Origin of the sequence: Acinetobacter sp. YH12131 (genome assembly GCF_013418635.1) — a bacterium.
GTDB classification, from domain to species: domain Bacteria; phylum Pseudomonadota; class Gammaproteobacteria; order Pseudomonadales; family Moraxellaceae; genus Acinetobacter; species Acinetobacter towneri.
Genome location: NZ_VPBQ01000019.1, coordinates 1 through 46,094, shown reverse-complemented (window position 1 = coordinate 46,094; position 46,094 = coordinate 1). Strand labels below are relative to the sequence as shown.

Below are 46,094 nucleotides of genomic sequence, written 5' to 3'. Positions count from 1 at the left end.
TTGTTCCATTTTAGAGATTTGTTTAAGATAAGATATAACTCATTGAGATGTGTCATAGTATTCGTCGTTAGAAAACAATTATTGTGACATTATTTCAATGAGTTATCTATTTTTGTCGTGTACAGAGTGAGTGCGTAAAAGAATTAGATTAATAAAATACTCAAAAGAAAAATAGTAAAAGGGAACTTACAGAAAATAAGTTACCGGCTCTTAAAATTATATTTAAACAAAGAAGCCCAACTAAATGATTGGGCTTCCTCATATCTAACTTTACCTTATGATTTTCATCAGTGTACTGCAAGAATTTAGACTACTTGTTGACTTGAACACCTTTAAAAATCAATTTCTCTTTTTTTTGTGTTTCTATAAGCAGTTGTGCCTGCCCCTTACGAGATTGAAGATATAATGTGGGAGCATTCACCAGAATATCTATCATCGTACTTTCACGTAAGTTGATATCATCAGGACAGCCCATCATTGTGGCAACAATTGGTTGTTCAGCATATAAATGATTGCCCTTAAAATGAATACCAATCGAATTTATATTACAAAACAAATTCCCAATATACAGCATCTTTTCTGCAAATTTTAGCGTGATAGGTTGGTCAGGTTTTGAAGCCAGAAATAATGAATCTATACGTTCACTATTAGCATTTGTTGCCTCGATTAATTCCCAAGAAAATTGCGCCAAGGTCTGCTCACTAAAGGACATCACTTGTAATTCTTGTATCTTGGACTGATCGGCTGATGAAGGCTTATGACAAGCGCTCAAAAGTCCAACGACGAACATCAGTATAAATATTCTAGTCATCGTTATTGTCCGTATAATAATGAGTAACCCTCTTTATAGAGTTCATCAGTAGAATAATCGCTTTTGATGATCTTTAATTTTATTTATTCTCATGATTTTTCCTTGATCTAATTAAATTTTCAAAAAATACATCTACTTTGTGGTGCTATAGCTAAATTCTAAAGGCTATAGAATGTAAATATTTCTGTAAAACACCATTTTATAAAGTTTTGTACTGCTAACTTAAGTAATTAGCTATATTTGCTTATACAACATCAAGTATTAGTATAAATTTTATTTAAATAATATCGAGCTATTTTGAAATTTTTGTGACTATTTTTTTACACTTTTAGGGCACTCATCTTTCTAGGATAAATGTATTAATTATTAAAGAATGGTTATAGATTAAGTGAATCATTTCTAAGAGATTCTAAAATTAACATAATACACCTTATACGCAATCATTTTTAAATTGTGTTATAATTCAATATGTTAATACCTATTTTATAGCCCACTCTCCATCGAATGGGCTTTTTTTATGATTTTTCATGTTTCACGATCAAAAAACAATCAATGTTCCACGGTTTTGTTTAGCTTTGGCGAATAATCAATGGATGCCATTGAAGCCTTTTAGGTCTTCCGTTTTCTCAAAAATGAAGTCTCTACGATCCAGGATTAGGCAGTTTTTATGGCACTGTTGCAAATAACCACGAATGGTAAGCTGAAGACTGTTTTAGCTAAAGGTGCAGCATATGAATCCTTTCCATGGTCGGCATTTTCAGGGCGAAATCATTCTTTGGGCTGTGCGCTGGTATTGTAAATATGGCATTAGCTATCGTGAACTGCAGGAAATGCTGGCCGAACGGGGGTGAATGTTGATCACACGACTATTTACCGTTGGGTTCAACGTTATGCTCCTGAAATAGAAAAACGTTTACGCTGGTATTGGCGTAATCCTACAGATCTGAGCTCGTGGCATATTGATGAAACCTATGTAAAAGTGAATGGACGATGGTCTTATCTGTATCGTGCAGTCGATCAACGTGGCGATACCATTGATTTTTATCTTTCTTCTAGACGTAATACCAAATCAGCATATTGTTTTCTTGGAAAAATTTTAAATAATGTGAAGAAGTGGCAAATTCCACAAGTGATCAACACGGATAAAGCACCCACATATGGACGTGCTTTATCACGGTTAAAACGGGAAGGTAAATGTCCACCAGACCTTGAGCACAGGCAGATTAAGTATAAAAATAACGTGATTGAATGTGATCATGGCAAGCTAAAGCGGATCATCAGGGCCACATTAGGATTCAAATCTATGAAGACGGCTTATGCCACAATTAAAGGTATTGAAGTCATGCGTGCACTACGTAAAGGACAAGCATCGTCATTTTATTATGGTCAGCCTCAGGGTGAAGTGTGTCTAATCAACAGGGTTTTCGGTCTCTAAGTACTTTTTAAAGGGAACATCATCGACTCAAATCTCTATTTGCAACAGTGCCACTCAAAAAGAGTCCGATGGATACAGTGTTGGCAGGCAAAGGCGAACCTGTCGCAATCCTCAATCGTAATACACCAGCGTTTTACTGTGTTCCAGCTGATCTGTATGAAACGATGATGGAACAACTAGAAGACCTAGAACTGAATAAGATTGCAGATGCTCGTGCGAATCAGAAACGCATTCGAGTAAATATTGATGACCTATAAGTTAGACTTTTTAGAAGAAGCATTAGCAGAATGGAATAAGCTAAATCCAAGTATTAAGCAGCCATTGAAGAAGCAGTTGATCAAGGTTTTGTAGAATCCTCGCATTCCCAAAAACAAGCTGTCAGGACATCCTAATCGCTACAAGATTAAACTTCGTAGTATTGGTTATCGTCTGGTTTATGAAGTCGTTGATGATGAGGTAGTTGTCATCGTGATTGCTGTAGGCAGACGTGAAATCAATGCCGTCTATGATGATGCCAACTCTCGTCATTCATAAATGATGTAATGCCTATAAGCAGATAGTTTCTATGAAAACACTCATGTTTATGGGCATTTTTGATGTAGATAATCTTCGATTAGGTAGTAGTAAATTACAACTATTTTGAAATCAATAAACAACTATTTTGAAACCAAAACGAAATCAATTTATAGGTAAGACATTTACTTCACACAAAGCAGTTGATCCCATTTAAAGTAGTTCTGTGTTAGCCGATTTCGTGACATATTCCATGTTCTGTTCGGCATTAAACTTGCGCCCAAGGCAATCTTGGTTTTGCCATACTTAAGATGAATCGCTTCAAGGGAATCCATCAAAGCGTCACTGATCTCGATATGCTTCATGTCGGTAAACATGTCATATACATGGCTTGCCTTTGGTTCGAGACACGTCAGAATCACGCCACATTTCTTGAAGGCAATGTCCTTGGCATACAGGCCATCAATCATCGCTGTAGCGAGTTTAGAAAGCACCAACAGGTTGTCGGTAGGTTCTGGTAAAGCCAAGGATAAAGACTTGTTGTAGAAGGGCTTTGAGCTATCAAATGGGTTTGATTGTACGAAACCAATCAAACAACCACACAACAGATTATCATCTCTCAGTCTGCTAATCGCATCCATGACATACAATGACATGGCTTCTTTAAGATCATCAATGTGGTAGATGCGTTGACCAAAAGAACGACTAGCAATGATTTGCTTCTTTGCAGGTGGCGTATGTTCCAGTTCAATGCAAGCAATTCCATGGAGTTCCAATAAGGTTCTGTGCATCACTACAGAGAATTGGTCTCGGATCATCAGAGGGGAAGCCAAGACAAAATCCATCACTGAATGAATCCCCATACTGTTGAGCTTCTTCGTATGCTTTCGACCAATGCCCCATACTTCACTTACATCAATTGCTTGATAGACGCTCTCGGCTGAGCATGGATCCATTGAAACCAAGTTGCATACGCCATTGAAGTAATCGTTCTTCTTGGCAATATGGTTTGCGAGTTTCGCTTCAGTCTTTGAGCGTCCTATGCCAATACATACAGGTAAACCAAGCCAAGAAAACACACGCTGACGAATCTGATGAGCATATTCAGTCAAGTCGTAATTCCCTGCATGAGCTGTCAGATCCAGAAAGCACTCATCAATTGAGTAAATCTCTTGCTCTTTTGGCGATACAAAATCGGCTAGGATTTTCATGAATCTGCGAGACATCTCTGCATACAGTGCATAGTTGCTCGATAGCACCTGTACCTGATGCTGTTCGACAATGTCCTTAATCTGGAAGAGAGGAACACCCATTTTGATGCCCAAGTCTTTGGCTTCTTGGGAACGTGCTACAGCACAGCCATCATTGTTGGATAGCACAATGACAGGCTTATTGTTCAAACTTGGGTTAAAGATGCGTTCACAACTGACATAGCAGTTGTTGATGTCTACTAAAGCATAGATCTTCTGGTGAGATGCTTGCATAAGCATGAAACCAATAAAGTATTAACGCTTTCTGAATGGCTTGATGACAAAAGTCACTACACCCCAAATCACCATTTCCTGCCCATCCTTTAGATGAATGTCAGAATACTCAGGGTTCTCTGCTTTAAGCCAATGGTTATGATCACCTTCAATCATGAGACGTTTTACAGTGAACTCATTGTCGATCAGTGCAATCACGATGTCTTCATGCTTGGCTTCAATGCTCCGATCTACAATCAGTTCATCATCAATCTCAATACCTGCATCTCTCATGGAAAGTGAAGCTACTTTCACAACGAAAGTTGCAGCTTCATTTTTAATGAGGTGCTCATTCATGTCCAAAGTTTTGTCGACATAGTCCTGGGCAGGAGAAGGGAAGCCAGCAGCAACCTTTTCTGAAGCCAAGGGAATGTGCATCGAGATAGACGGATCTACAAGTGTAATTGAGGCTATATCATTGAACCTGGCTTCCTTGGATTTAACCAGGTAATTCTTGATCTCGATGACACGAGATTGCGGCACACGAATTACCTTTGTAGGTTCATCATAATTTGCCTTACGACCAGCACCTTCCCGAAATCCTCCACGCTGAGTAACCATCTAGATCTCCTTTACTTATTTGATTATGTAACATAATCAAATATATGACTGGATGTGTTACAGATTCAAGACTATTTCGATGAATGGTGAATAAACCTTATGGTTCCCATAAAGGCTACTGCAAACTTTCTCGCATTATCGCCACCTCACTGGAGGTATACGACAAATAATGTCATCTGCATGCTTACGCACGCATAGATAATTGGTTACTATTCAATTAACAAATATTAGATAAGCTATTCATTAAAGGACGATTCATGGCCCGTGCTCCAAAGAAAGAAGCCAAACAAGAACCATTAGAGGTTGTACTGTGGAAAGCAGCAGATAAGCTTCGTAAGAACATTGATGCAGCCGAATACAAGCATGTTGTTCTTGGTTTGATCTTCTTGAAGTACATCTCTGACTCATTTGAAGCCCACTACAACTTACTGGTTTCAGGTGAAGGAGAGTTTGCAGGAGCTGACCCTGAAGACCGTGATGAATACACGGCATACAACGTCTTCTTTGTTCCTGAGAACGCACGTTGGTCATTCCTGTTAAACCAAGCCAAACAACCTAACATTGGCAAGTTAGTCGATGATGCAATGGAAGCCATTGAGAATGACAACCCACAGTTGAAGGGTGTGCTCCCTAAAGTTTATGCACGTCAGAATCTCGATCCTACGAGCCTAGGAGAGCTGATTGATCTGATTGGTAACATTGCACTAGGTGATGCGAAATCTCGCTCTGCTGACGTTCTAGGGCACGTATTTGAGTACTTCCTTGGTGAGTTCGCTTTAGCTGAAGGTAAGCAAGGCGGACAGTTCTACACGCCTAAATCCATCGTAAGCTTATTGGTTAATATGCTTGAACCATATAAAGGACGTGTATTTGATCCTTGCTGTGGTTCGGGTGGTATGTTCGTACAGTCTGAGAAATTCGTAGAATCGCATCAAGGCTTAGTCGATGACATCTCCATCTATGGACAAGAAAGTAACCAAACCACTTGGCGACTCGCTAAGATGAACTTAGCGATTCGTGGCATTAACTCAGAGCATGTGAAATGGAACTCTGAAGGTTCATTCCTCAATGATGCACACAAAGACCTAAAAGCGGATTACATCATTGCTAACCCACCATTCAACGTCTCTGATTGGAGTGGTGACTTACTTAAAGAAGATGCTCGTTGGTCATTGGGTGTACCACCTGCAGGTAATGCTAACTTCGCATGGATGCAACACTTCCTGTATCACATGTCACCTAAAGGTCAGGCAGGTGTAGTCCTTGCGAAAGGTGCTTTAACCTCTAAAACCAGTGGTGAGGGTGAAATTCGTAAAGCCTTGGTTTCAGAAGCCAATGTCATTGACTGTATTGTGAACCTACCTGCAAAGCTGTTCCTGAATACCCAGATTCCTGCTGCTTTATCCGTTTATTTAAAGCTTTATATGATCTAAGCGGTGGTGATCAAGAATGGATTCAACAATTTCTTAACACTAAAAATCGAGTGACAGGAGGGATTCCACTTAAACAAATTGAAACTGCTCATGGTTTAGTTGTAGTTCTACAATTTGTTGAGACTATCCAGCACTAATTCAATAACAGCTCTGACCCATCCAAAATTCTTAATAGTTTAAATATAAATTTCTTACTTTTTTCCATTAAACTCGCCCGGAAGATGGAATATCTTTATCTAATTCTTTTAATATTTTTTCAGTAGTTGTATGACTTGGTAAGACTGTTTCAGGATGAACAGGCTTATCAACATCACTCACTTGAATACCTTTTTGACGAATATGATAGGCAATTTGCTGCCATCTCTTTTTCCATTTCATCTCTTTTTCTTGGAAAGAGCTGAGTTGCATCTTTAACGACTCTATTTCTGTCTTTAACTCCTCAACAGTTTTACCCAAATCTTCTTTTGAAGTAACTTTGCCTTTTGATAAAGATTGTTTAGCTACATCGTAAGCTGCTTTGATTGCTGGTTTTGCTTGCATTGCTTGGCGAGAAAATTTGAATCGATCTTCTAAAATACTCCAAGTTAATTTAGAACCGAAGTGACCCATTGCCCATTTATTGAGTTCCCGAATAATTCTTGCCTCATCTAGCTCTGTCATACGCTGGAATTTATTAGACATTCGATATTTCCTCTAAATAAGCTTTTGGATCAAACTCAACTACACCGTTATCTTGCAGTTGTTCTGTTAAAACATTAATTTTTTTCTTATTGTGTAAATCCCAATCCACACTTTTCTTAATACGTGTAGATTGCATTTGCTGCTGTACTACCTCTTGTGCATGTACTGTCATAGCCAGAATGCGCTTCTGCTCATCTAAACGCTTCTTATCGTCTTTAACCCACACATAATCCTTACAGTCAGCAGAACATTGTAAATGGCGTTCACAAGGCAATTGTGAGAAATTATGAATGCATAATCCAGTTCCAACATCATGCACGGCTTGAACTCGTGCTTCCAGCACAGCATCTTGTATATTGATAGGAAGATTAAAAATCTGCTCAGCCAGTATTCCTTTGGCTTCACCATTTTTTAACTGTTCTCTAATCATAAGCGCTTTCTTTTCAGGACTGGTATGTTGATAAGCTTTTGTATCTTTAGGATCTGAACGTCCAAACCATTCTGTTTGTAAAAGATCAGATAAACCACCTTCGTCCAACATGGTATTCAAGGTATGTCTAAAATCATGTGTAGTGAATTCAGGAATATCTTCTAAACCAACATACTCTTTTACTAAATCATCTAGATATCTTAAAAATGTTGTTAGCATTGAATGAGTACATTCTACGGTCAGCCAATGAGCTATGCTCTTACCACTAGACATTGTGTAATAACGTAAAAACATTAAATCACTTAAAAAATAACTTTTTCCAAATTGATCTATATGTATCGCTCTTAAACTTTGAGGATTGAAATTGTGTCTACAATACTGTTTCAAGCCTTGAATAGTTGTATACATTTGGCATGAATTCTCGTCTTTAAAGACAAATCCTTCTTTAAATAACCGACTACTTTTACTCAATATAGTTGGACTAACTCCTAAAATTATCAAATCACTAGAGAATAATTGCTCAGGCTGATTTTCTAAGAATCTTGCATCGATATCTTGTGATTTGAGCATTTCTAAAGCTGTATCCCTGCAGTCTCTAGTGAGATATCTAATCTCCTCAATAACCTCTCTTAACAAACTTAAAGTTTGCGAAGGAAGCCATAATTTTCTTTTAGGAGTAAAGGTATTGCCTTTAGATGTTTTTCTAGGAAAGTATTCTAGATAAGCTACACCATCCTGACTAACTTGAATTTCTTGATCTATTAATAGTGAGAGCTCTGAAAATCTTCGACCTGTACAAGCAAAGAAAGTTAATAACAATATATAAAAACGATATTTATGATCTTTTGGCACATTTTGATATAGCTGTCCAAGAATTTTGAAGACGACTGGTGCTAATACTCTTTCGTTTGTTACCAAAGTATCTGGATCATCTAATCGTTTAGTACCAACAGAATTTGCAGACATTGGCCTTTTTTGCTTAGCATATTTGTAATTTAAGAAGTTCTTACATAAGCCATTCGCATCTAGGTGACCTGCAAACTCTGCAACTAATTTATGAAACGCATATGCTGATGATTCAGAATAGTCTTGAGTAATCTTTTCACAAGCAAAGTCTAAATCTTGTCTTGTAATATCATAAATTGATCCTTTTCGACTTTGCACAGCATAATTTATGTAGCTAGCAACTAATACGAACCATCGTTGGTTTGTTATATTTTGCTGTTTAGAATGAAATCTTAGAAGTAATAGTGCTTTAACTAGATCTGCCCAATTTCCTTTTATTATTTTGCCACCTAATTTTGGTGGATAAATAAAGTTTATTGTAATTGAAAGACTATTTTTTCCACTCTGTTGTAGTAAACGTCCTCCTGTTATTTCCCAAACTTCTTCATCCCACTGAATAAGTTCAAATCCTTCTAGTTTTAATAATTTTGCCTTGGCAACAAGATTATTAAAGTTCACTTGTCTGTCGATTTGTAAGCTTGTTAAGAAAGGAATAACTTTTGATTTTCTTAAAACTTTTTCAGTGCTCATACATCTTCCTTCTTACAAGCTTCTGCTACCTGTGCTACAGCAAAAATAACTTCATCTAACTGGATTCCTAAACGAGCATTTTCATATTTTTCTAAACGCTCATTTCTACTGTTAAGTAGACTCTCAAGCACGTATTCATGGTCAGCGTGTCTATAAGGCTGGAATTTTGGACATAAGTAGCATGAAAAGGGAGGATCTAGATGACATATAGAAGATTCACCACATACTCCAATATCTTTTATCTCATCCTCAATCTTATCCCCCTTAAAAACCAAATGCTTTTCAGGCTTATCACCATTCATAGCATTTTCTGAGGAGTCAATAATATGTCCAGAGAAATAGCTAAGATATTGAGAAAATCCTTTTGCAATTGCTTTATCTAGTTGAATAACGATTTTGCCTGCTAGCTCATAATATACGTGAACATGCTGAGTATCAGTATGGTCCAGAATTCTAGCTAGAGCAGCCTTACTGATTCCCTCAGCAGCTAAACCTGTTGCAAGGGTATATCGAAGTCTTCGAGCTGTAACATACATTAACTCTTTTGTCAGAGGAGAAATAATATTGTGCCTTCTTACAAACCCTTTAATTAAAGAGGTGATCATTGAAGAGGAAAAGTTATAAGCATTCTCATAATCGCCAGATAATATCGCTGCCTCGTTTCCATTTATATTTAAAAAAATTGGCTGAGGATTTGGGAGCTTTTTACCCTCATGATAGAGAACGGTATTCGTTTCTTTATTGGCCTTGATTAAGTCATGAATATATTCTGCGAAAGTTGGATCAAGAAATTCCTCAATGTAGTCATCCCGTGGATTAACTAGCCTCTTTTTAATGCGTGGAATTCTTAGGACGTAAACTGGATCATCTGATTCGGGGGTTAAATTAACAAGATCAGAATGTCTTAAATAAGTTAGATTCGCTGGATTTCGACCATAAGCAATTGAAAGTGCGACAGCAGCCTTTTCTTGCAAATGCACAAACTTCTGACTCTTATCTTTTTTCAAAGCCTGAATGAGTAAAGGAAGCTCTAGACTATGATTCAAAGGCCCTGAATCTGGATCTTCCATCCGTACAGCTTCGCCTTTAGGATTCCCAGGAATGGACATCGTTTCTAAGATACTGGCATAAGCTGTTGAAAATCCTAATTCAGGATAATGCTCAGCTCCATACAAATACCATTGTACTGGTCTATATAACGTCCAGAGTTTATGCTCTGCTCGACCTAAATTAATCGCACTTTCAACTACGGAGATTAGAGTTTCTTCAATATCTTGAGCAGAATTTATAGCTTCTATATTGTTTCGGAAAAACTTTGTCCAAATATCCTGAAAATGCTGTAAACCTGCATGAGTAGATACTTTTTCAATCTTTTCTATGATGAAAGATTTTAATACCCATTTAAAATTTTCATTGGGAATCTTCGAAAAATCTAATTTAGAACTATAGGTATCAACTGCATAGGGTAGGTTCCATACGTCGCCTGCTGTATTCACCCGTTTTCCTTCGCGGCTAATAATGAAATCTGGAATATCCCTCCAACCATTTTCATTAACAAATAAATCATGTTGCATATTTTTAGATTCCAAAGATTTCACGTTGATATTGTCCTAAATACTTATTCGCTTCTAATTCTGTTTCTTTGAATGTATAAACATCTTGTGACGATAACGAACTATCTCCCCTCAAATAAGCTAATGCTTTTTTTCTATTGTCTTCCTCAACCCCAGCCTCTCTTAGCAAGCGCTCCATTGAAGATGAAAAAGTATGCCTTAAAGTTTTTGGACTGAAATTTTTAGGTAAAAATTTAGAGTGCTTTTCTTTCAAAATTTGAAAATATTGGGTAATTGAGGGAAGTGAAAGAGGTTTACCATCTTGATTCAGAATCAAGTAATCCCATTCAATAGAAGTTTGATTTCTTTGATCTAACTTCTCTCTCCATTTTGTAATATAGATATCTAACTCTTTCGCAAGAGCTTTATCATTGATTGACAATGTACGTCCATTTCTCTTAATTTGAGGTCTTGGCTTTCTTTTGTCGTTAACATCTGGTGGACGACGATGTACTTTGATAGAAGAGATACCTCCAACCTGTACGTCTTCCACTCTTAAGCTCAATAGCTCTCCAGGGCGTAATCCAAAAGAAAGCATCAGCATCACCATAATATAATTTCTATATTCAATCGGATTTTGACTTCCCTTCTGAGGTTTAATTAACTTAATAAGATTAGATTGCTCACTACTACTCAAACCCTTGCTAAGACTTTTATTGATTGGTGGAGAATTTATAAAACAGCGATCAAGTAAAGAAATAAGTCTCGTCTTGTATGTGACGTAGAATTGATAGTGATCTGATGTAAAAGGTAACGTCCCGATGTACATCTCAATATACCAACTTAGAAATTGTTTGATCGTGATGAGTCTTTGATTGAACGTATCTGGCTTGACTGCAATCTTTATTGTTTTATGTCTTTTGTCATGATCTTTTCTTAGAAACTCTACAAGACTTCCTATAATTTCAGCTTCAGTAAAGGGTTTCTTGTGGATCAGCCTTTCATGCAAGTCAATCTTATGAATTTGAAACCATTCGTATAATAGTTTTATTTCTCTTAGGTTCCTAATGAGCGTATTAGAGCTTGCATGCCTTTTGGAGAGAATAAACTCATTTGGTAAGGGTATTGGCATACCATCATCATCTAAGAGTATAGGCAACAACTCTCCAGAATCATGCAAGATTACCTCTACATCCATCTCATAAAACTTCCAACCTTGATACATTCTTTTTAACACATTAACTTAACAAAATAAATTATATATGCACTTTTAAATTAACATTTTCTATAGTTAAAAAAATAGCCTCAATTATTAACAAAATAAAATAAGCTATTTTTCTGTTTAAATAATTAATTTTAAATATATTTAAAACAATTACATCTCAAATAAATTAACAAATTAATTGAACATATGATCTAGAACGGCAAATCATCCTCCAAACCCTTTGTTTCGACAAAGGGTTTTTTAATGCAGATTAGTGAGTTCAGCATCGGCTTGATCAATCAGTTTTTAAATAATAAATGGATTTTTAATTCTAAAAACCGATCATTTTTATAAAAAAGTACTGTTTTACCGATTCTATCGGGTTTTGTATTCTAACTACACAAGATAAGCAATCCCCGAAACGAATTGAGGAATACAGCATGAGTTTAATCAATACTCAAATCAAACCATTCAACGCAACCGCTTACCGAAATGGCGAATTTATTGAAGTGTCTGAGCAAGACCTTATTGGCAAATGGTCAGTAGTATTTTTCTACCCTGCAGATTTTACCTTTGTTTGCCCGACTGAACTTGCAGACTTGGCCGATCAATATGCTGAATTCCAAAAAATGGGTGTGGAAATTTACTCAGTATCTACAGACACACACTTTACCCATAAAGCATGGCACGACACCTCAGAAGAAATTAAAAAGATTCAATATCCAATGATTGGCGACCCAACTTGGACATTGTCTAAAAACTTTGAAGTGCTGATTGAAGCAGAAGGTTTGGCAGATCGTGGTACTTTCGTGATTGACCCTGAAGGTAAAATCCAAATTGTAGAAATCAATGCAGGTGGTATTGGTCGTGACGCGCAAGAATTGTTGCGTAAAGTGAAAGCAGCGCAATATGTACATGTGCATCCTGGCGAAGTTTGCCCTGCCAAGTGGAAAGAAGGCGATGCAACCCTAGCACCATCTATTGATTTAGTTGGTAAAATCTAACCGAATCATCGCACTCAATTTTAAAAATCCAGAATTGCGCTTCTGGATTTTTTATGCCCATGATTTATTTCACTATGTATAAGTTTCAACAAGATTATTCCATTCTTGCAATGCTGTATGCCAAATTTGCACTAGGTTGTGGTGCGATGAGCGATTAAGATCAAAACATCTATTCTCCTAGCAATAGGTGTAACACATGAAAAAAATAATCGGTTTATATCGCAACCAAAACATGCATTGGGTGGGCGATGGTTTTCCAGTCAAAAATCTATTTTCTTATGACCGTTTAGGGCAGGCGATCAGTCCATTTTTACTCTTGGATTATGCAGCGCCGTATCATTTTGATGCGACTACCGCACAACATGGTGTTGGTTCGCATCCACATCGCGGTTTTGAAACGGTGACGCTTGCCTATCGGGGCGAAGTGACGCATAAAGATTCGGCAGGTGGTGGTGGCACCATCAAAACAGGCGATGTGCAGTGGATGACAGCAGGTGCGGGTGTGGTGCATGAGGAATTTCACTCCAAAGACTATGCAGCACAAGGCGGATTGTTTGAAATGGTGCAGCTTTGGGTGAATTTGCCTGCCGCAGACAAAATGACATCGCCACGTTATCAAGCCATTGAATCTCAACATATTACGACAATTGAGTTTGAAAATCAGGCGGGGCATTTACGCATTATTGCAGGTCAGTACGCAGAGCAATCTGGGCCTGCCAGCACCTTTAGCCCTGTCAATGTTTGGGATGGACAATTGAAAGCTGCACAGACCCAAGCGCTGCATGTGCCGGTAGATCACAATACTTTATTGGTGGTGTTGGCAGGTGAAGTGCGGGTCAATGGCAGTCAACTTGTGCAAGATCACTCAGTGGTGTTATTTGCTCAAGATGGCGAAGCGTTAATTCAGCTTGAAGCACTGCAAGATACGCAATTTTTAGTGCTGACAGGCAAGCCATTAAATGAACCTATTCAAGGCTATGGTCCATTTGTCATGAATACCAAGCAGGAAATCATTCAAGCTTTTGAAGATTTTAATCAAGGCAAGTTTGGTGAAATTCCGATTCAACATCAAGCAGGTTAAGCTTTAAAAAATCTTAGCCAAGAAAAAAGCCTCATGTCGATGTCCCGACCGAGGCTTTTGTTGTTCTGGCGCTGTCAAATTTCTAGTTTTAGCGGATTGATCATATTCCTTATGATAATTATATGTGATGTAGTTATCATTTTTGTGCTTGGTATCATAGCGTTTAGAGATTTATTTGTAAAACGAAAATTATAAAATTGGTGAATTTATCTACATGGTTTAGAACACTATTTATAGTATTAAAGAAATAATATGAATAAATTCTAAGGCTTATTTAAGCACTTTCTGATTGTTAAAAAATGTAATCATATTGCCAATGTACTTTGTGTTGTTTCTCTGTGAAAAGTACACAATCTGGTAGTTTTTAATAGCTCATTTTCCTTAGGCATGGTTCATAATTTCATAAAGTATGTAAAAAGATGGATGATCGGTTTGGATATCGCAGTGATCGGTAGTGGTATGGCTGGACTGGCTACCGCAAGAATTCTTAAAGATGCAGGGCATAACATTACAATTTTTGAGGCGCTGCCTGGTCGTGGAATGGACAGTCATAGCATCGAATTTGAGGATGGTTTAATTGATGCGCCGTTACGGGTCATGAACCCACATTTGTGGAAAAACACCCTCAGCTTGGCCACACATTTAGGCATTAAAACTTATCCTGTGCGTACTTATATGGCGTGCAGTTGGTTATTTGAAGATCGTACCGAAACTTGGCTGACCACAAGCCGTACCCGTATTGGTAATTTCCCAATCATTAACAACCGTAAAGGCATACAACAATACGGCTGGCGTTTGGTAAAAGGCATGTTGCAGTTAAAAACAGCCATCGCTAAATTTTTCAAATCTAAAAACCAAGACATTACCCTTGCGGAATTTATCAACCGTAACGAAATTGAAGAAGTGTTTTGGCATGGTGCAGTGATGCCAGTGCTTTACACCATTTGTACTTGTGACCCTAAAACCATTGGTGAATGGCCAGCAAAACCATTGTTGGTATTTTTACGCCAATTGACTGATGGTGATGCATTATTGCGTTTACAAGGTGGCACGCCTGCATTGGTTGATAAGTTGATTGAAGGTATTAATATTCAAAGTGGTGCAGCGATTACTCGTGTTCATCAACAAGAAGATGGTGTAATTGTTGAAAATTCTGAGGGTCAGTCGCAAACATTTGACCGTGTGGTGATTGCAACGCCAACCACTAAAGTCCAAGACTTCTTGGACAATCAACAATTTGCAGAAGATATTGAATTGCTTAAACAGTTCAAATTCGAGCAGGGTGATTTGGTGATTCACACTGATCAAACGGTGATGCCGCCAAAACGTAAAGATTGGTCTGTTTTAAGTTATATGATGGATCGTAAATTTACTCGTCAGCAATTTACGGTATGGCTTAACTCGATCGAACCAACTTTGGTCGGTAAATCGCCAGTGTTCCAAACATGGCGTCCAGTTACACCAATTGATCCGAAAAAGATCATTTCAACGGTAACTTTAACCCGCGCTGTGGTGGATTCAAAGACAGTGGCATTAAACAAAGAGTTGCAGCAGCGCCATCACCAAGACAATCGTAAAGTGTTCTTCTGCGGTTCATGGTCGTGCGATGGTTTACCAATTTTAGAATCTGCAGTGACTTCCGCTATGCATATTGCAGAAATTTTTGGTGCACCATTACCGTTTATTGATTTAAAACCACAAGTTGAGGTTGCGCCGCAATTAGGTTATTAAGTTTAGGGTCTGTTGATATTTCATAAATGGTTTGTGCTGTAGGCTAAAACTGAGCAGATCAGGCATGAAACGCAGGGAATAGCGAGACTATTGCCAAGTTTCATAACGCAATCTGAGAAAGTTTTAGCCACAGCCTTTCAGGACAAGCATATTTTTTGCTGCTATTGCGTTATGAGTCAGTCATTTAGAATGACTAAATTTCCTGCCTCATGCCTTATATCAGCTAAAAAATATGCGTTGTCGCAAACATAGATGAATTATCAACAGCCCCTCTTTTTTGAATTAGACTGAGTCAGTATGAAATGGCAACAGGCGATACGACAGCATTTTCCAAAACATAAATATGCCATTCAAGCGGCATATTTGGGAGATACTTCCGCACTGCCGTGGAGCAATTTAGGTTATTGGTCAGATGCAGTGGGATCTGATTATCCCGCTGCATGTCAAAATTTAGCAGCGCATTTGGCCGCAGCAGTGCATTTAAATTCAAAAGATGTTGTACTGGATTTAGGCTGTGGGCAAGGTGCCAGTCTTAAATATTGGTTGGAACACTATCAAATACAACGACTTGAAGCTGTTGAGCTACAAGATCATCATGTGCAGTCGATTCGACAACATTTAAATTCAAATATTAAAATTCACGCTGCTTCATTTTTAAATTTAAAAGCACTTTTTCCACAACCACGTTTTGATGTGGTGTTCTGTATCGATGCAGCATATCACAGTCATTTGAATTCATTTTTAAGTCAGGTCAGTGCGGTTTTGAATTCAAATGGACGTTTGGGCTTTCATTATTTAATTTGGGCAGAACAAGCGCCACCACATGCATTCAAACAGCTGCAATATCGTGCCTTATTAAAATCTGCCGATGTCAATTTTAAAGATCTAATGTCCGAAAGTCAGCTTCGAGCGGTTTTAGAACAGTTTGAATTTAAACAGATTCAGGTGGAAGATTTGTCGGCACAGGTTTTGGCGGGTTTTGCTGATTATGTGCATCAGCATCTCAAGCATCAAATTCAAACGCGAGATGCAGACTGGTTTAAAATTGCCATGACCGCACGTTTATGTGCCAAGCTCTATGCAGATGGCTGGATTAAATATGTGCAGGTGAGTGCGGAAAAAGCTTAATCTATTGTAATGAGCTGTTAGATGATGGGATTTTTCGGTGTTTAGTTGTCCATGCTTAGCTTTAAATCCTACCCACCACATGAAACTGCTTCGGTAAAATTTTTGCGCCACACGTCAATTGATCTCCGACATAAGCCACGGCTTTATCATCAAAAAGAATATGATCGTGACTTTTTATAATCGTGGACCAACGTTGGCACTGAGGGCAGAAATGTCCATCACCCGCCACAAAATAAATTTCCCATTTGAGAAACACGCATTTGGTTGGCAAGGATGATTCCACCATGATTGGTCATGGAATGATGCGTTGCAAAGCTTTGAGCCATGAGGTCTTCCTTAAACTGGAAAATTTTAGAGAAGCATTGTTTTAATACTCAATTTTCTAAGACTTATAATTTTAAATTTTTATTTTAATTCACAAAAATATTTTTAAATGTCAGTTTATATGGATGAAACATCAACAAAATAGACCATCAATATAAAAATACGATCTGAAATATGTGTACAGCATTCTAAATCATAAAATACATTTAACAAGTGAAAAGTCACAATCTTGTATTGCAATTGAAGTTTTGCAGATACATCGAAGCCCTAAATAAATTGGAGATTCGAGCAGCATGAGGAAGATAAAAATATACGTTTATAGAAACAAAAAACCTCATAAATTAAAAACTTATGAGGTTTAATATGGTGCCGGCACACGGATTCGAACTGTGGACCTACTGATTACAAGTCAGTTGCTCTACCAACTGAGCTATGCCGGCGTTGTGTAGAGAATTTTACAGAATTTTTACGTGTGCGCAAGCCAAAAAGTAACCGTTTAATGCAGGGCATAGATTTTTTGCAGATTTTGTATGCAGGGTTTTGGCGCGTTACAAACGAGGAAATCACACAGAAGATTTTGTAGGAAATGAGCCCAGCGGGTGGGCTCATTGAAGAAAACAACCTGAAATGAGGTGTGAAAAAGCGATTATTTATTTCTTAAGATACGATCTAAATCCTGTGCACATTCTTCTAAGGTAAAGGCCATATCAAGTTGCATTTGTGGTTTGAGTTCATTTGCGAGCGTTCTCCATTGTTCAATTAGGCGAATGGCTTTTTGAATCTTATGTTTGTTGATGTCTTTGGCGATGGTAGGCGTATATCCTCCACGTTTAGCATTTTTAATTTGTTTGACATAATTTTGGCTGTTATTCATGTTCGCTCCCGAATAGCAGTTATATATGTAAGGCATTTGCATGCTTTTATTATGCTAAAGCTTAATGATGACCCTTTTATGTAGAAAGCTGAGATGACGAAATAAAAATAAAAAAAGGTTTTGATAAAAAACAATAAATTTCTTCACCTCTCCTTTTTTGACGGCATAACTCAGTTGTAGCATAGCGATTGAAGATTGTCTTGACTGCAGAGTAACGCAATGTGTCATGTTTGTTGATTTTTCATCAATAGAGGGATTGAGGATTATCAAAATTGGCGATGGAGATGGTCTTAACTGCAAATTCCGTTTATCGCTTTATCCATTTTACGCTCTAGATAATTGCCAAGTTGCTGATTAGAATAGCGCCACTATAAAAATAGCAACGATAATAACAATGCAAAGTTCACTCTTTGCTGTATTAGAAAAATTTGGCTTAAGCCCTCAACACCGCACAATTCATATCCAGTTTTCTAATTCAGCCTTAAATCATCAGGTCTTTTTGCAGTGCGTTTATGGTCAGCATGCCATCAACCAAGGTTTGCAGATGGATGTCTTATGCCTCTCACCGCATGCAAATTTGCCGTTGAAACAATTTATTGGCAGTCGGGTGGCTGTAGATCAACTCACCGATCAAGGCGAATTATTTCGACATAGCGGCATTATTACTGCAGCAGCGCAAGGGCAAAGTGATGGCACGCTCAGTCTCTATAAATTGCAGATTCAGGATGCAACGGCTTTGTGGCATAAACGCCGCAACAGTCGGGTATTTATGAATAAAACTGTGGTGGAGGTGAGTGAAATTCTGTTTAAAGAATGGCAAGACCGCAGTGCATTATTTGCTGCAAGTTTAAGTTTAGATTTAAGTGGTCTCAGTCAGCGTTATGCAGTTCGACCTCTCATCATACAATCCAACGAAAGCGATTATGAGTTTTTAACCCGTTTGTGGCGTAGCGAAGGCATCAATTGGTTGGTGGATGAAAAACAACCTTGGGTTGAGCATTTTTTAACGCCTATGGATACACAAAAATTAAGACTGATTGAGCAGAATAGTCATTATCAGCCCTTAAAACGTAGACGAGTGGCATTTCAGCGTACAAGTGCAATCGAGCAGCGGGATAGCATTTACACTTGGATGGCACAGCGTAACCTGCAACCCACTGAAGTACAGTTACAACGCTGGCAACCCGATCTTTTGGCACAGGACCAAAATTCAGTACAGTTCACATCGCCCTTACAAAGTAGCACACAAAATAGTGAAGCTTTAAGTTTAGAACAGGCGTGGTGCGTGAGTCCTGCGTGGATGCAAGACTTAACTGGGCAAGATCAGGTGACAGCTGCAAGTACCGAACAATTAGAACAATTGGGACAACAATTGGCTCAGTATTATGATTTGCAGGCAAAATATTTTTCCGCGCAAAGTAATTTACGTGATGCGCAAGTGGGGTATTGGTTTGAATTACACGGGCATGCTGAAATTGATCAACATCCCCAAACTGAACGAGAGTTTTTAATACTGTCCAAACAGTTTTATAACCAAAACAATTTAGCACCTGAATTACAACAGCATTTTTTGAGTCTGCTGCAACAAAGTCAGTGGACATTTCAGTTACCGTTGGAGGGTGATCCTCAACAATTTTGTCAATTGAATTTGATTCGACGACATATTGCGCTCGTTCCAGAGTTTAATCCATTACTGCATCGTCCCGTGGCTTATCCACAGCGCGCTAAAGTGGTTGGACCTGAGGATGAAACCGTGCATGTAGATGCGTGGGGGCGTATTAAAGTTCGGTTTTTATTTACCCGAAGTGATGACCACTTGCATGATGGTGGTGCGGGTGCCAACGACAATGAGAGCGATTCGGCGTGGGTGGATGTACTCACACCGTGGGCAGGTGAGGGTTATGGTGCAAGATTTCACCCACGTATTGGTGAAATTGTGGTGGTGGATTTCTTTGATGGCAATATTGATCGTCCTTTTGTGGTTGGACGTTTACATGAGGCAGAACGACAACAGACACAATTCGATACAGTTGGAACTCTACCCGATACCAAATACTTGAGCGGGATTCGTTCACAAGAAATACGTGGTGCAGGGTTTAACCAACTTCGCTTCAATGACACCACCAAACAATTCAGTGCGCAATTGCAGAGTAGTCATGCTGCGAGTCAGTTGAATTTAGGATATTTGAGCCATCCAATGCGGCAGGAGGATTCAATTGGGCGCGGCGAAGGCTTTGAATTAAGAACTGATCGGTGGGGAGCTGTGCGTGCAGGTGCAGGCTTACTGCTTTCAACTCATCCACAAGCACAGGCACAAGCGTATCATTTAGATGCGAGTCCTGCCAAAAGGCAATTGGAGTCCAGTTTAGCGGCAAGCAAAGGCTTAAGTGAGTTGGCACAAAATCAGCAAACAGATCCTTTGGAAACACTGGAGCATCTCAAAGAATTTTTAAATCAAATTGAACTAGAAGATCAAACTAAAGCGGCAAGTTTTAAGCAGGCGGTTATGATTCTTTGTGCGCCCAACTCAATTGCAGTTTCAACTCAGCAAGATTTACACCTTTCTGCAGATCAACATATTCATCAAAGTGCCGCAGGCAGTATTAATGTTTCTACCCAAAAATCTGTGATTACACATGCACGCGATAAAATCAGTTTATTTGCAGCGGAGCAAGGTATACGTGCTTTTGCAGCCAAGGGTAAAGTCGAAATTCAGGCACAAGATGGTGCTATAGATGCAATTGCACGCCAGAAAATCAAGCTGATTTCTACGGAAGATCGGGTGGAAATTACCAGTCCAAAAGAAATTGTGCTAACGGCAGGTGGTTCACAAATCAAAATTAATTCAAAAGGTGTTTTTGTGAGTACTTCAGCTAAATTTGAGGCGAAAGCAGGACAGCATTGTTTTGAGGGTGGGGAGAAGATTATTGAAGAAAAAATAAGCTTGCCTAAGTCACCAACGTTATTCAGTAATAAAATTAATTATCAGTGGAATCAGCCCTCTACAGGAGAAAAAGAAATCTTTGTTTTAGATAAATTGAATGGAAAGCTCATTAAAACTAATAAATCTATATTAAATGAAAATAATCAATTGAGTACGTTACGCTTTTATACCTCTCAACCGACAGACTTTGTTGCTTTAGGCTTCGCGTCTTTATATACACAACTGATCCAAGAATCGAATCTTGACAATATAGATGAACTAATGGATGAGGTCACGGAGATTAACTCTGAGGACGATGTATATGCTGAAGAGGAGGTTAAGTAATGAGTAATTTAGTTACAGTAATCTCAAAAATTTATGATGCCTCTGGGAAATATGTTATCAATTTAAACGTTAAATCGCGTTATAAAGGTTCATCAAGAGAAAATTCAAAAAAAACAGATAAAGAGGGATTATTTATATTTCAAGGTTCGCCTAATCGAACTGTAGAAATTTTGGCAAAGCCTCCTAATGCTAAAGATTATATTGTGATTAAAACGCTTAACTCATCTCTTGTTTCTTCTAGAAACAATCCTCTAAAAGTATTTTTACCTAAAAGCATAGAAGAATATCGGAAAGAAAAAATTACACCTAGCTCAAAAGGAATTGTCACAACTTTATTTAAAGTCATAGATTGTAATGAGAAAGTTTTAATTAATTTCCCTGTGAAATCTCGTCCCAAAGGAAGACAAAGTTCATTTGAACGCACGACAGATGAGCAAGGAATTGTAGAAGTACTTTCTTCACCCAATCGGGACATAGAAATTCTAGTTTTGAATTTGGAAGATAAATTTGTACTGAAAAGTACTATTAACTCAGAAAATGGCTCTCAAACACCGATCATAATTAAATTAGATGAGCCTTATGAAAATTTTATAAGTAAGACATTCATAAGTCTTTTGGATCGTAATCATCAAGATTATGTGGTTGAAAATACCAAAGTGGAAATTGTTGCGTTAGGTACTCAAACGAAAAAAATTCTTTCTATATCCAATGGAAAAATTCCTGTTCAAAGCAGGGTTGGTGAGAAAATTCAGATTACTGTATTTAAGCCAGATGGCTCTCCTTTAAGCCCAGAAACTTATTTAGTAAAAAGCTTAAAACAAAATAATGTTAAATTGGTTTTGGATGTGGATGTAATTAAGGGAAACACAGTAGAGGGAAAACCTGTTATTGACAAGACAATTGGAAATATTAATTGCTCTGACAAGTGTACCGTAGAGACAGTCTCTTTTATGACTAAGCCTGGTCCGTACATTATATCGATGGAAACATGGAAAAAAATTTTAGAATTCGAAAGATATGAGGCGAAGCCTTATCACCCTGGGGATAGATCAAGTGGTGTTACACTAGGAATAGGATATGATTTGGGACAACAATCTAAGTCTCAAATCTATAAAGATTTATCTCCTTTTTATTCTTCCGAACAAATTAAACGTTTGTTAGAAGCACAGGGTAAAAGTGGATCTGCTGCTGCGGCATTGGTTCCTAAATTGATAGATATAAGAATTTCGAAAGAAAAGGCATTACATTTAGCGACAGCTTTGAAAACTAGATATGCACAACAAGTCCTTACTATTTACCCCAAGACACTTGAATTACACCCTCATTGTCAAGGAGTTCTATTATCCTTGGTCTTTAATCGAGGGATAAGTTTGAATGACAGAAAAGGACAACTTACACGTAAGCACATGCGTCAAATTAAAGAAGCATTTGAAAATAATAAAGTAAATACCATACCAAATATCTTTAGAGATATGTCTAAATTATGGACTAAAACGGGACCCAGCGGAAATAGTGGTGTAGGACGTCGCCGGAGAGAAGAAGCGGTTATATTTGAAAGAGGGCTGAAGTGTGAGTGTTATAAATAAAAAAATAATTTTTTTTCTACTATCTATCATTTACATGGTAAATAGTAATGCAAATGAGCATAATTGTGTTATTGGTAGTGTGGTTTTTAATGACATTCTAAATTGTTATATAGAAGAATATAAGGAATATGATAAAAAGTTAAATAAATTATATCATCAGAAAATATCTTGTTTAGCGACTACGAGAAAAAATAAGCTACGTAATTCTCAAAGAATATGGATTAAGTTAAAAGAAAAAACCTGTATTGTAGATGAAGAAAATTATGGAAGAGAAAGTCACTTTGAGGCAATGATCTGTGAAATTGAGATGACAAAAGAAAGAATCAAATATTTGGAAAACATTAAATAATTTGAATAGTGAGTATAGGTTTAGTTGAAAATCAATAAAAATAGACCTGTTGATTGGTAGTGTCATAAAATCATTGAAAAAAATAAAAGGTATTTCGAGTGATTCGTAATTTTTTATTATTAACATTGGGCATAGTAAGGTCTGTACATGCTGATTTTTCAGATCAGCATTATTGTTTCTTTAGTAGTGATAGTAAACATGTTCTATTGGTGCCTAGTGAATATCCTAATATAAATTCAATTATGTATTATCCATTCATGAAAAAAATTGAACTATCTACGACTTTAAGGATTGAAGAAGTGGATATGGGGGATAACGCCAAGCCTGAAATTTATAGGACAGTACAAGAGATTATTGACAATAAAGTGAATGGACAATACAGGTTTATGTCACAAGGCTATATCTTGTATGAAGCAGAATATTTAAATTTAAAAACTAAAAAGACAACAGTTTTTAATAAAATAAATTTAGATGCAAAGGGTATTAATTGCATTTAATAAAATCAAGAAGCCGACTCTCGTCGGCCTCTTTATCTTAACCTTCCAAAACTTCTTCTAGCAGCTCCTCACTTGGGGCAAAGTAATATGCGCCATCCATGGCAGTCACAAAGTGCAATAAACGGTCATGGATGCCATCACCTGAAGTACCAAACATACGTTCTAACATGGCATCAATAATGCTCAAATCTTTGGTATAAGCAATAAAGAATAAACCCTGATCGCCCTTGCCATCACCATAAGGTAAAGAGTGGCGCAAAATTTCCATTTCATCGCCTGCATCATCTTCAACGACTGTACGTGAAACGTGCGAATTTTCAGGTTGTACATCTTCGTCTAATTCAATCGATTCAAGTTTGGTGCGTCCAATCACGTGTTCTTGGGCATCGACTTTGAGCTTTTTCCATTTTTCTAAATCGTGACAATAGCGCTGTGCAAAAATAAAAGAACCATCGGCAAACACGCCTGCATCTTCCCCTAAAAGTGCAACTTCGGCACGATCATCTGGAAATTGTGGGTTTTCGGTACCATCAATAAAGCCAGTCATGTCGCGTCCATCAAAATAACGGAAACAAACCCGTTCATCCAAGACTTCAATTTTGTCTTGAATCCCCTCAAAAAAGGCCTGACTAAGTGCAAAGCAAATATCCGCACGTGTACTGGCGAGGTGAATGATCACATCTGCAGGCACGGCAGGCATTGGGTACGCACCTTGAATCGGTTGTAATTGTTTAAAACCATCTGGAGATTGCTCATAGAGTTGTGCCCAAAGTTCAGGACCAAAAGCAACGCCAGTTTTAATTTGGGCATGTGGATGTTGGGTAATCAAACGATCCCGTGTGCTAAACAAGTCAGCCAATTTTTCTTTTAATTCAGCAATGCTTAAGTATTTTAAACGAAGTACAAGAAAGCGAGCATGATCTGAAGGTAGTGGCAAAATTACAGATTGGGCAGTCATGTATAGCTCCTGAAAATTTGTTGTTTTCTATAAAGTTGACTTTATTGTGCCTGATTGCATGCAGGCTTAATAGCCCGAACCCGATTTTATTCAACGTTTTTAGTCATGAGATTAAGTGAAATATCATATAATGCACTGTCTTGTGAAAAGCGGCGATATATGTCTTATCAAGTTTGGATTGCGTTTATGTTGGCCTGTTGGGTGATTAGTGTTTCACCTGGCGCGGGTGCAATAGCATCTATGTCGAGTGGTTTGAATTATGGTTTTCGACATGGGTATTGGAATGCGATTGGTCTACAACTCGCTTTATTATTGCAAATCGCGATTGTAGCTGCAGGGGCAGGAGTATTATTTGCGACAACGCCTTGGGCATTTCTGATTGTGAAATGGTTTGGTGTGGCGTATTTGTTATATTTGGCGTATTTGCAATGGGCAGCGCCTACACAGTCAATTGAAATTCAGCATGAGCTGACGCGAAAATCTGCTGGAAAATTGGTGATGTACGGCTTTCTGGTCAATATGAGCAATCCCAAAGCAATTGTGTTTTTATTGGCAGTTTTACCGCAATTTTTAGATTTATCTAAACCACAATGGACGCAATATGCAATTATGGCGTTGACCATGATTAGTATTGATTTGATTGTGATGGCGGGCTATACGGGCTTGGCTGCAAAAGTTTTGTGTTTGTTAAGATCACCGAAGCAGCAAAAAGTCATGAATCGTACTTTTGCTGCATTGTTTGCAGGCGCTGCTTTTTTGTTAAGTTTGGTGCATCAGTAATGTCTTCAATTAAACAAAAGTGTATGTTGTAATTATAAAAAAATAGATTGAGATATACGTTGAAAATTAAAGGTATACCGCGAGCACGTTATTGGCAACATTGTTGGATTAGCATGTTGCTTTTGAGTTTTTCAACTTTAATTGCAATTGGATTAGCGATTCACTTTTCAGTAGATCGCGTGTTTTGGCCAATTGCTTTGATGGCACATTTGAGTATCAATTTGATTTTTTCTTTTGTATTTGCCGCTTTGCAAACTTATTTTAAACATACGGTGTGGCAAAGTGTGGTGTTGATTAATATCACAGCTGTGTTGTTGATTGCCATTCATGCAATGTTTTATCTACAAACAATAGATTGGAATGCTGTTTCAGAAGGTCAGCAGCAATTGAGTCTTTTACAGCAAGTGATTCACAGTGATATGGCACTGTGGATAGTGTATATGCTGCCACTTTTAGTCGTAATGCTCATTGCTGCAATACAAAAATATAGATACTCATGAACGAAAAACTAAGCTATCTTTCTGACTTTTTGCACGCTAAAAATTACTGCAAAAATGATCGCCATAGTCATCACAATGCTTAAACCTGTTGAAATGTTTAAGCCTGCACTTGACCATAAACCTACGCTGACTGCAATTTGCGCCACAATAAACGCCCAAATCACCATTTGTTTAGGCGAGTGAGCCAATAAACGTGCGGTTAAGGCAGGAATCACCAACAATGCACCCATCAATAAAGAGCCGACTGCACGTAAAGCCAATACTGTAAATAATGCCAATAACAACATAAAAATCAGACGTTGCCATTGTGCATTCACACCTTCACTGACTGCAATGTCAGGGTCAATTGCAATTTGAATTTGAGCCTGCCAAAACTTATAGAGTACCGCTAAGGCTGCAATAATGACCAAAGCAAATACGGGTAAATCTGCCCATGAAATGGTGAGTAAATCGCCAAATAAATAGCTCAGCAACTCAGGACGCAAACTCGGAATATGTTGAATAAAGAGCAAACCTGAACAGAGCAAGGTCGCAGAGCAGAGCGCCAATAATGCATCATTCGGCAACCGTGGATCATGTAAAATCCACAAAACACCCACCAATAATAATGCCAAGAATGTCACGCCCATCCACAGAGGTAAACTTAACGCGCCTGCAATTGCCACACCCAATAGAGTGCCATGCGCCATCGTATCGGCAAAAAAGGACATGCGTCGCCACAGCATTAAACAGCCAAGTGGGGCGGTCAAAAATACCAATAAACTGCCCATGATCCATGCAGGTAACAGCAATTGTAGCCAATCCATCATGGGTTAAGCTTCCGGTTCAGGGTGAATATGAGGACGTGAATCATGCTGACAAGGCTCGGCATGATCGCCATGGGCGCAGTGTTCATGGTGATGTTGATAAAACACCCGATTGGTTCCAAAAATAGCTTGGTATTCAGGGTGTTGCTGTACATTTTCGGGCAAACCGCTACAGCAAATGTGTTTATTTAAACATACCACACGATGCGTACCTTGCATGACCCATTGCAAATCATGCGACACCATCAACACCGCACAGCCATATTTGCTCGGTAAGTTGCGCACATAGTCATACAGTTCAGCTTCGGACTGAATATCTAGTCCTTGCATCGGCTCATCCAGTACCAAAACATCAGGTTGACGTAATAAGGCGCGTGCCAATAGCACCCGTTGCCGCTCACCACCAGACAGTTGTTGTACTTTTGAATCTTGCAGTTTGGCAATGCCAGTATCGCGGATAATTTCTGCTTTAATTGCGTCTGGGCATTTTTCTAAAGCCAGTAAATCTTTCACTCTTAAAGGCAAGCTGTGTGAAGGATTAAACTTTTGCGGCACATAAGAAAAGGTCAATTTGCGAGCATTTACGAGCTTGCCTGCATTTGGTTTGACAATGCCAAGCAATACTTTAATTAAAGTCGACTTTCCTGCGCCATTGGGGCCAATCAGCGTGACAATTTCATGTGCATGCAATTCAAAATCGACATTTTTTAAAATATCGCGCTCATCTATTCGCACCTGAATATTGTGCAAGGCGATGAGCGGTGCAGTGGTTATTTGCTGTTGCACTGCTGACATTTTCCAGAAATCTCAATAATGCTGTGATGCGGGCTAAAGCGGTCAGAGGCTGCCAACTGATCTAATTGCTCTAATAAACCTTGCGCTGAAGCTTCTTTAACGACTTTACATTCAGTACAGATCAAAAAAGCCGCTTGGTGTCCTTCACGTGGATGACAGCAAGGAATATAGGCATTGATTGAAGTCAAACGGTGAATTAGTCCTTTTTCCAGTAAAAAATCCAAAGTACGGTACACCGTTGGCGGTGCTGCAGGACGATCAGACTCACTTTTAATTTTCGCCAATAAATCATAAGCACCCATTGGTGCAGATGCCTTGAGAATGAGTTCCAACACTTCTTTACGTAGCGGTGTTAAACGAGCACCTGTTGCCGCACATAAACTTTCAGCTTCGGCAAGACGTTGATCGACATTGTGATGGTCGTGAACGCCATGTAATGCATTGTGATGCTCGTGCGAACATAAGCTCATAGCCACCCCAGTTGAACTTTAAAAGAAAAACGACAGTAAATCTTAGCATGAAGCGTTATTAGTTTCGATTATACGTAGGTATTTTTATAAATTTGTTATATTATAACATTTGTCGATTTTTCGTGATATGCCGCAATGTTTCGTTTATTTAGTTTCTGTCTTTTAGCGTTATGCAGTACTGTCAGCATGGCGCAGGCTTTGGTGGTGTCTACCCATCCTATCTATTTGATTGCCCAAAAAGTCACGCAAAATATCGAAACACCCACGTTATTACTGGCAGATCAAACAGGGCATGATGTATCGCTCACGCCTGCACATCGAAAAATCATCCAAGATGCGGATTTAATTATTTGGCTAGGTAAGGCGCATGAAGCACCGCTAGAACGTGTATTACATCAAAATCCTAAAGCGATTGCTTTATTAGATACGGGCATTATGAAAACTTTGCCGCAGCGTTCAGAACGTGGTGCAGCATTAAAAAATACAGTAGACAGCCATGTCTGGCTAGACCCAAAAAATGCGGTGCGTATCGGCTTCTTTATTGCCGCGTTACGTTCTCAGCAAATGCCTGAACATCGCGATGCTTATTGGAACAACGCACGTGCCTTCGCACAGAGTTTATTCAAAAGTGCAAGTCAGTTTCAGACTCAAACTGCAGTACAGCCATATTGGGCTTATCACGATGCCTATCAATATTTAGAACGTGCCTTAAATTTAGAATTTTCTGGGTCGATGACCAATGATCCGCATATTGCGCCAACAGTCGCACAAATTAAATATTTGAACGATCACCGACCAAATCCAAAAATGTGCCTACTTGCAGAAGGACATGCCAGTAAAAATCAGTATATGAAATTGAATCCAATTGTGTTTCAAAAGGTCGATGAAAGCATGCGCGGTACAGATGATTTTGTGCAAGCGTGGCAGCAATTAGCCAAGCAAACCAAGGCTTGTGTATTAAATGCACGAAAATGATGCGTTTTTTAAGCAAAATTGAAATATGACAATTCCGAGACAAACATGCAAAAAAACACGACTAAGGTCGGGAAACGATTGCATGTTCAGGGGGCTAACTCTATAATGCCTGCGATAAAAAACGATCATCAGTTGAACTTGTCAAGCATTAATGCTGTGAGTGGATAAAAAAATGAGCCGAACTAGTCGCTTGATTGACCGACGATTAGCTAAAGCTTTGGTCTTCTTACAAGCATTCATGATTCCAGTTTCAGCCCTGATAGCGTGGGTCTTGAAAGACTCAACGGCTGCCTTAAGCGCTGCACTTGGTGCTAGTGTTTGTTGGTTGGCAAGTTGTTATTTTTCATGGCAGTCGTTTCGAGCAGCAGGTGCACGAGCGTCCAGACAGGTTCTTTCGAACATGTATAGAGGAATGCTCGGTAAGTTTGCAATCGTGATCGTAGGATTCATTTTAATTTTAAGCAATGTACAGCCGTTATCCCCGGTGGCATTGTTTTGTGGTTTTATGCTCGTTCAAAGCATGTCGTGGGTTGCGCCATTTTGGGTGTCACGATTACAAAAACGAGTTTAAACGCAGCAAAAATTGAAAAGTTTTTCAGGAATAGGCGAGATATCAAGCAGCACGCGATGTTCGTTTGTTCTATTAGTTTTTTTACATTGACCAGGTGTGATTTATGGCTGCTGAAGAACATGCCCTTACTTCGACCGAGTATATCAAGCATCACTTGACCAATATGACCTATGGCAAAATGCCAGACGGTTCATGGAAGTTGGCTGAGTCTGCTGAAGAAGCTCAACAGATGGGGTTCACTGCTATTCACTTGGATTCAATGGGTTGGTCTATTGGACTTGGTCTGATCTTCTGTTTCTTGTTCTGGATCGTGGCGAAAGCTGCAAATGCGGGCGTGCCTAGCAAATTCCAGTCAGCAATTGAAGTGATTATCGAGTTTGTGGATTCTAGTGTACGTGATACCTTCCACGGGAAGTCTCGATTAATTGCACCCCTAGCATTAACCATTTTCGTGTGGATTTTCCTCATGAACTTGATGGACTTAATCCCTGTTGACTTTATTCCTTATGTAGCTCAACAGGCGATTGCTTCTATGCTGGGTGTAGATCCTCATCAGGTTTACTTTAAAATTGTTCCGACTACAGATCCAAACATTACCTTAGGTATGTCTATTTCTGTATTCTTCTTAATTATTTTCTATAGTATTCGTGAAAAAGGGATTGGTGGCTTCGTTGGTGAGTTAGCACTTAACCCATTTAACCCAAGTAATCCAGTTGCTAAAGTGCTTTTAATTCCATTCAACTTATTGTTGGAATTGACTACTTTCTTGGCGCGACCAGTTTCATTGGCTCTACGACTATTCGGTAACATGTATGCGGGTGAGTTAATCTTCATTCTTATCGCGTTATTACCGTTCTGGATCCAGTGGGCATTGTCTGTGCCTTGGGCGATTTTCCACATTTTGATTATTACGCTACAAGCATTCATTTTCATGATGTTGACAATCGTGTACATGAGTATGGCAAGCGAAAAGCATTAATGGTACTGCCTAACTGTCAACCGATGGTTGGGCACACAATTTTTTAACTTAATTTGGTATAAAACCTAACCTCTGAGGAATTATCATGGAACTCACTTTAGGTCTAGTTGCAATTGCATCTGCTATCTTGATCGCTTTCGGTGCTTTAGGTACTGCGATTGGTTTTGGTCTTTTAGGCGGTCGCTTCCTTGAAGCTGTTGCTCGTCAACCAGAATTGGCTCCACAACTTCAAACTCGTATGTTCTTAATCGCGGGTCTTCTTGATGCTGTGCCTATGATCGGTGTTGGTATTGGCTTGTTCTTCATCTTCGCTAATCCATTTGTAGGTTAATCAGCTTAATTCCGAAATTCACTATTTGAGGAATTTGCAATGAATATCAACCTCACATTGTTTGGCCAAGCGATTGCATTTGCGATTTTCGTCGCATTCTGCATGAAGTTTGTATGGCCACCACTAATCAATGCGATTAGTGAGCGTCAGCGTCGTATTGCTGACGGCTTAAATGCAGCTGAAAAAGCCAAAGCTGACCTTGCCGATGCGCAAGCTCAAGTGAAAGCTGAATTAGATGCAGCTAAAGCACAAGCGGCTCAATTGATCGAACAAGCGAATCGTCGTGCAGCACAATTGGTAGAAGAAGCGCGTACCCAAGCATCTGCTGAAGGTGAGCGTATCCGTCAACAAGCGAAAGAAGCTGTTGACACAGAAATCAATTCTGCTCGCGAAGAATTACGTCAACAAGTGGCTGCACTTGCAGTAACTGGTGCTGAGAAAATTCTTAGCCAGCAAGTTGACGCAGAAGCTCACAATGCCATGCTGACTCAGCTGGCTGCTAAACTTTAAGAGAGGCAGATTATGGCTGAACTCTTGACGTTGGCACGCCCATACGCTAAAGCAGCATTTGCTTACGCTTCTGAGCAAGGTGCAACTGACACTTGGTCAACAGCACTTAACTTGCTCAGTGCTGCGGTGCAAGACGAAGCATTTTCAGCTTACTTAAATCGCCCTGAGCTTACGCCTGCTGAGCAGGTGAGTATTTTTGCCAAAGTTTTAGGTGAAGACCAAACTGCAGCAGTGTCAAACTTTTTGACATTGCTTGCTGAAAATAACCGTTTGGCTTTGCTTCCTGAAATTCAAGCAGAATACGAGCAGCTCAAATCACAGAATAACAATACTGTGGATGTTGTGATTGAATCAGCATTCCCATTGACTTCTGTACAAGAACAAATTCTTGCTCAAGCGTTAGAAAAACGTTTCGCTGCAGCAGTAAATGTTTCTGTAGAAGTGAACCCAGCGTTAATTGCGGGTGTAGTTATTCGTGCAGGCGACCAAGTGATAGATGATTCTGCGCTTAACAAGCTTGAAAAAATGCGGACACGTCTTTTAGCTTAATTGCGAAGACTGAACTAATAAAAGATTGAGGTATAGCGCAATGCAACAACTGAATCCATCCGAGATCAGTGCGCTCATTAAACAGCGTATCGGCGATCTGGACACCAGCGCGACCGCTAAAAACGAAGGTACCATTGTTATGGTATCCGACGGTATTGTGCGCATTCACGGCCTTGCTGATGCAATGTACGGTGAAATGATCGAATTCGACGGCGGCTTATTTGGTATGGCACTGAACCTAGAACAGGATTCAGTGGGCGTCGTTGTTTTAGGTAACTACTTAAGCCTTCAAGAAGGTCAAAAAGCTCGTTGCACAGGTCGTGTATTAGAAGTTCCGGTTGGTCCAGAACTTTTAGGCCGTGTAGTAGATGCTTTGGGTAACCCAATTGATGGTAAAGGCCCTATTGATGCAAAATTAACTGATGCTGTAGAAAAAGTAGCACCAGGCGTAATTTGGCGTCAATCAGTGGATCAACCTGTACAAACTGGTTATAAATCAGTAGATACAATGATCCCAGTAGGCCGTGGTCAACGTGAGTTGATCATTGGTGACCGTCAAACTGGTAAAACAGCAATGGCGATCGATGCGATCATCGCTCAGAAAAACTCTGGCATTAAGTGTGTGTACGTAGCAATTGGTCAAAAACAATCGACTATCGCTAACGTTGTGCGCAAGCTAGAAGAAACTGGCGCTATGGCGTATACAACTGTTGTCGCAGCAGCAGCGGCAGATCCAGCAGCAATGTTGTATCTTGCTCCGTACTCTGGTTGTACAATGGGTGAATACTTCCGTGACCGTGGTGAAGACGCGCTTATCATTTATGATGACTTGTCTAAGCAAGCTGTTGCGTATCGTCAAATTTCATTGCTTTTACGTCGTCCACCAGGTCGTGAAGCTTATCCAGGTGACGTGTTCTATCTACACTCGCGTCTACTTGAGCGTGCTTCTCGTGTATCTGCTGACTACGTTGAGAAATTCACTAACGGTGAAGTTAAAGGTCAAACTGGTTCTTTAACTGCATTGCCGATTATTGAAACTCAAGCAGGTGACGTATCTGCATTCGTTCCAACCAACGTAATTTCGATTACAGATGGTCAGATCTTCTTAGAAACATCATTATTCAACGCGGGTATTCGTCCTGCTGTGAACGCGGGTATTTCTGTATCGCGTGTTGGTGGTTCTGCTCAAACTAAGATCATCAAAAAATTGTCTGGTGGTATCCGTACCGCTTTGGCGCAATACCGTGAATTGGCAGCGTTTGCTCAGTTCGCTTCTGACCTTGACGAAGCAACTCGTAAGCAACTTGAACATGGTCAACGTGTAACTGAGTTAATGAAGCAGAAACAATATGCGCCATACTCAATTGCTGACCAAGCTGTTTCAGTTTATGCATCTAACGAAGGCTATATGGCTGACGTAGAAGTGAAGAAAATCGTAGACTTTGATGCTGCGTTAATCTCTTACTTCCGTTCAGAACATGCTGCGTTAATGCAACAAATCGATGAAACTGGTGATTTCAACAAAGACATCGAAGCTGCAATCAAAGCAGGTATTGAAAGCTTTAAAGCGACTCAAACTTACTAATTTAGCATTGGCTAGTTAGGGGTTTGGTTCACGGAATCAACCTTCGGAAGCCTGAAAGGGCTTTCGAATACTAGGTTAAGCGTATGGCAAATTTAAAAGAAATTCGCGCCAAAGTAGCTAGTATCAAAAGCACGCAGAAGATTACTCGAGCGATGCAGATGGTAGCAGCTTCTAAGATGCGTCGTGCGCAAGAGCGCATGGCTCAAGGCCGTCCGTATGCCGAAAATATGCACCGTGTAATTGCTCATTTGGTACAAGCGAACCCTGAATACAAACACCGTTATATGGTTGAACGCCCAGTTAAGCGCGTTGGCTATATCATCGTGTCTTCAGATCGTGGCCTTGCTGGTGGTTTGAACATTAACTTGTTCAAGAAAGTGGTAAAACACGTTCAGCAGCAACAAGAGCAGTCAATTGAAGTTCAATTTGCTTTAATTGGTCAAAAAGCGGTTTCGTTTTTTAAAAACTACGGCGGTAAAGTGCTTGGTGCAACAACTCAGGTTGGTGATGCGCCGAGTCTTGAACAGTTAGCTGGTTCTGTACAAGTGATGTTGGATGCTTATGATAAAGGCGAGTTAGATCGTATTTATCTAGTGTCAAACGGCTTTGTCAATGCCATGACTCAAAATCAAAAAATCGAACAACTTGTACCTTTAGCAGCTGCTGAAGAAAACAAGACCCTTAACCGTCAATACGGTTGGGACTATATCTATGAACCAGAAGCTGAAGAGCTGTTAAATGGTTTATTGGTTCGTTACATCGAGTCTATGGTTTATCAAGGTGTGATTGAAAACATCGCATGTGAACAGTCTGCGCGTATGGTTGCAATGAAAGCTGCAACAGATAACGCAGGTGAACTGATCAAGAGCCTACAACTTATTTATAACAAGCTGCGTCAAGCCGCGATTACTCAGGAAATTTCTGAAATCGTTGGTGGTGCCGCTGCCGTTTAACATTATTAGTTTGAATTGAGGAGACAGCAATGAGTGGCGGTCGTATCATTCAGATCATCGGCGCGGTTATCGACGTCGAGTTTGAACGCAACAGCGTTCCTAAGATCTATGACGCTCTCCAAGTTGACGGTACTGAAACTACATTAGAAGTTCAGCAACAACTTGGTGATGGCGTAGTTCGTACTATTGCAATGGGTTCTACTGAAGGCCTTAAGCGTGGTTTGAACGTAACTAACACTAACGCGCCAATCTCTGTACCAGTAGGTACAGCGACACTTGGTCGTATCATGGACGTTCTTGGTCGCCCTATCGACGAAGCTGGTCCAGTTGCAACTGAAGAGCGTTTACCAATTCACCGTCAAGCGCCTTCTTATGCAGAACAAGCGGCTTCTACTGACCTTTTAGAAACTGGTATTAAAGTCATTGACTTACTTTGCCCGTTCGCGAAAGGTGGTAAAGTTGGTCTGTTCGGTGGTGCGGGTGTTGGTAAAACCGTAAATATGATGGAGTTGATCAACAACATCGCTAAAGCGCACTCAGGTTTATCTGTATTCGCTGGTGTTGGTGAGCGTACTCGTGAAGGTAACGACTTCTATCACGAAATGAAAGACTCTAACGTTCTTGACAAAGTAGCCATGGTTTACGGTCAGATGAACGAGCCACCAGGTAACCGTTTACGCGTAGCGTTAACTGGTTTGACTATGGCTGAGTATTTCCGTGATCAAAAAGATGAGAACGGTAAAGGTCGTGACGTATTATTGTTCGTAGACAACATCTACCGTTATACACTAGCAGGTACTGAAGTATCAGCACTTCTAGGTCGTATGCCATCTGCAGTAGGTTACCAGCCTACACTTGCAGAAGAGATGGGTGTTCTTCAAGAGCGTATTACTTCAACTAAGTCTGGTTCGATTACATCTATTCAAGCTGTATACGTACCTGCCGATGACTTAACTGACCCATCGCCTGCTACAACGTTCGCGCACTTAGACGCAACTGTAGTATTGAGCCGTGACATTGCATCTCAAGGTATTTACCCTGCGATCGATCCACTAGACTCAACTTCACGTCAGTTAGACCCATTAGTTGTTGGTACTGAGCATTACGAAATTGCTCGTTCAGTTCAAAACGTTCTTCAACGTTATAAAGAATTGAAAGACATTATCGCAATTCTTGGTATGGACGAATTGTCAGAAGAAGACAAACTTACTGTATACCGTGCACGTAAGATCCAACGTTTCTTCTCTCAACCGTTCCACGTAGCAGAAGTATTTACTGGTGCGCCTGGTAAACTTGTACCGCTTAAAGATACAATTCGTGGCTTTAAAGGTCTTCTAGCTGGTGAATACGATCATATCCCAGAACAAGCGTTCTATATGGTTGGTGGTATTGACGAAGTGATTGCTAAAGCCGAGAAACTTTAATTAGCAGCTCTAATTTAGGAGATTCTCATGGCGACTATGCAATGTGATGTTGTAAGTGTAAAAGAGTCTTTGTACTCTGGCACTGTGACTATGCTAATTGCAAAAGGTGCTGGCGGTGAACTCGGTATTATGCCGGGTCACGCACCACTAGTAACTTTGCTTCAGCCGGGTGCAATCCGCGTTCTGCTGGAAAATGGTACAGAAGAATTAATCTATGTATCTGGTGGTGTTCTAGAAGTTCAACCGCATGTTGTTACGATTCTTGCAGATACTGCAGTTCGTGCAGAAAACTTAGATGAAGCAGCAATTCTTGAAGCGCGTAAACACGCTGAACAATTGTTGGCGAATCAAAAGAGCGATTTGGACTCTGCTGCTGCTTTGGCTGCTTTGGCAGAAACTGCTGCACAGTTGGAAACCATCCGCAAAATCAAAAACCGCGCACTTTAATTGCTGGTTTAAGATTGAAAAAGCCACTCGAAAGAGTGGCTTTTTTTATGGCTGATAAAAGTGAATTACTGCAGTGTTTGATATTTCAGAAGCTTAGGACGCATCAGCAGCATCAGTTTTGCTATTCGGAGTCGCTTCACCCTGCAAAATCATACCCGCCAACTTCACCATTTCAGATTGAATATTGCCCATTTGCTGTTCTAGCTTTTTAAAATCGACCTGACTAAGGTTAATTTGACCGTTTAAAAACGGGGAGTTTAAAACTTGTTGATTGGCTGCTAACAGGTTTTGACGAATCGTATCAATTTCTTGTGTTTTTAAATCTAAGCTGCTGAGGGTTTGATTAAAACCATGCAGTTGCTGTTGTAATTGAGTTGCAGCAAGCTGGAGTTGTTGTGGGTCTTGTGCGTTGATTGCTGTTTGCAATTCTGATTTGGACTGATTGAGCTGTTCAACATATTGTCCAGCTTTAAGTTGTAGATCAGCTACATCGCGCACAATGTAAAACATATTGCCGCTGCTTAGGGGTGCTTGTGTTGCATCAGGATTGCTATTGCTAGAAGTTACAGTCCCTTGTTCTTCGACTGAGCTGCTTTGAGGGCCAGATGCCTGTTCACAAGCACTGAGTAGTAAACCTGCGCTGAGTAGGGGGAGCAGTATTGCATATTTAGAAAATAGTATATTCATCTTGATCTAATCATTTATAAGGCATTAAAACCAATATAAAACGAAAATATGAATAAAAAACAGATTATTGCAAAGCAATAACAAATATTAGAAGTGTGGTTGAAACGAAAAACAAGGAATTGCCGAAGCAAATTCCCTGTATAAAGTGTTCATTGCCAAGCATTATTTAGCGAGTTCTGCTGCAATCGCATCCAAAATTCGTGGGTCTTCTGCAGTTAGATCAGGCGCAAAACGTGCTACGACTTCACCTTGCTTGTTAACTAGGAATTTTTCAAAGTTCCATAAAATTTCCGGCGGATTATTTGGGGTTAAGCCATAATCGACCAAATCTTTCCACCATGGGCCTTCACCTATACGTTCTGGAATGGCCTGAATTAAGGTGCGATACAATGGGTGCTTGTTCTCACCCACCACAGGAATTTTAGCAAATAACGGGAAACTCACCTGATAATTCAATGAACAGAATTCCTGAATTTCTGCATCACTGCCTGGTTCTTGAGCCAAAAAGTCATTGGATGGAAAAGCCAAAATTTCCAAACCTTGTGTTTTTTGATCCGCATACAATTTTTGTAAGCCTTCATACTGTGGGGTTAAGCCACATTTAGAGGCGACATTAACAATCAACAATACTTTTCCAGCATATTGATTTAATGTGGTTTCTTCACCTGAATTAGTGAGAACGGGAATGTTATAGACCGAATGGCTCATGTAAGTGTCCAAATGCGAATGATATGAAGTGTTATTGTTTTAACTGGATTTATAAAGCACAGCAAGTTGAAAACCAGAAAATTTATTGTATTTGTGTGCAAATGAAGAAGGACTATAAATTAAAAAAATATAAGGATTATCATCATTTAAAAATATTGGTGGATAAGTTGAGCGAAAAGTGCCATAAATAGCCCTGAAGTTTAGTTTGGGCTTCAGGCAATCAAATCAATTGGATGATCAGAAAACAGCAGTAAGCTTATGCAGCTGATGTGCAACAAGGATGATGCAGACATGACACAGCCAGCCAAAGGCGCACTTTGGGCAATTCTACTCCCTGTGATTGCGGTATTAATTTGGTCGCTCAATATCGCCGTGACACGTTATGTCGCAGAATATATTTCGCCAGTGAGTATCAGCTTTTACCGCTGGCTTATTGCATTTTTGATTCTCACGCCTTGGATATTGCCTAAAGTTTGGCAGCAACGCAGTTTAATTCGTCCACATATAAAACAGTTAGCCGTTTTAAGTGCCTTTGGTTTAGTGCTGTATCAAGGGCTAAGCTACACCGCAGCCAATTATACGACTGCCACCAACATGGGCATCATCAATGCATTTATCCCCATGTTTACGGTATTGGTATCTTTGATTATTTTAAGAGACATTCCGACAAAATTTGCAATTTTGGGCTGTATCATTTCATTTTTTGGCCTGTTGTATGTGATTGCACAGGGTGATTTCAGCCAATTAGCACAGCTGACTGGGCATGCAGGTGATATGCTGATGGTGCTAGCGGTGTTCTTTTATGCTTTTTATGGGGTGTTTTTAAAGAAATGGAATTTAAAACTGCCTTTAATGCTCAGCCTGTATGTGCAAATAATTTTTGCGCTGATTTATCACCTACCTTTTATTGTGTGGCTAGGCTTAGACCCGCTCAATAGTCAAAATAGCTTCAGTGTTTTGTATGCGGGGATTTTTCCATCCATTATTGCGCCTTTAGTATGGATGCTGGCAGTACAGCACTTAGGGCCAAACCGTACCAGTATTTTTATGAATTTGATGCCTGTATTTACTGCAATCATTGCTTATTTTTGGCTGGCAGAAGTATGGGGGAGCTATCACACTGTTGGTGGTTTGATTATTTTAATGGGCATTGTTTTGGCTCAAATGAAAACTCGTGTGCAAATTCCACTAAAAAATTGAGTGCGTTTGCTCTTTTTTTGAGCATGAAAGATGTATCTAAAATACTGTTTTATTCAAAAAATATACAGGATTTAGGCATATAATTTATGACAGTTTTTTTAATTTTTCTAAAATAATTGAAAAAATAGTAAGATAATTTAAATTGTTAAGAAAAATTGATAAGTCTATCATTGATTATTTATGTAAGATTAATAGAAATAATCTATTTGTATAGTCGACTAAATTACTCCATAATTCACGTACTGGAAATGATCTGCTCTAGCAAAAACTCAGCAAGACATCATTCGCAGCAAGATTTTCGTACCCTCTGGATGTGCTTTTATACACATCCTTTTTATGCTCAACCATCCCTATATGGTTGAGCTTTTTTTTATCTAAAATTTGTCTAAGCCTAGGCGCGAATGACCAAACCTGTCTCTGCATCTAAAATTCGGCTAGGTTGTTGGCTTAAGCCTAAATCACCATTTAAATAATGCAGTTGTTGCTGGAAATACTGGGTTGCTTCTTGCAGGGAGCGCGCAGGTTCATGGCCAGCAGGGTTGGCACTAGTTGAAACAATAAAGCCATCAAAAGCATGGCATAAAGCCATACATAAAGGATGGTTGGTCACGCGTACCGCAACTTTCGGGTGTTGTCCTGTAATCCAGTTTGGAATTGCCGCTGTGGTGGGTAACAGCCAAGTGGTGGCACGCTCAGTCGGATGTGTATTGCTCCATGAGGCAATTACACGATCTTGCATATCTGGCTTTAAATCTTCAAGCAGATGTTCTACCTGTGACAGGTGCCCTGCCAGTAAAATGACGCCTTTTTCAATTGGACGTTGTTTGAGGCGTAGAATTTCCAAAAAAGCCTGCTGATTATAAGGATCACAACCTAGACCCCAGACCGCCTCTGTTGGATAGGCCAGCACTTGTCCCTGTTGTAGACATGCAGCGGCTTCGGTGACAGAGGTGGTAATCATGCGAGTTGACCTAAATAGAAATGGGAGAGGGCTATTGTGAACCTTATTTGTGAGGACGACAACGCAGATACAGGCCTGATTGCTGCATTGCTAAGCCCATGAGCTCAAGTTCCATCAAATAAGCTGTAAGTACGGCAATTTCCAAGTCGAGCTGTTGTGCCAAGTGGTCAATACTTTGTCCGACCCAATCCAATTGATGATACAACGCCAATAAATGCTCAGGAATATGCGTCACGATTTCATGGGTGGCTTGTAGCGAGGTTGCTGTATCAGGCTTGGTTGTATTGCTTTGTCCTGTTTGAGCATCCAGTTTTGAAGATGGTAAGGTTGAGTCAGAGCTCAATTGATCAATATTTTGTTGTTGATATTGCCATTGAGTCGGCAATGCCAAATCTTCAAGCACCTGTTCAGGATGATCCACCAAAATTGCACCTTCACGAATTAATTGATGGCAACCCTGATGAAATTCACTGTAAATATGTCCAGGAATAGCAAAAATTAATTTACCTTGTTCGGCTGCGCATTTAGCGGTAATCAGTGATCCACTATTTAAACTGGCTTCAGCAACAATAACGCCAAGACTCAATCCACTCACCAACCGATTACGTCGTGGAAAATTTTGCTGCAAAGGTTTGGTGTGAGGTAAAAATTCTGTAATCACTGCACCGCCACGCTCCACAATCTGCTGGCGGAGTGTATGGTGGGCGCTCGGGTAGGTGCTGTCTAAACCTGTGCCCATGACTGCAATGGTACGACGGTGTGCCAAAGCGCCTTGGTGTGCAGCCTCATCAATACCTTGTGCTAAACCGCTATTGATAAAGAAACCTTGTTCACTTAAATAATAGGCAAAATCATAGGCCACTTGCCGTCCGTGTGGGCTGGCTTTGCGACTGCCCACAATTGCGATTTGAGCTTGCAGTAAAGCCTGAGCATTGCCTTGCCCAAATAAAATTGGAGCTTTGTTTGCATAGGGGCGTAGTTGGTTAGGGTAGTTGGGATCATCCAAGGTCAGGATAAAATCACAATGCTGTTGTAATTGTTTTAAGACGTTTTCAAAGGCATGTTGCCCTGACTGACTAAGATATTCTTTAGCACGCTGTTGATGGTTGGCATGTACACGTACTTCTGACCAAGCCAAAAGATGTTCGGGCTGTACTGCGGCAGCCACGGAACCAAAATATTGTTCTAGTTTATAAAAACTCGACAGTGAATGCTGAACCAAATACCACAACTTAATGTAGTCAATTTGATGTGGGGTGAATGAATTCAACATGTCACCATCTCAGACTATTTTTAGTCGTCCATTAGGGGTGTTTGTAAGTTCGCACCCACTTTAATTGGCAATTCGCTGTCTAATACATAGGCATAGCTGATGTGATCAAAGCTCTTGAAGACCATGATATTACCAATGCGTTCGCCAGGAAGTTGCACGCGCTCTTTGGTTTTCGGGTCAGTCACAACTTCGCCTTTTTGAGCGACAGAGAATACGTGACCTGATTGCACGCCATGCAGCGTACCACGGTCAATGGCAACTACACTGTGTTTCGCAGCCGTACCAATAGAGCCCATTACACGAACCACTTGACCACCTGCAGTTACATTTTCGGCATGGGTCGGATAGAACAGTGTTGGCAACATTGGGTCATAAACAGGCAGGACACGGTCACCACGACGCACTTCAGCGTTGTAAGTGTCGGTCAATTCAAGTGTGGTAATGTCATTTTCACCACGTACTGCAATACCTGCTGCAACCTGAGTGAGTTCTAAGCCTGCATTGAATTTTTGACCATTGGCATCGGTTAGGATGTATGGTTCGCCTTCGCGATAGACAGCATAACGTTGACCAACTTCTAGGCCTACACCACGTGCATACACGCTTTGTCCTTTAGCAGCCAACACGCGTTGATCAGAAGTACCTAAAATATAAGGCGTGCCTTGCAGTGCATCTGCGGCAATAATGCTGCTGCGCTCTAACCAGTGCTTGATGTATTCCAGTGGGATCACAGGAATTGTATTATTTAAAGATTCTACGCGAATTTGCGGCTGTAAATTGGTGCTCTTGCCTGTGTAACGACGAATAATGCCTTCACAGCCATCACCTTCATCTTTACCAATAATTGGGCGACCTTCATAGGTACACATTAACAAGCGGTCACCCGGGAAAATCCAGTGTGGATTTTTCACGTGGCGGTTGCTTGCCCAAATTTCAGGCCAGCGTAGTGGATTATTCAGGAATTTTTTAGAAATATCCCACAAAGTATCGCCTTTTTTCACCACATACACATTCGGTGCATTGGCTTTTAAAGCAGGCGGATTAATATTTCGTGCAGGTGCTGCTTCAGCCACACTCATTGCCCCAAGTCCCACAGTGAGACATACAGCGAGCGCTAAAACTTGCTTTTTAAACCCCAAGACACGAAAAGAGGATGTGTCTGTCAAAACCTTTTTCATTATCATAATTCCTAAAATTATGTATGTAGTTGCGTTATAATAACGATCTTACACACATTTTTTTGATGAAGCATTCCTTCATTCGGTTTTTTGATCAATGGCATATAAGTGAGGACGTCCCATGGCCTTATTACCTATTTTAAGTTTCCCGGATCCCCGTTTGCGTACCATTGCCAAACCAGTTGAAGAAGTGACCGACGAAATTCGTCAGCTTGCTGCAGATATGTTTGAAACTATGTATGCCGCACCAGGAATTGGTCTAGCTGCGACACAGGTAGATCATCATATTCAGCTGATTGTCATGGATTTATCTGAAAATAAAGATCAACCCATGGTCTTCATTAACCCCAAAGTTACCCCATTGACTGAAGAGACCCAACCGTATGAAGAAGGGTGTTTGTCAGTGCCTCAAATATACGACAAAGTTGAGCGTCCGTCACGTGTAAAAATTGAAGCGATTAACCTTGAGGGTCAAACCTTTGAGCTAGAAGCAGATCAACTTCTCGCTGTTTGTATCCAACATGAAATGGATCACTTAAATGGTAAATTATTTGTCGATTATTTATCACCACTCAAAAGACAGCGTGCCCGTGAAAAAGTGGAAAAAGTAGTGCGCCAGCGTCAGAAAGAAAAAGTTGCTGTGAAGCGTTAAAACAAACAACCACCTAGTTGTCTATGTTTAGACCAAAGCATAAAAATCAGCCCAATTTCGATTGGGCTTTGTTATACTTGCGCCACACAAATTCAGGATAGATGTTTTTGTTGTTGCGTAGTGGCTTACTGCTTTTATTTATCGCTGTTTTTTTACAGATTGCTGTATTTTTACAGCCTTTGCTGCCTGAGCAATATCAAGTTGCGCCAGTCTGTGAAACCATCACGCGTGCACTTTTGTTGCCACAAGCCCATGCAGCACATACAAACTCTTCGCATGCACATTCATCTACATCACAGGTCGATGATCAGCAACTGACCGCACAGCATGAACATCATCATCACGATGCTTCACACCAATGTCAGTATTGTACGGTCTATGGCAACTTGGTCTTGCCACCTGAATTAGAGCTTAAAGAAGTGCTTGATCGTATTCAGGTGCGTCTTTTGGCTTTCCAAAAACGTTTTCAACACGTTTGGTTTGCACTTCAGCAACTCTTTTTACTTCCGCAGGGACGTGCTCCACCTCACTTTGCATAAATTCAATATTTTTCGGGTCTGCTTTGACCCTAACTGTATTTATGTTTTGAAGTGAGAAATAAAATGGCTCAGCCTAAATTTTTATTACAGCCTGTTGCGGCTGCAGTTTGTGTTGCCTGCTATTCAGCAAGTGCGTTTGCCGATCAAAGTATGCTGTCTGCGAATACGCATAGCCTTGCGCCTATTGTTGCAACCGCACAACAGGGCAATGATGCCAATGGTTTGGTGGTTCGTGCTAATCCAAAACAACCCATTCAGCCAATTCCAGCCACAGATGGTGCAGACTATTTGCAAAGCATCGTCGGCTTTAGTGCGGTCAACAGTGGTGCGGGTACCAATGGCGATGTGACCTTCCGCGGCATGTTTGGTTCACGTATTAAAATTTTAACCGATGGTTCTGAAAACTTAGGTGCATGCCCGAGTCGTATGGATTCACCAACCTCTTATATTTCACCAGAAAGTTTTGATGAAATTACCGTCATTAAAGGGCCGCAAACGGTGCAATATGCCAACACAGGTTCGGCTGCAACGGTATTGTTTGAGCGTAAGCCTGAGCAATTTGGTGAAGGTCAAAACTATCGTGGCCAAGCCAGTGTTTTGATGGGGTCATTTGGCCGTTTAGATCATAATGTTGAAGCAGCTGCGGGTGATGAGCAGAAATACATTCGTTTAAACGCCAACCGTTCTGTAGCAGATAGCTATAAAGATGGTAATGGTACAACTGTTCCTTCGGATTGGGAGCGTTGGAATGCTGATGTCGCTTTAGGTTGGACACCCGATGAAAACACTTGGCTAGAACTGACGGGTGGTCGTGGTGATGCTGAAGTGGTTTATGCGGGCCGTACAATGGATGGTTCTGAATTTGACCGCGAAAGTTTAGGTTTACGTGTAGAAAAGAAAAATATCACCGATGTGATTAAGAAAATTGAAGCACAGGTGAACTATAGCTTTAACGATCACGTGATGGATAACTATAGTCTGCGTAAAGTAGGTATGGCACAACATCACATGACAAAAGAGTGGGTGGAAGCTAAATCTGCAATGAATGTGACACGCCGTACTTTAAATGCACGGATGGCTGTAACGCATGAGTGGGATAAGCTGCAGTTTATTACAGGTATTGATAGTCAACAGAATAAACATGGTAAAGGCATGTATTCAGCCACAATGCCGAAAATGAACTTCCCTGTAACAACCGATATGGAATTTCAATCTTATGGCGGTTTTGGTGAATTGAGTTATCAACTCAATGATCAAAATAAATTAGTTACAGGTGTACGTGTTGATCAGGTCGAAGTTGATGCAGTGCAAACAGCTCAACAACGTAAAGAAACTTTGCCAAGTGGCTTTATTCGTTTGGAAAATCAACATCCGCAGCATGATGCCAAAACGTATGTTGGTTTGGGTTATGTAGAGCGTGTTCCTGATTATTGGGAATTGTTTAGAACAGATTTAAATGGTGTTGAAGGTACGACTTTTAAAAATCTAGATACTGAAAAAACCTTACAACTCGATCTAGGTTATCAGCACGAACATGGTGCATTCAGTTCTTGGGCATCGGCTTATGTAGGGATGATTAATGACTTTATTCTTATGAGCTATGACCCAACTGTAATGGTTCCAATGATGAAAAATGCTGCAGATTCTCGTAATGTGGATGCAACCATTGCTGGGGCAGAAGTTGGTATGGGTTATCAATTTACCGATGCTTTGCAAGCTGATGTGAGTGCCATGTATGCGTGGGGTGAAAACACCACAGACAATACGCCGTTACCACAAATTTCACCTTTGGAAGGACGTTTAAACCTACGCTATGTTCAGGATAAATATACTTTAGGTGCATTATTGCGTGTTGTTGATGGTCAAAGTCGTTTCAGCCAAAATCAAGGGAATATTGTTGGTTATGATGTAAAAGAGAGCAGTGGCTTTGGCGTGTTGTCTTTAAATGGTAGTTATAACCTAAGTAAAGGTGTTGATGTGTCTGTGGGTGTTGATAACGTACTGGATAAAACCTATACCGAGCATCTAAACAAAATGGGTGCGTCAGGAACAGGTTTACCAGTTACTGAACAATTTAATAATAGTGGTCGCAACTATTGGGCGCGTATCAGTATGAAGTTCTAATTTGGACTTTATTTAAACCAAAAGCAGAGCTTAGGCTCTGCTTTTTACTTTTTTTGTGATAATAATTACTTATAAAACAGTTGTTTAAGTGTTTGGGCTGTGTTTAAAAGAATTAGTTAGATTTTTATTAAAATAAATTTATAAGGTAAAACAGTAGTTTATCTATTTTTGGGTTTATAAAATAAACACTCGAAATATTTCTTTTACAAAAAGCCTTGCATGGCAAAATATTTGGCCTATAATGCACATCCATCGGCGGTGATGTTGATAAAAACTTGTTGAAAAACAACAGCTTGGTTGATTGATTTAAGATTAATTGAGTTTGTTTTGAGTAGATGGGTTTGAAAATAAAATCAACATTGCATGTTGACTTTCTAGAAATAGAGAGTAGTATAGCCGACCTAGCTTGATGCTGACGAAGCATCGAGAAGATCATTAAGAGATTATGAAGAACAACTTGTGTGGATTTTTACTGATTGATTAATCGAAAATATTTCATTGATTGATTGGTTTAAATTACTCGAAGTTTATTTGAGCGAAATTTAAGTCAGAAAATTGATGAGCCAGATTTGGAAGTTTAGATTAAAACTTCAAAATGATTTTAACTGAAGAGTTTG

Annotated in this window: 43 protein-coding genes, 1 tRNA gene and 4 pseudogenes; 29 read left to right on the top strand and 19 right to left on the bottom strand. The window is 39.8% G+C overall.

The window, feature by feature from the left end; translation table 11 throughout:
* Positions 1–310 precede the first annotated feature (310 nt).
* Positions 311–811 carry an META domain-containing protein gene (locus FTU66_RS11855; RefSeq protein WP_074163995.1) on the bottom strand — a complete coding sequence of 167 codons (501 nt, stop codon included), beginning with the start codon at positions 809–811 and terminating at the stop codon, positions 311–313.
* Between the two features lie 731 nt (positions 812–1,542).
* Here FTU66_RS11855 and FTU66_RS11850 point away from each other — a divergent pair.
* The 3 genes and pseudogenes from FTU66_RS11850 to FTU66_RS11840 all read left to right on the top strand — a co-directional run bounded on the left by FTU66_RS11850 (position 1,543) and on the right by FTU66_RS11840 (position 2,780).
* Positions 1,543–2,246 (top strand): annotated as a pseudogene (locus FTU66_RS11850) (IS6-like element IS1006 family transposase).
* A gap of 68 nt (positions 2,247–2,314) precedes the next feature.
* Positions 2,315–2,503 carry a type II toxin-antitoxin system Phd/YefM family antitoxin gene (locus FTU66_RS11845; RefSeq protein WP_004977490.1) on the top strand — a complete coding sequence of 63 codons (189 nt, stop codon included), beginning with the start codon at positions 2,315–2,317 and terminating at the stop codon, positions 2,501–2,503.
* Positions 2,493–2,780, top strand: a pseudogene (locus FTU66_RS11840) (type II toxin-antitoxin system RelE/ParE family toxin). The gene FTU66_RS11845 and the pseudogene FTU66_RS11840 overlap by 11 nt, the downstream one beginning before the upstream one ends.
* 164 nt (positions 2,781–2,944) lie before the next feature.
* On the opposite strand, the gene FTU66_RS11835 reads toward FTU66_RS11840, so the two are convergent.
* Entirely contained in the window at positions 2,945–4,249 is a 1,305-nt protein-coding gene (locus tag FTU66_RS11835; protein ID WP_180112848.1) for a Y-family DNA polymerase, read from the bottom strand.
* Positions 4,250–4,264: 15 nt separating this feature from the next.
* Positions 4,265–4,843, bottom strand: coding sequence for a LexA family transcriptional regulator (locus FTU66_RS11830; protein ID WP_180112847.1), 579 nt, complete (start codon positions 4,841–4,843; stop codon positions 4,265–4,267).
* Between the two features lie 257 nt (positions 4,844–5,100).
* On the opposite strand from FTU66_RS11830, the pseudogene FTU66_RS11825 reads away from it, so the two are divergent.
* Positions 5,101–6,246: pseudogene (locus FTU66_RS11825) on the top strand (N-6 DNA methylase); the annotation flags it as partial.
* A complete protein-coding gene (locus FTU66_RS11820) occupies positions 6,189–6,413 on the top strand; it encodes an MbcA/ParS/Xre antitoxin family protein (RefSeq protein ID WP_180112854.1) in 225 nt (74 codons plus the stop codon). The pseudogene FTU66_RS11825 and the gene FTU66_RS11820, both read left to right, overlap by 58 nt.
* A 67-nt stretch (positions 6,414–6,480) precedes the next feature.
* Here the strand turns inward: FTU66_RS11820 and FTU66_RS11815 are convergent, their stop codons facing one another.
* Genes FTU66_RS11815 through FTU66_RS11800 form a run of 4 tightly spaced genes read right to left on the bottom strand, consistent with a single transcriptional unit; the run spans position 6,481 to position 11,701 of the window.
* Positions 6,481–6,957, bottom strand: coding sequence for a protein kinase (locus FTU66_RS11815; RefSeq protein WP_180112846.1), 477 nt, complete (start codon positions 6,955–6,957; stop codon positions 6,481–6,483).
* Positions 6,950–8,923 carry an integrase gene (locus FTU66_RS11810; protein ID WP_180112845.1) on the bottom strand — a complete coding sequence of 658 codons (1,974 nt, stop codon included), beginning with the start codon at positions 8,921–8,923 and terminating at the stop codon, positions 6,950–6,952. Before FTU66_RS11810 ends, FTU66_RS11815 begins: the two co-directional genes overlap by 8 nt.
* A complete protein-coding gene (locus FTU66_RS11805; protein WP_373684827.1) occupies positions 8,920–10,521 on the bottom strand; it encodes a site-specific integrase in 1,602 nt (533 codons plus the stop codon). The genes FTU66_RS11810 and FTU66_RS11805 overlap by 4 nt, the downstream gene beginning before the upstream one ends.
* Positions 10,502–11,701, bottom strand: a complete 1,200-nt coding sequence (locus tag FTU66_RS11800) for a site-specific integrase (protein ID WP_257222106.1) — start codon at positions 11,699–11,701, stop codon at positions 10,502–10,504. Before FTU66_RS11800 ends, FTU66_RS11805 begins: the two co-directional genes overlap by 20 nt.
* Before the next feature lie 419 nt (positions 11,702–12,120).
* Here FTU66_RS11800 and ahpC point away from each other — a divergent pair, with 419 nt between their 5' ends.
* The 4 genes from ahpC to FTU66_RS11780 all read left to right on the top strand — a co-directional run bounded on the left by ahpC (position 12,121) and on the right by FTU66_RS11780 (position 16,624).
* The gene (gene ahpC / locus FTU66_RS11795) at positions 12,121–12,684 is read left to right on the top strand and encodes an alkyl hydroperoxide reductase subunit C (RefSeq protein ID WP_180112844.1); all 564 of its coding nucleotides are present in this window, start codon (positions 12,121–12,123) and stop codon (positions 12,682–12,684) included.
* 196 nt (positions 12,685–12,880) lie between these two features.
* Complete coding sequence (locus FTU66_RS11790; protein WP_180112843.1) at positions 12,881–13,765, top strand: pirin family protein; 885 nt, start codon at positions 12,881–12,883, stop codon at positions 13,763–13,765.
* A gap of 423 nt (positions 13,766–14,188) precedes the next feature.
* Positions 14,189–15,496: an FAD-dependent oxidoreductase gene (locus FTU66_RS11785; RefSeq protein ID WP_004970183.1), complete on the top strand. Its 1,308-nt coding sequence runs from the start codon at positions 14,189–14,191 to the stop codon at positions 15,494–15,496.
* Positions 15,497–15,793: 297 nt separating this feature from the next.
* Positions 15,794–16,624: a cyclopropane-fatty-acyl-phospholipid synthase family protein gene (locus FTU66_RS11780; protein WP_180112842.1), complete on the top strand. Its 831-nt coding sequence runs from the start codon at positions 15,794–15,796 to the stop codon at positions 16,622–16,624.
* Between the two features lie 70 nt (positions 16,625–16,694).
* Here the strand turns inward: FTU66_RS11780 and FTU66_RS11775 are convergent.
* The 3 genes and pseudogenes from FTU66_RS11775 to FTU66_RS11765 form a co-directional block, all read right to left on the bottom strand.
* Positions 16,695–16,950 (bottom strand): annotated as a pseudogene (locus FTU66_RS11775) (PAAR domain-containing protein); the annotation flags it as partial.
* Positions 16,951–17,312: 362 nt separating this feature from the next.
* Positions 17,313–17,388: transfer RNA gene (locus FTU66_RS11770), tRNA-Thr, on the bottom strand.
* A gap of 206 nt (positions 17,389–17,594) precedes the next feature.
* Positions 17,595–17,822 carry a hypothetical protein gene (locus FTU66_RS11765; RefSeq protein ID WP_004970172.1) on the bottom strand — a complete coding sequence of 76 codons (228 nt, stop codon included), beginning with the start codon at positions 17,820–17,822 and terminating at the stop codon, positions 17,595–17,597.
* A gap of 394 nt (positions 17,823–18,216) precedes the next feature.
* Between FTU66_RS11765 and FTU66_RS11760 the strand changes: the two genes are divergently transcribed.
* The 4 genes from FTU66_RS11760 to FTU66_RS11745 all read left to right on the top strand — a co-directional run bounded on the left by FTU66_RS11760 (position 18,217) and on the right by FTU66_RS11745 (position 23,522).
* Positions 18,217–21,090, top strand: coding sequence for a type VI secretion system Vgr family protein (locus tag FTU66_RS11760; RefSeq protein WP_179990578.1), 2,874 nt, complete (start codon positions 18,217–18,219; stop codon positions 21,088–21,090).
* Complete coding sequence (locus FTU66_RS11755) at positions 21,090–22,676, top strand: hypothetical protein (RefSeq protein WP_180112841.1); 1,587 nt, start codon at positions 21,090–21,092, stop codon at positions 22,674–22,676. The genes FTU66_RS11760 and FTU66_RS11755 overlap by 1 nt, the downstream gene beginning before the upstream one ends.
* A complete protein-coding gene (locus tag FTU66_RS11750; protein ID WP_225543900.1) occupies positions 22,660–23,025 on the top strand; it encodes a lysozyme inhibitor LprI family protein in 366 nt (121 codons plus the stop codon). The genes FTU66_RS11755 and FTU66_RS11750 overlap by 17 nt, the downstream gene beginning before the upstream one ends.
* A gap of 98 nt (positions 23,026–23,123) precedes the next feature.
* Positions 23,124–23,522 carry a hypothetical protein gene (locus FTU66_RS11745; protein WP_373684826.1) on the top strand — a complete coding sequence of 133 codons (399 nt, stop codon included), beginning with the start codon at positions 23,124–23,126 and terminating at the stop codon, positions 23,520–23,522.
* A 37-nt stretch (positions 23,523–23,559) separates the two neighbouring features.
* Here FTU66_RS11745 and FTU66_RS11740 read toward each other — a convergent pair whose 3' ends face one another.
* Positions 23,560–24,480, bottom strand: coding sequence for a Dyp-type peroxidase (locus FTU66_RS11740; RefSeq protein WP_180061025.1), 921 nt, complete (start codon positions 24,478–24,480; stop codon positions 23,560–23,562).
* A gap of 159 nt (positions 24,481–24,639) precedes the next feature.
* On the opposite strand from FTU66_RS11740, the gene FTU66_RS11735 reads away from it, so the two are divergent.
* Positions 24,640–25,260, top strand: a complete 621-nt coding sequence (locus FTU66_RS11735; protein ID WP_180112840.1) for a LysE family transporter — start codon at positions 24,640–24,642, stop codon at positions 25,258–25,260.
* A 113-nt stretch (positions 25,261–25,373) separates the two neighbouring features.
* Positions 25,374–25,760: a hypothetical protein gene (locus tag FTU66_RS11730; protein WP_180096434.1), complete on the top strand. Its 387-nt coding sequence runs from the start codon at positions 25,374–25,376 to the stop codon at positions 25,758–25,760.
* An 8-nt stretch (positions 25,761–25,768) separates the two neighbouring features.
* Here the strand turns inward: FTU66_RS11730 and znuB are convergent, their stop codons facing one another.
* The 3 genes from znuB to FTU66_RS11715 are packed head-to-tail and all read right to left on the bottom strand — an operon-like array spanning position 25,769 to position 27,831.
* Entirely contained in the window at positions 25,769–26,569 is an 801-nt protein-coding gene (gene znuB / locus FTU66_RS11725) for a zinc ABC transporter permease subunit ZnuB (RefSeq protein WP_180060360.1), read from the bottom strand.
* Between the two features lie 3 nt (positions 26,570–26,572).
* Positions 26,573–27,361, bottom strand: coding sequence for a zinc ABC transporter ATP-binding protein ZnuC (znuC, locus tag FTU66_RS11720; RefSeq protein WP_004970152.1), 789 nt, complete (start codon positions 27,359–27,361; stop codon positions 26,573–26,575).
* Positions 27,337–27,831 carry a transcriptional repressor gene (locus FTU66_RS11715; RefSeq protein WP_004970151.1) on the bottom strand — a complete coding sequence of 165 codons (495 nt, stop codon included), beginning with the start codon at positions 27,829–27,831 and terminating at the stop codon, positions 27,337–27,339. Before FTU66_RS11715 ends, znuC begins: the two co-directional genes overlap by 25 nt.
* A gap of 135 nt (positions 27,832–27,966) precedes the next feature.
* Here FTU66_RS11715 and FTU66_RS11710 point away from each other — a divergent pair, with 135 nt between their 5' ends.
* From FTU66_RS11710 to FTU66_RS11665, 10 genes are all read left to right on the top strand, one after another.
* A complete protein-coding gene (locus FTU66_RS11710; protein WP_180112839.1) occupies positions 27,967–28,806 on the top strand; it encodes a metal ABC transporter solute-binding protein, Zn/Mn family in 840 nt (279 codons plus the stop codon).
* A gap of 172 nt (positions 28,807–28,978) precedes the next feature.
* Positions 28,979–29,377, top strand: coding sequence for an ATP synthase subunit I (locus FTU66_RS11705; RefSeq protein ID WP_004970147.1), 399 nt, complete (start codon positions 28,979–28,981; stop codon positions 29,375–29,377).
* A 103-nt stretch (positions 29,378–29,480) separates the two neighbouring features.
* Positions 29,481–30,356, top strand: a complete 876-nt coding sequence (gene atpB / locus FTU66_RS11700; RefSeq protein ID WP_168419254.1) for a F0F1 ATP synthase subunit A — start codon at positions 29,481–29,483, stop codon at positions 30,354–30,356.
* Between the two features lie 85 nt (positions 30,357–30,441).
* The gene (gene atpE, locus FTU66_RS11695; RefSeq protein WP_000424060.1) at positions 30,442–30,687 is read left to right on the top strand and encodes a F0F1 ATP synthase subunit C; all 246 of its coding nucleotides are present in this window, start codon (positions 30,442–30,444) and stop codon (positions 30,685–30,687) included.
* Between the two features lie 39 nt (positions 30,688–30,726).
* Positions 30,727–31,197 carry a F0F1 ATP synthase subunit B gene (locus FTU66_RS11690; protein WP_004970142.1) on the top strand — a complete coding sequence of 157 codons (471 nt, stop codon included), beginning with the start codon at positions 30,727–30,729 and terminating at the stop codon, positions 31,195–31,197.
* Positions 31,198–31,209: 12 nt separating this feature from the next.
* On the top strand, positions 31,210–31,746 hold the full coding sequence (locus FTU66_RS11685; RefSeq protein ID WP_019837171.1) for a F0F1 ATP synthase subunit delta: 537 nt from the start codon (positions 31,210–31,212) through the stop codon (positions 31,744–31,746).
* A 40-nt stretch (positions 31,747–31,786) separates the two neighbouring features.
* On the top strand, positions 31,787–33,331 hold the full coding sequence (atpA, locus tag FTU66_RS11680; protein WP_019837172.1) for a F0F1 ATP synthase subunit alpha: 1,545 nt from the start codon (positions 31,787–31,789) through the stop codon (positions 33,329–33,331).
* 83 nt (positions 33,332–33,414) lie between these two features.
* Complete coding sequence (gene atpG / locus FTU66_RS11675; protein WP_180112838.1) at positions 33,415–34,284, top strand: F0F1 ATP synthase subunit gamma; 870 nt, start codon at positions 33,415–33,417, stop codon at positions 34,282–34,284.
* Between the two features lie 29 nt (positions 34,285–34,313).
* On the top strand, positions 34,314–35,708 hold the full coding sequence (gene atpD / locus FTU66_RS11670) for a F0F1 ATP synthase subunit beta (protein WP_004970134.1): 1,395 nt from the start codon (positions 34,314–34,316) through the stop codon (positions 35,706–35,708).
* 27 nt (positions 35,709–35,735) lie between these two features.
* A complete protein-coding gene (locus tag FTU66_RS11665) occupies positions 35,736–36,155 on the top strand; it encodes a F0F1 ATP synthase subunit epsilon (protein ID WP_168419253.1) in 420 nt (139 codons plus the stop codon).
* 93 nt (positions 36,156–36,248) lie between these two features.
* Here FTU66_RS11665 and FTU66_RS11660 read toward each other — a convergent pair whose 3' ends face one another.
* Entirely contained in the window at positions 36,249–36,842 is a 594-nt protein-coding gene (locus FTU66_RS11660; protein ID WP_180112837.1) for a hypothetical protein, read from the bottom strand.
* A gap of 162 nt (positions 36,843–37,004) precedes the next feature.
* The gene (locus FTU66_RS11655; RefSeq protein ID WP_180112836.1) at positions 37,005–37,550 is read right to left on the bottom strand and encodes a glutathione peroxidase; all 546 of its coding nucleotides are present in this window, start codon (positions 37,548–37,550) and stop codon (positions 37,005–37,007) included.
* 291 nt (positions 37,551–37,841) lie between these two features.
* Between FTU66_RS11655 and FTU66_RS11650 the strand changes: the two genes are divergently transcribed.
* A complete protein-coding gene (locus tag FTU66_RS11650; RefSeq protein WP_180112849.1) occupies positions 37,842–38,750 on the top strand; it encodes a DMT family transporter in 909 nt (302 codons plus the stop codon).
* 391 nt (positions 38,751–39,141) lie between these two features.
* On the opposite strand, the gene FTU66_RS11645 is transcribed toward FTU66_RS11650, so the two are convergent.
* From FTU66_RS11645 to FTU66_RS11635, 3 genes are read right to left on the bottom strand one after another with little or no spacing between them, the layout of a single operon-like run.
* Complete coding sequence (locus tag FTU66_RS11645) at positions 39,142–39,711, bottom strand: L-threonylcarbamoyladenylate synthase (RefSeq protein ID WP_168419250.1); 570 nt, start codon at positions 39,709–39,711, stop codon at positions 39,142–39,144.
* 43 nt (positions 39,712–39,754) lie between these two features.
* Complete coding sequence (dprA, locus tag FTU66_RS11640; protein ID WP_180112835.1) at positions 39,755–40,984, bottom strand: DNA-processing protein DprA; 1,230 nt, start codon at positions 40,982–40,984, stop codon at positions 39,755–39,757.
* Positions 40,985–41,004: 20 nt separating this feature from the next.
* Complete coding sequence (locus FTU66_RS11635) at positions 41,005–42,162, bottom strand: LysM peptidoglycan-binding domain-containing protein (protein ID WP_180112834.1); 1,158 nt, start codon at positions 42,160–42,162, stop codon at positions 41,005–41,007.
* Positions 42,163–42,283: 121 nt separating this feature from the next.
* On the opposite strand from FTU66_RS11635, the gene def reads away from it, so the two are divergent.
* The 3 genes from def to FTU66_RS11620 all read left to right on the top strand — a co-directional run bounded on the left by def (position 42,284) and on the right by FTU66_RS11620 (position 45,477).
* Entirely contained in the window at positions 42,284–42,814 is a 531-nt protein-coding gene (gene def, locus FTU66_RS11630) for a peptide deformylase (RefSeq protein WP_154321169.1), read from the top strand.
* A gap of 107 nt (positions 42,815–42,921) precedes the next feature.
* A complete protein-coding gene (locus FTU66_RS11625) occupies positions 42,922–43,353 on the top strand; it encodes a DUF2946 family protein (protein WP_180112833.1) in 432 nt (143 codons plus the stop codon).
* A 63-nt stretch (positions 43,354–43,416) separates the two neighbouring features.
* A complete protein-coding gene (locus FTU66_RS11620) occupies positions 43,417–45,477 on the top strand; it encodes a TonB-dependent copper receptor (RefSeq protein WP_180112832.1) in 2,061 nt (686 codons plus the stop codon).
* Positions 45,478–46,094 lie beyond the last annotated feature (617 nt).

Bases quoted from the DNA above. Each gene is read 5' to 3' on its own strand.
- FTU66_RS11855 (WP_074163995.1), bottom strand. From the start codon at position 811: ATGACTAGAATATTTATACTGATGTTCGTCGTTGGACTTTTGAGCGCT.
- FTU66_RS11845 (WP_004977490.1), top strand. From the start codon at position 2,315: ATGGATACAGTGTTGGCAGGCAAAGGCGAACCTGTCGCAATCCTCAAT.
- FTU66_RS11835 (WP_180112848.1), bottom strand. From the start codon at position 4,249: ATGCTTATGCAAGCATCTCACCAGAAGATCTATGCTTTAGTAGACATC.
- FTU66_RS11830 (WP_180112847.1), bottom strand. From the start codon at position 4,843: ATGGTTACTCAGCGTGGAGGATTTCGGGAAGGTGCTGGTCGTAAGGCA.
- FTU66_RS11815 (WP_180112846.1), bottom strand. From the start codon at position 6,957: ATGTCTAATAAATTCCAGCGTATGACAGAGCTAGATGAGGCAAGAATT.
- FTU66_RS11810 (WP_180112845.1), bottom strand. From the start codon at position 8,923: ATGAGCACTGAAAAAGTTTTAAGAAAATCAAAAGTTATTCCTTTCTTA.
- FTU66_RS11800 (WP_257222106.1), bottom strand. From the start codon at position 11,701: ATGTATCAAGGTTGGAAGTTTTATGAGATGGATGTAGAGGTAATCTTG.
- ahpC (WP_180112844.1), top strand. From the start codon at position 12,121: ATGAGTTTAATCAATACTCAAATCAAACCATTCAACGCAACCGCTTAC.
- FTU66_RS11790 (WP_180112843.1), top strand. From the start codon at position 12,881: ATGAAAAAAATAATCGGTTTATATCGCAACCAAAACATGCATTGGGTG.
- FTU66_RS11785 (WP_004970183.1), top strand. From the start codon at position 14,189: ATGATCGGTTTGGATATCGCAGTGATCGGTAGTGGTATGGCTGGACTG.
- FTU66_RS11780 (WP_180112842.1), top strand. From the start codon at position 15,794: ATGAAATGGCAACAGGCGATACGACAGCATTTTCCAAAACATAAATAT.
- FTU66_RS11765 (WP_004970172.1), bottom strand. From the start codon at position 17,822: ATGAATAACAGCCAAAATTATGTCAAACAAATTAAAAATGCTAAACGT.
- FTU66_RS11760 (WP_179990578.1), top strand. From the start codon at position 18,217: ATGCAAAGTTCACTCTTTGCTGTATTAGAAAAATTTGGCTTAAGCCCT.
- FTU66_RS11755 (WP_180112841.1), top strand. From the start codon at position 21,090: ATGAGTAATTTAGTTACAGTAATCTCAAAAATTTATGATGCCTCTGGG.
- FTU66_RS11740 (WP_180061025.1), bottom strand. From the start codon at position 24,480: ATGACTGCCCAATCTGTAATTTTGCCACTACCTTCAGATCATGCTCGC.
- FTU66_RS11735 (WP_180112840.1), top strand. From the start codon at position 24,640: ATGTCTTATCAAGTTTGGATTGCGTTTATGTTGGCCTGTTGGGTGATT.
- FTU66_RS11730 (WP_180096434.1), top strand. From the start codon at position 25,374: ATGTTGCTTTTGAGTTTTTCAACTTTAATTGCAATTGGATTAGCGATT.
- znuB (WP_180060360.1), bottom strand. From the start codon at position 26,569: ATGATGGATTGGCTACAATTGCTGTTACCTGCATGGATCATGGGCAGT.
- znuC (WP_004970152.1), bottom strand. From the start codon at position 27,361: ATGTCAGCAGTGCAACAGCAAATAACCACTGCACCGCTCATCGCCTTG.
- FTU66_RS11715 (WP_004970151.1), bottom strand. From the start codon at position 27,831: ATGAGCTTATGTTCGCACGAGCATCACAATGCATTACATGGCGTTCAC.
- FTU66_RS11710 (WP_180112839.1), top strand. From the start codon at position 27,967: ATGTTTCGTTTATTTAGTTTCTGTCTTTTAGCGTTATGCAGTACTGTC.
- FTU66_RS11705 (WP_004970147.1), top strand. From the start codon at position 28,979: ATGAGCCGAACTAGTCGCTTGATTGACCGACGATTAGCTAAAGCTTTG.
- atpB (WP_168419254.1), top strand. From the start codon at position 29,481: ATGGCTGCTGAAGAACATGCCCTTACTTCGACCGAGTATATCAAGCAT.
- atpE (WP_000424060.1), top strand. From the start codon at position 30,442: ATGGAACTCACTTTAGGTCTAGTTGCAATTGCATCTGCTATCTTGATC.
- FTU66_RS11690 (WP_004970142.1), top strand. From the start codon at position 30,727: ATGAATATCAACCTCACATTGTTTGGCCAAGCGATTGCATTTGCGATT.
- FTU66_RS11685 (WP_019837171.1), top strand. From the start codon at position 31,210: ATGGCTGAACTCTTGACGTTGGCACGCCCATACGCTAAAGCAGCATTT.
- atpA (WP_019837172.1), top strand. From the start codon at position 31,787: ATGCAACAACTGAATCCATCCGAGATCAGTGCGCTCATTAAACAGCGT.
- atpG (WP_180112838.1), top strand. From the start codon at position 33,415: ATGGCAAATTTAAAAGAAATTCGCGCCAAAGTAGCTAGTATCAAAAGC.
- atpD (WP_004970134.1), top strand. From the start codon at position 34,314: ATGAGTGGCGGTCGTATCATTCAGATCATCGGCGCGGTTATCGACGTC.
- FTU66_RS11665 (WP_168419253.1), top strand. From the start codon at position 35,736: ATGGCGACTATGCAATGTGATGTTGTAAGTGTAAAAGAGTCTTTGTAC.
- FTU66_RS11660 (WP_180112837.1), bottom strand. From the start codon at position 36,842: ATGAATATACTATTTTCTAAATATGCAATACTGCTCCCCCTACTCAGC.
- FTU66_RS11655 (WP_180112836.1), bottom strand. From the start codon at position 37,550: ATGAGCCATTCGGTCTATAACATTCCCGTTCTCACTAATTCAGGTGAA.
- FTU66_RS11650 (WP_180112849.1), top strand. From the start codon at position 37,842: ATGACACAGCCAGCCAAAGGCGCACTTTGGGCAATTCTACTCCCTGTG.
- FTU66_RS11645 (WP_168419250.1), bottom strand. From the start codon at position 39,711: ATGATTACCACCTCTGTCACCGAAGCCGCTGCATGTCTACAACAGGGA.
- dprA (WP_180112835.1), bottom strand. From the start codon at position 40,984: ATGTTGAATTCATTCACCCCACATCAAATTGACTACATTAAGTTGTGG.
- FTU66_RS11635 (WP_180112834.1), bottom strand. From the start codon at position 42,162: ATGAAAAAGGTTTTGACAGACACATCCTCTTTTCGTGTCTTGGGGTTT.
- def (WP_154321169.1), top strand. From the start codon at position 42,284: ATGGCCTTATTACCTATTTTAAGTTTCCCGGATCCCCGTTTGCGTACC.
- FTU66_RS11620 (WP_180112832.1), top strand. From the start codon at position 43,417: ATGGCTCAGCCTAAATTTTTATTACAGCCTGTTGCGGCTGCAGTTTGT.